The organism is Ralstonia sp. OTU4908 (assembly GCF_038440115.1).
In the GTDB taxonomy this organism is placed as follows: Bacteria; Pseudomonadota; Gammaproteobacteria; order Burkholderiales; family Burkholderiaceae; genus Ralstonia; species Ralstonia pickettii.
The window spans coordinates 1-56,373 of sequence record NZ_JASATD010000023.1 but is presented as its reverse complement, the minus strand read 5'-3'; the positions used below and the strand labels follow the sequence as shown (position 1 = coordinate 56,373).

Here is a 56,373-nt window from a genome sequence, read left to right as displayed (position 1 = left end):
CGCGCGGGTCGACCAGTGCATCGCCGCAGGCGCCCAGGCTGGCCGTCAGAAAGATCGGCCACATGCCGTGCTTGAACAGATATTCGACCGCCACGCGCCGGTGCGCGCTGCCGGAAAACAGCGAGAACAGCATCGCCACGCCCGCCGTGATGATCGCGCCCCATACGATGGCGTAGGCCAACACCAACGCCAGGACAAAGCCGGGGGAAGCATCGCGCCCCAGCCGCATGATGACGGCAAAGGAAATCGCCCATGGACCGATCTTGCGCGCCGCGTCGATCAACAACGCGCGCGTGGTCGGATGGGGCCCGGGGCCCGCTGTGAGGCCAAAGACGCGGCGGATCAGCCAACCCAGGCCGAGCAGGCCAGCGGCAATGGCCGCCCAGATGCCAACCGTGCTCGCAAAGTCGGCAACCAGCGGCATGCGCTTGTCTGGTGCGACCAGCAGGCTCGCGTTACCGCTCGCGGCCTCGATGCGGCGCAGCCAGTAGCGCGGCGCACCGGCTTCCACATCGGCCTGCAGCGAGCCGTTCTCAATCAGCGATGCCACCGCGCCAAGCAAACCCGGCGCCTGTTCGGCCTGCACCTTCTGCTGCGCGCTCATGCCGTCGCGCAACTGCTTCAGTTCATTGACGAGGGCCGTGCGCTGCTGGTCGTTGTTGAGCAGCGTGATGACGGTGTCGAGCGATTGGCGCGTCTGCGCGGGGTCCGCCGCTGGCGCGGATGCGCTGGTGGTGGAAGTCGGCAGCCCGGCCAGCTTGGCAAACGACACCGGCGCCGCATCGGCCACGTTGGCGACACCTGCCATCAGCAGGAGCAGGAACGATGCGAGCGGCCACAGCCGCCGCGTCCAGAAAAGAAAATGAGTGCGCATGACAGAAAAAGCGATCGTCCAGATGCAGACATCGATCACGGCACGATACGCGAATTCCCCGGGCGTACAACCTCAGCGCTTAGCGCCCGGTGGCAGCGGGGCGCGCCGCCAGAGCCAGGCGGCCGTGCCCAGCGCACATGCCATGCAGCCCATCACCAGCGTCACGACGCCCGGCCAGCCCCACGGCGCGTAGAGCTTGCCGCCTGTCGTGCCGATCAGGCTGGAGCCCAGGTAATACGCCAGCAAATACAGCGCCGCGGCCTGCCCCTTGGCACGCTGCGCGCGGCGTCCGACCCAGCCGCTGGCCACCGCGTGCGCGCCGAAAAAGCCGAGAGTCAGCAGTGCGATACCGCCAATCACCAACGCCAGCGGCCCAGCCAGGGTCAGCAGCACGCCCAGCGACATCAGCACCGTGCCCGCCAGCAGCATGCGGCCCCGGCCATGGCGATCCGCCAATCGGCCAAACCAGGCAGAAGCACCGATGCCCAGCAGGTACACCATGAAGATGCCGCCCACCGCCGTCTGGCTGAGGGCGTAGGGCGCATCGAGCAAATGGAAGCTCGCGTAGTTGTAGATCGTGACGAAGCCGCCCATCAGCAGAAAGCCCATGGCGAACAGCGCGCGCAGGCCCGGCTCGCGCAGATGCGCGCCCAGCGTGTCGAACAGGTCGACCAGCGCCACGCCCCTGCGCGGCACAAACCGGCGCGACGGTGGCAGCAGCCATAGGAACGCCAGCGCCGCGAGCAAGCCCAGCGCGCCGGTAAAGCCGATGGCGGCGCGCCAACCGAAATGGTCGGCCACGGCGCCGGTCATCACGCGCCCCGCCATGCCGCCGAATGCGGTGCCGCCGACGTACAGGCCCATCGCCATGCCCAGCCCTTGCGGATGCACCTCTTCGGCCAGATACGCCATCGCCACCGCCGGCACGCCGCCCAGCACCACGCCCAGCAATGCCCGCGTGGCCAGCAACCCGTGCCAGCCCGGCAGCATCGCCGCCGCCAACGTGAACGCCGACGACAGCACCAGCGACACGCCCATCAGCGTCTTGCGATGAATCGACTCCGACAGCAGGCCCGCAAACAGGATCGCAAAGGCCAGCAGCAGCGTGGACACTGACAGCACGAGGCTGGTCTGCGCGGGCGTGAGGCCAAAGTCGTGCGCCAGCAACGGCATGAGCGGCTGCACGCAATACAGTAGGGAGAACGTGGAGAAGCCTGCGGCAAACAACGCCAGATTGGCGCGCAGATAACCAGGGTGGCCCCGCACCAGCCAGCGCGAAGGATCAGCGGGTTCGATGGCGGGCGGAGAAGAAAGCGGAGCGTTCACGGCGGGCGGGTTGAAACAAGCGCAGAGGCGAGCGCCTATTATCGTTCGCAGGCGCCGTTCCTGCTGCGATGCGGCATCGATCTTGCTGCCCAACTCCCACCTCGCGCATCCCCCGACCATGGAAACCACGCTCTACTACTGGCCCGAAATCCAGGGCCGCGGCGAATTCGTCCGGCTGGCGCTGGAGCAGGCCGCCGTGCCCTATACCGACCTCGGCCGCGAAGATGAAGCCGCCATCGCGGCGTTTCTGGACGACGCCGGCATTCCCACACCGCCGTTCGCGCCGCCATTCCTGTTGGCTGGCCAGCTGGTGATCGCGCAGACGGCCAACATCCTGCTTTATCTCGGCCAGCACTATGGCCTGGCCCCGCACGACGAAGCCGGCGGCCTGTGGACGCACGGCCTGCAACTGACGATTGCCGATTTCGTGGTCGAGATCCATGACACGCACCACCCCATTGCGTCGTGCGAGTACTACGAAGACCAGCGTACCGAAGCCAAACGCCGCACGCAGGATTTTCTCGACAATCGCGCGCCGAAGTTCCTGCACTACTTCGAGCGCGTGCTCGACCGCAACCCCGCCGGCCCAACCTGGGCCGTGCGCGATGCGCTGACCTATGTGGATTTGTCGCTATTCCAGATCGTGGCCGGGCTGCGCTACGCGTTTCCTCGCCACATGCAGCGCTACGAGCGAGAGCTGCCGCATCTGGTTGCGCTGCATGATCGCGTGGCGGCGCTGCCGAACATCGCGGCGTATCTGGAATCGCCGCGTCGCATTCCGTTCAACACGATGGGCATCTTTCGCCACTACCCCGAGCTTGATGCGCTGAAATGACGAAACCCGGCGCGAGGCCGGGTTCGCGGTGAATGCACCGTTCAGGCTGCCAGCGGCGTAGCGGACAACTGGCAGGACAACTGGCGGGGCAGCCGTCGGCCAATATCTTCCAGCGCGGCAGGCCAGCTTTCAATGGCCGTCAGATCGTGGATGTCCTGCAGATCGATCAGCAAATCCACCACCTGATCGTCGGCGACATTCACGCCCGAACGGCGCAGCGCACACGCGAGCGGATCCTCGCTCGGCACACGCAGCAGGCTCACGCCGAGGCGCTCGATGGCGCTGCAGTAGAACGCATCGTCGATGAGAATCCCGACGCCGCATCGACGGTTGTCGAGCCCGCGGTAGCGCGGCTCGCCGTCAGCGTCTTCGGAGCGGCATTGCTGCGCGAGCAGGTGCGCGCGCACGCGTTCAAAAATGTCCTCGATGGCGAGGAACGTCCCCTTCCCTTTCATGGCGTCACCTTCTATAGGGTGATCTGTGACCGGCCGGTCGGTCAGAATGTATCGACGAGTGCGCCGTTCAGGCCGAATTGGCGCGCAATCGACTGCAGGCGTTCCTTCCACTCCCACGTGCCGAAGACGTCGTGCGCGTTCTGCAGCTTGGAGAGCAACTCGACGGTGTCGCGGTCATCCACATCGATGCGCGCACGCTTGAGCGCGCGGCGCAATGCGATGACGCCGGCGTCCATGTAACGCGGAATCTCGTTGGTCGGCTTGAGGATGTAGCGCACCGGCACGCTTTCCATCGACGTGGTGTAGTCGCGCACGCCGATCAGGTTGCCGATCGGGCAGCAGCGGCCGCCCTGGCCATGGTACGCAGCGCCGCCGCGCGGCAGGATGGCAGCGCCGCCCTGACCGAACAGATGACGGACTGCGCCGTCGTAGATTTCTTGTTTGCTGAGATATTGCGTCTTCATGTTCTTTCCCCTGACCCCAGATTGCAGGCGTCGCCGATTCGATTGACTTCCGACTTCCGGCCTGACGTTGCGTCCGACGTCGCACAATCTGCCATCCGTGCGATCTATCTTGATTCAGGATGCACCAGAACCATGGGCCGAAAAAGGACCGGAATGTAAGTCATTTTTACCGTTTGCTTTTTGGCAACGGATTGCTCGCAAAGGTGCGCCAGTCAACGCTTTGCGGGTGCTTCAGGCACCACGCGATCCGGCCGTTTTGACATGCCGCGATGCGGTTTCGCAACAGCATGTGCGCATGACTGCGCGCACGTGGCGCATACGTCGTAGGCGCGGCGCCTACATCCCGATGATCCGGTCCGCATGGCCGAGACAGAAGCCACGTCGGTCATGGTGCCCACAGGTGGGCATGACTTCGTAGCCGGCGGCGCGCAGCAGTACCGCGCGCGCGGCCACTTCCACCGGAGGCAGGGGCTGCCCCGAGTCTTCATCGCGCACCAGCCGGCCCAGGAGGCCAAAGGGCTGGCGCAGCAGATGGTCCAGATCCAGCGAACCGCAGTACCGCATCACATCACCCTCTTGAAAAACAGCAGCGGCACCGAGGCACGCCGCTACATCGATTCGTCGACCAGCTCCGGACACGCAACCAGCGTCTCGCGCACACGCGCATAGGCGCCGCGCTGGGCCCAGATGGCGTCCGTCAGGGCCGCGATCAGCGCGTCGCGCGGCAGGCTTTGCGGTGCCACGCCGAACTGCGCTTCCACGGTACGTAGAGCCTCCGTCACTTCGCTTCGCCATCGGGCGTCGAGTCGCTGGGTCATGTTGTTCTCGTCGGGTCGGTTCTGGCGCGGTGGGCGGCGGGCTGGTGCCCACGCTGGCCGCGCTGGGAAGGGATTGGCGGAATGGGTTCCGCTCTTGTTTGTGAAGAACGGCACACGGGACCGAAACTTGATTGCCGCAGCGGGGGGGGGGGGTAAGCCGGGCCTCCGTCGCAGTTGGCGACACGCGGCGCCACTCCGCCAAACGGGCTCCCCCATTCGCGCAGCAACTTCGGCGCGCGACCGTGGCCCAATCGGTTCCGAAACCGCCTACCCACTACCCAACGATGAAGATGGAGCGTCACGTGTCCCGAATGTCTTTCCTGCGCCGTACCGTCCTCGCCCTTGCGTGCGTGCTCGCCGTGCCCGCCGTTGCTACGGCCAGCGCGCCCGATCCGCGTCAATACATGCACGGCATCGGCGCGGTGCCCGGCGCAACGGCCAACACCTTCAACGTGTTTTTCAGTAGCTCGGGGCTGCCCCCGCGCGGTGCCGATCGCAGTGGCAGTTGGCCGCATGATGTCTATGTCGCGCAGTGGCATGCCGACACGGGCGTGCTCGATGCCCCGCGCATCTTCATCCAGAAGCCGGAAGCGCAGGAGCCCGTGACGGTGGCGCGCAACCGTGCTGGCCAAGTGATGGTGTCGTTTGAAGACGGCTGGAATGCGCCGGAAAACGTCAACCAGCGCTTCGGCATCTACGACACGGCGCTGCGGCCCATCAAGCCGTATCCGCAACAGGTGGAATCCGGTGGGCACTCCGGCCATATCACGGCCGTGGGCGACCGCTTTGTGGTGTTCTATTCCGACGGCTGGGTCACCGGCGGCGGTGTCGACAACCTTGGCAGCGGGAACGGCGTCTACCTGAAGGTCTACGACGGGCGCGGCCGTCGCCTGCACAACGTCGATGTTGCCGATGGCCGGCGCGAATGGTGGCCCATGGTGGCGGGCGGCAGCACCAATGCGCTGCTCGCGTGGCAGCAATTCGTGCCGGGCGAGACCGAAGCCAATCTGAAAATCGCTGTCTTTGATCCGGTCAGCGGGCGCGTGACGGCCGAGCAGCTCCTGCACAAGCATCTGCAGTACTACACCTACAGCGTCGCGTGGATGCCCTCCATCGAGCGGTATCTGCTGGTCGGCGTGGCCAAAGGCAACGGCTTTGCCGATTTGATCGACACCACGGGCAAGGTGCGCGCGTCCATTACGTGCATGCCGGCAACCGTGCGCGAAGCGGGCATCACCGTGAACCAGAACGTCGCCTATACGCCCGCCGCCGATGGCCGCCTGCTGCAACTGCAGGCGGGGCCGGATTCCCTCACGCTATCGGCCACGCTGCTGAACACCGACGGCAAGCGCGTGCAATGGCGCCCGGTGGGCAGCACCGGTTTGCTGCGCACGTCGGGCGCAATCGACTGGATGTCGCTGACGGAAAAGGGGTTGGAACAGCTGCACTTCGACCCCGCCAAGACCCAGCCCGCCAACGCGGTCGATCAATGCCGCTAGCGCGGCAGGCCCGGGTTAAGCGTCGGTGACCAGCACGCGCAGGCGCACGAGACCATCCCACCGCGCGTGGACGGCATCGGCAATGCGGGTGAGTTCGCCAGCCAGCGCGGGCGACAGGACCAGGTCGACCTCCACCGCCCCATCGACGTAATGCAGCACGCAGTGGCGCGCGTCGAGCGGCGTGCCGGGCGGCAGCAGTTGTGCCAGCAGGGCGTGCAGCGCGTCGCGGTCTGGCAGCGGCACGGGGTCGGTCGCGATGCGCTCGCGCGGGTCGACGTGAATCTGCACGTCGAGCACGGCCATGGCCGTATGCGCCGTCAGCACGTTGGTGCGGGCCCGCACGGCAATCGCATGGCCCTCGCTCACGGAGACACGCGGATCCACCTCGATATGCGCGTCGACCAATGCCTGGTCTCCTGTCACACGCGTACGCAGGTCGTGCACGTTCATCACGCCAGGCGTGGCTTCGAGGCTGGCGCGAATGGCCTCCACCTGCGCGGGCGGCAACGCGCGGTCCATCAGGTCATTGAGCGCTTCCCACCCAAAGCGCACGCCCACCCGGCCAATCATCAGTCCGACAACGCAGGCGGCCACCGGGTCGAGCCAGTGATAGCCCATCAGGTTGCCCGCCACGCCGACGGCCGCTACCAACGACGACACGGCGTCGGAACGCGCATGCCACGCATTCGCAATCAGCATGCGTGAGTTGATGCGCTTGGCCATGGCCAGCATGTAGCGGAAGAGCCCCTCTTTGGCCGCCAGCGCGATCAGCGCCACCACTAGCGCCGGACCATGCACCGGCGCCGGCCCCTGCGGCGAGCGCAGGCTCTCCACCGCAGCCCAGATCATGCCCGCACCCGCCCCGACCAGCAGCAACCCCAGCCCCAGCGACGCGGCGTTCTCGTAGCGCGCGTGGCCGTACTGGTGGTCTTCATCCGGCCCCTTGTGGCTGTTGCGGTTGGCAATGAAGACGATGCCATCCGCGATCAGGTCCGACAGCGTATGCAGCCCATCGGCCACGAGGCCCTGGGAGTGCGACCACAGCCCCGCCGCAATCTGCCCCGCCGAGAGCACGCAATTGACGCCCGCACTCACCAGGGTGGAGCGTTCGGCGCTCTGCTGGCGCGAGGCCGCGGAAGGTGCTGTCGAGGATGTGGGCGTCATGGGAAATCGGTGCAATTGAAGCATGCGAAGCAATCGCGAGCATTGTGCCACGCACCAACGCGCCGCCTGAGTCAGATCTCATCGCCGCAATCACAACACGTTGCGACAAATTTGCACCAGAAGGGCGCGGATCGGGGGGCACGAATAGGACTTTTCCGATGTTCCACGCTGGCGGCTTCGGCGATTCTCAACAATGCGGCAAACACGTTGCCGCACGTTACACGCTCGGAGATACGTCGACATGCAGCCTCCCATCCAACTCGTCATTGCAGATGACCACCCCGGTGTGGTGGCGGCCGTGCGGCGCCTCGTGTCCGGCGTCCACGGCTTCGAGGTGGTGGGCGAAGCCAGCAACGCCGATGAACTGCTCGCCGTGCTTGCCCGCGTGCGCTGCGACCTCGCCATCACCGACTACGCCATGCCCGGCAGCCGCTATGGCGACGGCATCCTCCTGCTCGAATTTCTCATGCGTCGCCACCCGGACCTGCGCGTGATGGTGCTCACCATGCTTGAGACCCGCGCGCTGATGAGCAACATTCTGCGCGCGGGCATCAAGGTCATCGTCAGCAAATCCGACGAGCCGCAGCACATCCTCGAAGGGATGCAGGCGGCGGTGGATGGTCGCATCTATCTCTCGCCGCTGCTCAATGCCAAGCTGCTCTGCCGCAACGGCGAGCCGCAGCCCGCCCACGACGACCCGGTCGCCAAGCTCGGCAAGCGCGAGCTGGAAGTGCTGCGCATGTACGTAACCGGCAAGACGGTCAGCGAGATCGCCCAGCAGCTCAACCGCAGCGTCAAGACCATCAGTTCGCAGAAGCAGACGGCCATGCGCAAGCTCGAGCTTGGCACCGAGGCGGCGCTGTTCGACTTTGCCGTGCGCCACGGGCTGCTTGGCAGCGGCGAGGGCTGAACCGATGCGGCGTGCCCTCTTCGCGGTTTCCGCCGTCGTCTGTGCGGCCATCCTCGTTTGGTGGGGCGGGGACGGCGCACGGCAAGCCGATACCGGCGACGCTGGGCAGGGGCCGGTGTATCGATTAGCCCGCTTTCCGCCGATGCTCATCGTGGGCGTCATCGGCAACGCGATGATGCCGCTGGAGGGCATTGAGGCGGACCGGCTCAGCGGTTTCTCCGGGGATCTCCTCATGCAGCTGATCCCGCACGATCAAGTGCGCGTGGTACCGCGCGTATTCGCACGGCGCGACGAACTGCTCAAGGCAGCATGTCGCGGCGATGTCGACATCATCATGAGCGTCGCGCCACGCTCCCAATACGACCACTGCCTGGAGTATTCGGCACCGTATCTCGAACGCCCCACCGCGGTGGTCGCGCGCACGGAAAACGTCGAAATAGCGCAGAACCCGTTCGGGGCGGGCGTTCGCGTTGCGGTCGAGCAAGGCTCTTCACTGGAGGAAGAGCTGGCCCATGAATACCCGAACATCGTGCTGGTGAGCACGCCCACGGCAGCAGACGCTCTGGATGCCGTGCTCGACAAGACGGTCGACGTCTACGTTGGCGTCACCTACCCGACACGGGAATTGATAGCCCGGCCGCGCTACCGGGAGCTATCGATCGTGCAGCTTGCAAACCAGCAGGTCGATGCGCTCCATTTCGCCGCGCCCCGGGATCGCGCGACGCTGATTCGCCATCTGGATCGCCATCTCGCGCAGTTGCCTGACACCACGATGAGCCAACTTCGCGCGCGCTGGATCGCTCAGGGCGGTACGTCGACCGTGGCGCTGCAATTGTCGGACGATGAGCGCGCCATGCTGGCATCGCTGCCCCCGTTGCGGTATGCAGCCGACCCGGATTACATGCCGTACACCTTTGACGACACTGGCGGCGGCCTGCTCGGCATCTTCCCGGAGTACCAGAATTTCCTTTCGCGAACGCTGGGCCTGCAGTTCGAGCGCGTCGCCGTGCGCGACTGGGCCGACGCGCTCGACAAGGCGGCCAATGGCGAGGTCGACATCTTGCTCGGCATGTCAGATCAGGATGCTCGCCCAGCTGGATTTGCGCTCACGCAGCCCATCGACGCCACGCCGCTGGTTATCGTCGGGCGCAACGATGCGTTGACTGTGGCGGCGTTGTCCGAGCTTTCCGGCAAGACGGTCGCACTGCCTGCCAGCGATACGCTGACCGCGATCTTGCGCCACAACGTGCCGAAAATCCGCCTCGTGTCGGCGGGTTCGGTCGACAACGCGCTGTCCATGGTGGCAAGCGGCAAAGCCGATTTCACCATTGTCAATCTGCCGGTGGCCGACGCGTTGATCCGCCACCATTTTCCGGGCGAACTGAAGGTCACGGGCTCGGCCAACACGATTGAGAGCATCGGCGTGGGCGTGTCGGCGCGGTACGCCGCGCTGGTGCCGCTTATCAACCGCGCGCTTTTTGCCATGCCCGAAGGCGAGCAGGTCAGCATCCGCAACAAGTGGCTGTCGGTCAGCTATCAGCTCGGTCCTTCGGCGTCGGCCGTGCTCGGCAAGTTTGGGCCGGTGGCCGCGCTGGTGCTGGCGGCACTGGTGGCGCTCTTCATCAAGCAGATGCAACTGCGCCGCGAGAATCATCAGCGCCGCCGCGCTGAAGAAACCCTGGCCCAACAACTGAGCTTTCAGCGCGCGCTGATGGAGGCCGTGCCGTTCCCGCTCGTCGCCAAAGACGCCGCGCAGCGTTACGTTGCCGTAAATGCAGCCTTCTGCAACATGTTTGGCCAACCCCGCGCTTCGTTGCTGGGGCGCACGCCGCAGGAGCTCGGACTGTATTCGGTCAGCAACACGTCGCCGCTGTCTGATATCAACCAGCGCGCCGCGCAGATCAGCGAAAGCACGCGCGAAGAACTCATCATCGACACGCCGGACGGGCAATCGCGCAACGTGCTGTACTGGATCGAGCCGTTCCATCTGCCGGACGGGCAACCCGCGGGCACCGTCGCCTCGCTGGTCGACATCAGCGAGATTCGCGACGCGCAGGCCCGCGCGGAACGCCTCGAACAGCGCCTGCGCGAAGTCACCGAATCGCTGCCCGCGTTGGTCTACCAGTTTGAGCTGCCACCGGGCGAGGTGCAGGGACGCATCACCTACGTGGCTGGCAAGGCGCACGACACGCTGGGCGTCGAGCCGCAGGATTTGCTGCGGTACCTGTCCACGCCCGAACTGCTTATTTTTCAGGACGACCGGCAGCGGGTTCTGGAAAGCGTGCTGGCCTCCGCGCGAGAGTTGACGCCACTCGACCTGCAATTCCGCCACGTCAGCCCGGACGGTTCGGTGCGCTGGCTTCATGCACGCTCGATTCCGCACCGCGAGGCGGACGGCCGCACGGTCTGGAACGGCTACCTGAGCGATGTCACCACCGAGCGCGAGCAGGCCGACGCGTTGGAGGCGGCCAAGAACGCAGCGGAATCGGCGCTGCATGCCAAGGACCGTTTCCTGGCCATGATGAGCCACGAAATACGCACGCCCATGAACGGTGTGCTGGGACTGGTCGAACTGCTGCAGCAGACCAAGCTCGAAGGCGAGCAGAAGCAGATGGTCTCGTTGGTGCAGGATTCGGGGCGCGCGCTGCTGCATATCCTCGATGACATCCTGGACTACGCAAAGATCGAGGCCGGCCGCCTGGATATTTCTCCGACGGCCACGGACCTGCGCGCAGTCTTTGACGGCACCGTCGGCCTGCTGGCAAGCCGCGCACACGAGAAATCCCTCACCGTGCACGTGGATGTGGCTGCAGACGTACCGGCCAGCGTCTCGGTCGACAGCATTCGCCTGCGGCAGATCCTGTTCAACTTGCTCTCCAACGCCATCAAGTTCACCGACACCGGCAGCGTGCGACTTTCGGCGCAATGCACGTATGCCGCCGACGACACGGCGCACCTCGCCATCTGCGTCTCCGATACGGGCATCGGCATCTCGGCGGAGGTGCAGGCTACGCTGTTCGCGCCGTTCGTGCAGGCCGAGCGCTCGACCACGCGGCGCTACGGCGGCACCGGCCTGGGCCTGGCCATCTCCCGCCAGCTTGCGGGTCTGATGGGCGGCAAGCTCGTCATGGAAAGTGCCCAAGGGCAAGGCACCGCCGTGACGCTGGAACTGACCGTGCCAATGCTCAAGGCGCGGTATGCGCTGCCGCAACTGGAAGGCCGCAGCGTTGCCATTACCGTGGATGACGCGGCCGTGCGGCACAGCCTCACGCAGCTGGCGGTCGCGGCCGGGCTCCGGCCTGTGGTTGCTGCAGACGCCGACATCCTATTGACCACCACGGCGCCTGCACGCGAGCACGCCATCCGCATTACCTCCGAAGCCAGCTATGCCGAACCGGGCAACGTGCTGAGCATCAATCCGCTGAACTGGCACGCTTTCGTGCAGGCGTGCGAGCGCGCGCTCCCGCAATATCAACACGTGCAAGCGGCCAGCATGGCGGTACACACGCTTCCCGCCGCCGCGCCCACTGAATTGCCCGGTGCGCACATCCTCGTGGCGGAAGACCATCCGATCAACCGCGAACTGATCGCCAAACAACTCCGGCTGCTGGGTTATCGGGTCACGCTGGCCGAAGATGGCGTGGTCGCGCTCGAGCGCCTGCACGAACACCGTTTCGACGCGTTGCTCACCGATTGCCACATGCCGCGCATGGACGGCTTCGATCTCGCGCGGCATATCCGCCAGGAAGAAGGCGACGGCCCTCGCCTGCCTATCATCGCCATCACGGCAACAACGCTGGCCGAGGAGCACGCGCGCTGCCGCGCCGTGGGCATGGACGCGAGCCTGCTGAAACCGACCACGCTCGCCACGCTGCAGGAAGCGCTATCTGCGCTGTGCACCGGTGACGTTCCCGCAGGCGCCGGCGGGGCCGCGGAGGAGCCGCCCACCCTCTCGCTCGACGACCTGCACGCCGCGCTCGGGACGGACCCCGCAGCCATCGGTTTGGCGCAGGTCTTCCTCTCGTCGCTGGCCGATGACGCCCAGCGCCTCCAGCCGCTGCTGGACGCGATGGACCGTGCAGCGCTGCGCCGTTGGGCTCATCGCACCGGTGGTGCCCTCGCGCTGTTGCATAACCCGGGCGTGGACGCCGTAGCCGAAGCGTTCCGCCATGCCGTGCATAACGGCAGTGCGAACGCCATCCGCGCAGCCGGCGCGCGCACGATGAGGCTTTTGACGCATATCAACGGACTACTCAGCGCCTTCGGATCCCCCGCCGCCGACGTTGTGCACCGCACGCAAGTGACGGATTCATAAGGGGAAACCGTTTCAAGCGGTCGATGCATCGCTTTTAGATCAAGCATTCCAATCGGCCGATTGACTCGGTCCAGGCAGCCTCCTACGATGACATCGATCAATGTCACATTAAGAGGCGCCCAAGTGGTGCCCACGGAGACACCACGTGAACGCACGGACCGATTTCCCGCGTGCCGACGCTTCTGCGCCGACCTCGCACAGCCCCGGCGCCCCGCCCCTGATCGATGCCGCCATCATCGGGACGGGCTTTGCCGGCCTGGGCATGGCGATCCAGCTCAAGCAGCACGGCATCGACAACTTCCTCGTTTTTGAAAAGGCGGGCTCCGTTGGGGGCACGTGGCGCGACAACCATTACCCCGGCTGCGCGTGCGATGTGCAATCGCACCTGTACTCGTTTTCGTTTGCGCCCAATCCGGACTGGTCGCGCATGTATTCGCCGCAGCCGGAAATCCGCGCGTATCTGGAGCGCTGCACCGATGAATTTGGCGTGCGCCCGCATGTGCGCTTCCATCACGAACTGGCGCGCGCGGCATTCGACGATGCTGCAGGCGTGTGGAACCTGGAGATGGCCGACGGCCGCCGCTACCGCGCCCGCACGCTGATCTCAGGTATGGGCGGCCTGAGCCGTCCGGCCTGGCCGAACATTCCCGGCATCGAAACCTTCCAGGGCAAGGCCTTCCACTCGCAGCTCTGGGAACACGATTACGACCTGCGCGGCAAGCGCGTCGCCGTGATCGGTACGGGTGCGTCGGCCATCCAGTTTGTGCCGCAGATTGCGCCGAAGGTCGGCCGCCTCGACCTGTATCAGCGCACGCCGCCGTGGATCCTGCCCAAGCCCGACCGCAAGGTGTCGCGCGCGGAGCATTGGCTGTTCCGCCACCTGCCGTTCACGCAAAAGCTGATGCGCACGGGCATCTATTGGATGCTGGAATCGCGCGTGCTCGGCTTCGTGATCCATCCGAAGTTAATGAAAGCAGTGGAACGCATGGCACGCGGCCACATCAAGCGCCGCATTGCAGACCCGGTGCTGCGCGAGAAGGTCACGCCCAACTACACCATCGGCTGCAAGCGCATCCTGATCTCGAACGACTATTACCCGGCGCTCACGCGCGACAACGTCGACGTCATCACCTCCGGCATCGCACGCGTCGAGCCCAACGCCATCGTCACCACCGACGGCACGCGGCGCGAAGTCGATTGCCTGATCTTCGGCACCGGCTTTCACGCAACGGACCCGTTCCCGCGCGGCGTGCTGCTTGGCAGCCAGGGCGTGGACATTGTCGATGCGTGGGACAAGCACGGCGCGGAGGCGTACCTGGGCACGACCGTGTCGGGTTTCCCGAATTTCTTCATGGTGGTGGGCCCGAACACGGGGCTCGGCCACTCGTCGATGGTGTTCATGATTGAGTCGCAGGTGGCGTACATCGTCGATGCGCTGAAGTCGATGCGCGCACACAACGTGGCCGCCATTGACGTGCGCCCGGATGTGCAGCGTCGCTTCAACGACGGCATCCAGAAGCGGCTGTCGAACGCGATCTGGTCTGCCGGCGGCTGCGTGAGCTGGTACCTCGATCCGAAGACCGGCAAGAACACGACGCTGTGGCCGGGATTCACGTGGCAGTTCCGTCGCGCCACCGCGCATTTCCGCCTGGCGGATTACCGCACGCGCCCGATGGCCGTGCCGAAGGGTGTGCCGCTGCGCGTACCTGCCCGCACGGTGCCCGCCGCTCAGAACACCCCTAACGAAGAAGCGCTCGACCGCGCCTGACGCGCGTCAGCCACACGGAGACCCCGCCATGAAGTCATTCAATAATCAGGTTGCCGCCATTACGGGTGCCGCGTCGGGCATGGGCCGATCGCTGGCGCTGCAGTTGGCCCGCGAAGGCTGCCACCTCGCGCTGGCCGATCGCAATGAAGCGGCGCTCGCGCAGACGCTGCAACTGGTGCGCGCGCATGAAGGCGACCGGATCCGCGTGACCACGCACGCCGTGGACGTAGCCGACCGCGCCGCCGTGTACCGCTGGGCCGAGGAAGCGGCCGCTGCGCACGGCAAGGTCAACCTGATCTTCAACAACGCGGGCGTGGCGCTGTCCAGCACGATCGAAGGCATGGAAGACGACGAGCTGGCCTGGATCATGAACATCAACTTCTGGGGCGTCGTGCACGGTACCAAGGCGTTCCTGCCGCTGCTCAAGGCAACGGGCAACGGCCACATCATCAATACGTCGAGCATCTTCGGCATCTTCGCGCAGCCGGGCATGGGCGCGTACAACGCCAGCAAGTACGCCGTACGCGGCTACACCGAAGCGCTGCGCCAGGAACTCGATCTGATGGACTGCGGCGTGTCGGCCACGTGTGTCCACCCGGGCGGCATCAAGACCAATATTGCCAAGTCGAGCCGCGTCTCGCCGAGCATGAACGGCTTTCTGGTGCGCGACGAACAGCAGGGCAAGGCCGAGTTCGAGAAGTTCTTCATCACCTCGGCAGACAAGGCCGCGCAGGTGATCCTGGATGGCGTGCGCAAGAACAAGCGCCGCGTGCTGATCGGCCCCGACGCGCACGCTGCAGACGTGATGGCCCGCGTGCTGCCTGCCGCGTATCAGGCGCTGGTCGTGCGCGAAGCCCGCCGCACGCGCAAGAAGGCACTGCGCGACGATACGGCGCCGGCCACCGCGCGCGCCAAGTAGGAGGTGCCGATGGACACGGCCACCACCGGCGAACTGTTCGCCAGCCCCCCGCGCGCGAATCTGCTCAATGTCGCCCGCGCGATGCTGCGTCCCGGCCGCATCGGCCTGCGCAGCATCGGGCGCGACGTGCTGATCGCGCGCTACGCCAAGCCGCAATCGCGCTACCTGCCACTGATGGGCACGCGCGTGCATTACACCGATGAAGGTGCCGCCAATTCCGAAGGCACGTTGCTGCTGATCCACGGCTTTGGCGCATCGCTGCACACGTGGGATGGCGTGCTGCCGCAACTCACGCGGCGCTATCGCGTGATCCGGCTCGACCTGCCGCCGTTCGGCATCACCGGCCCACTGCGCGACGCTCAGGGCCGCCCGCGCACGATGGAGCTGCCGCTGTACCGCGACTTCATCGACGCGTTTGTCGACACGCTCGGCCTGTCGAAACTCACGCTGATCGGCAATTCGCTGGGCGGCATGGTGTCGTGGGACTTTGCCGTGCGGCACCCGGGCCGCATCGAGAAGCTCGTGCTGATCGACTCCGCCGGCTTCCCGATGAAGCTGCCGATCTACATCGATCTGTTCAATCACATTGGCGTGCGGATGACGTCGCCGTGGATGCTGCCCGAGGGGATCATCCGCGCCGCCACGCGCGATGTGTATGGCGACCCGTCGCGCGTGTCCGAACCCACGCTGCGCCGCTACGCCGATTTCTTCTATGCCGACGGTGCACGACAGGCCATCGGCAAGATGGTGCCGAAGTTCCGCTTTGACGATGTCGATACCAGCGGGCTGGCCTCGATCCGAGTGCCCACGCTCATCCTCTGGGGCCAGCGCGACCGGTGGATCCCGCCCGCGCATGCCGGCGAATTCGCCCGCCGCATTCCCGGCGCCACGCTGCGCATGTACCCGGCGCTCGGCCATATCCCGATGGAGGAAGACCCCGTACGCGTGGGGACCGACCTCTGTGCATTCCTCGATCAGGGGCGCGCATCGACGCGCCTTTCAGAAACCACATTCCAGGAGAACCGCCCATGATGCCAGTCCGTCGCGACGTGCATCCTCACCTGCCGGCTGATCGCATCAGCAACTGGCACGAGCGAGGCCCGCACGTGACCCACTTCCTGAACGCGCTGTCGATCTTCTTCCCGACCGGCGAGCGCTTCTTCATGGACAGCGTGCGCAACTACCGCCATCTGGTGACCGACCCCGAACTGAAGCAAGCCGTGGCCGGCTTCATCGGGCAGGAAGCCATGCACACGCGCGAACACGTGCTGTACAACGACCTGCTCGATCGCGCCGGCCTGCCTGCCACGCGCATCGACCGGTTTATTGGCAAGTTCCTGAATGTGCTGCGCAAGTGGACCCCGAAGTCGCACCAACTGGCCGTGACCGTGGCGCTCGAGCACTACACCGCCATGCTGGCCGGCCAAGTGCTTTCACATGAAGATGGCCTGGGCCGCAATTCGGAATCGGGCTATCGCCAGGTCTGGCTGTGGCACGCCATGGAAGAGACCGAGCACAAGGCCGTCAGTTACGACGTATGGAACCTGGCCATCAAGCCGGGCGTCGGCCGATACCTCACGCGCACGCTGACGATGTTGGTGACGACCGTTACCTTCTGGGCGATGGTGTTCTACGTGCACTTGCGGCTGATCTTTGCGGACCGCACCGTCAAGCACAAATTCCTCGGCCTCGGTAAGGCGTTCCATTTCCTGTGGATTCACCCGGCGCCGCTGCGCAAGATCATCCCGGAATTCTTCGACTTCTTCCGGCCCTCGTTCCACCCGTGGGATGAAGACAACCGTGACGCACTGGAACGCCTGCCCAAGCTGATCTCGGAAATTGAAGCGTACGCCGCTGCAAACGGCGAAGCGCCGTCGCCATCGATCCGCCGCAAGCTGTCGACGGCGGGCGCGGCCGGATCTTGAGCAGGCATTCAAAACGCCTGCAGCACCCGTCGCATCGGGATCAAACTAGAAATAGATCAGGCGCGCCCCACGCATGGGCGCGCCGGAGACACTAGCCTTTGTCCGGCCCGGGCGCGCTGCCCGGCGGTTCATGCATGTGCTCGATGACCTGCGCCACGCGGTCGCCCAGGTATTTGTTGGCGGCCGACTCAAGCGCGCGCATCAGCTCGGCTTCAACCGCCACCAGCGCCAGCGGACGGATGCGCCAGATCACGTCGACCAGACGCGGCACGTCTTCGACCGGCGGCAGATCGCTGCCGTACTTGTCGAGTTCGCGCACGACCATGGCGACGAGATCGTCGGCCACCGCCTGCGTATGCGGCCGGGCACGCTCGATGATGTCGAGCACTTCGATGAGCGGGAAACCGGCCTTCGCCATCTGCGCGCCGGCAAGCAGCGCTTTCGGGCTGCGCGCCAGATAGCCGAGGCCATCGGGTTCAAGCAGGCCGAGCGAGATGGCCCGCGCCAGCGCCTGACGCGACATGGCGCGGCCAAACAGCTTGGCAAGCGCCAGGAGCGAGTAGTGCTTGGGCGACTCGTCCGACCAGGGGCTCGCGATGGCGGATTCGAGCCCGAGGATGGAGCGCAGGTCATGGCCCTCGACGATGGCCTTGAGCAGCTCCTGGATGTTGGACAGCGTGTAGCCGCGCCCGAGCAGATGATTGATGAGCTTGAGCCGCCCCAGATGCGCCTGCGTGTAGATCCCCACGCGACCACGACGCTCGGGCGGATCGATCAGGCCGCGGTCCTGATACGAGCGGACGTTGCGGACAGTGGTTTCAGCCGCGCGCGCCAGTTCATCGATGGTGAACTCGCGGGCGGGCGGAGTGGCAGGCGGACCGGCGTCGCCGGTTGGTTTGCGGGCAGGCATGCAAAAAATTCTACACGAGCGCGGCGACAGACCGCGTCGGTGACCGGAACGTTTCCGGTGCGTTTCTCACGACGAGGAGACCGTCGATGTGGGACTTGACCTTGCGTCATCGAAATAGCGCGCTTCGGGCTGCGGGCGCAGTGGTGGCGGCGCTGCTGCTGCAAAGCTGCGCCACCGCCGGCGATGGCCACGGCGCCATCGAAGCCGAAAAAGCGAAACAGCTTGAAGACGCCCGGGCCCAGGCACGCGCACCGTTCCAGTCAGGCACTCTCGCCACGCGCGAGGTGCGGCCCGCCACGCTGCGCGATTCGGGCCAGCCCGATGCGATCTCGTATCTGCGTCATGTCGATTTTCGTTTCGATGGCGGCGTGGGCTTCCTGGTCGATCAGCTCGCGCTGCGCATGGTGCCGCGTGCGCCCGGCGACCCGGTGTGGCTCGACGATGTGTCGTCGTACACGCTGCAGCCGGTGAGCGGTTCGGTGCGCGTTACGGCCGAGAGCATGGCCGCGCTCTTCAACACCGTGGTGTTTGCGCGCGGGCCGGGTGAAGATCCGCCGCTGCGCGGCTTCAGCTTCTCGCTTGATGACGGCACGCTCGACATGCGCGCCGAGATGCGCCGGCGCGGCGCCTGGGTGCCGATCGAGCTGCGCGGCCCGCTGGTGTTGCGCGATCCGCAGACCATCGTGTTCCGCCCCAACGTGGTCAAGGTGCGCGGGCAGGACGCCGGCGCGCTGATGGGCGCGGCGCATATCGAACTGGCCGATCTGTTGCCGGTGTCGACGCCTGCCGTGCAGTTGACTGGCAGCGAGATCGTCATGCAGGTGCCCAAGCTGTTTCCGCCGCCCGCGCTGGAGTTGAAGCTTTCCGCCATTCGCGTCACGCGCGACGGGCTGCTCATGCAGATCGGCGATGGCAACCCGCAGATGCCGCCGCTGGCCAACGCCACCGACGCCCAGCGCCCGTACATCCTCTTCCGCGGCGGTGACATCCGCTTCATGCGCTCGATGCCGATGAACGCGCGCATCGATATTGTCGTGGCCGACCCGGCCAAACCGTTCGTGTTCAACCTGTACCGCTATCGCGATCAGCTTGTGGCGGGGTCGCTGCGCTTCTCGCCCGATGGCGGCATTCGCGTGCTGATGCCGTCGTTCGACACCCTCGCCGCTGCCAAGGCCGCCAAGGCAACTGCGATTGCCAAGACCAGCAAGCCTGCCCTGCAACTCGCCAAGAGGACCGCGCCATGATCGCCCCCGCCTTCGCTCTCGCTGCCGTGATGTTGCGCCTGGCGTTGGTGACGCTTGGCCTGGCCGGCCTTCTGGTCAGCGCGCTCGCCCGTGCCGCCGAGCCGCCGATGGCCAACGCCCAACGCAAGGAATTGACCACGGTGCGCCAGCAATGGGCGCAGCGCTGCGATCCGTCCTCGGGCGCGCCCAACGCCAGCGGCCCGGCCGCGGCGCGCGACTCCGGCACTGCACCGCCCGTCGTGCAGATGCGCGATGTGGATTTCCGCATCACCGGCGACATCGGTTTCCACGTGCACCAACTCACTGCGCAGCTCGTGCCGCACAAGCCGGGGCAGCCCGTCGACATGGACGACCCGGGCCAGTTCGACATCCGCATCCTCGGCGGGGAAGTGACGGTGCCCAAGGATTCGCTCGACGCGCTGTTCAACCGGTATCTGCTCGACTATTCGCCGCGCTCGCTCAATGCGCTGTCGCTCACGCCCGGCGACGGCGTGCTAGACGTGTCGGGCGGACTCAAGCTGCGCAACCATTTTCCAGGGGTGTGGCTGCCGTTCGGCATGCGCGGCACATTGGCGCTCAAGGAATCGCGCTATCTCGTCTACACGCCCACCGAGGCACGCGTGATGGGCATCCAGACGCTGGCGCTGCTCAGGGGGATGGGGCTGGAGCTGTCGCAGCTTGCGCCGCTCAATCGCACCGGCGCCAAGCTGGATGGCAACGACATGGTGCTGGACCAATACACGGTCTTCCCGCCGCCGCGCCTGGTCGGTCAGATGAAGACGGCGCGTGTTACGCCGGACGGGCTGGTGCTCGGGTTCGGCCCCGCGCCCGCCATGTGTGCGCCGGCGCCAACCGACGCCGCGAGCCGCATCTGGATCCAGTCCGGAGACCTGAAGATGTACAACGTGCTGGTCGCCAACAGCCGCATTCTCGTGACCGATACATCAACACGCGGGCCGCTGCGCTTCGACCTGTACCACTACCGCGAGGCCGCCGCGCGCGGCACCACGCGCATGGACGCGGACGGCACGCTGCGCGTCGACCTTGCGCCGGCGGCGGCCGTTCAGTAACGTCATCGTCAGCGCACTACTTTTGGCACACGGCGCGCAGGATCGCCTCCCCCTCTGAGCGCGGCACGACGGCCTCCCAGCGCGGGCCGTCGATGGTCTTGGTGAGCACCGTGCCGTGCTGGCTGTCCTGGATCAGCGCACTGACCGGCAGGATTCGCCCCTCCTTGCAGTCGTAGACGGACGTACGCGTATCGTATTGATACGCCTTGCCGTCCGACAGCTTGCGCGGCGCGTCATAGGCGTCGCGCGTGGTGGCGCGCACGGTGCCATCCGCGTTGCGCTCGATGGAGTCTTTGTCCAGATAGAGCGAGCCGCTGTTGTTCGCCAGCGGGGCCAGCTTGACCCAGTTGTCGGCCGCCATGGCTGTCGAGCCACCCATTGCCAGCGCAGCCGCCACCCAGTAGATCAGCGTGGTTCGTTCCGTTCGCATCGCAACCTCCGTTTGCCTCATTGCACAGACGTATGCGCGGCGCAGCAGCATGGCTGCATCGTTCTCCGCACATCAAAAAATGCATAGCAAACGGCGTGCCGCGCGCGTGACAGTGCTGCGGCAGGCAACGAAAAAGCCCGCTCGAGGCGGGCTTCTTCTGGAATGCAGAGCGGCTTACTTGGCAGCAGCGGCCATGTAGTCGACGGCGGCTTTCACATCGTCGTTAGAGCCGGCGTAAGTGCCCTTGGGCGGCATCGCGCCCTTGCCGTGCAGCGCGGAGTCATACAACTTGGCCTTGCCTTGGGCAATCCGCGGCGCCCAGGCGGCCTTGTCGCCAAACTTCGGCGCGCCAGCCACACCGGCGGCGTGGCACATCTGGCAAGTCGACTCGTAGACCTTCTTGCCAACTTCGCCCGCCGAGGCTTGCGGTGCGGCGGCTGCAGCCGGCGCGGCCGGTGCTGCCGCAGCAGGTGCCGGCGCAGCAGCGGCCGGAGCCTGTGCAGCCGCCGGGGCCGATGCTTCCGGTGCAGCCGCTTGAGCCGGTACTGCGCCCGCGCCGGCCGGGGCGGCCGGTTCCTGCAGCTTCCCACCGGCCGAGTTGGCCATGTAGACGATGGCCCGCTCGATTTCGTAATCGCTCACGTCATCCGGCGACGTGCCACCACGCGCCGGCATACCGCCCTTGCCGGCCAGTGCCACCTTCGTCAGGCCATCGAGTCCCTGCGACAGGCGCGGGCCCCAGCTTGCCGCATCGCCAAACTTCGGCGCCCCGGCCACGCCTGCTGCGTGGCAGGTCGCGCAGACTTCCTTGTAGAGCTGCTCGCCGGTCTTGAAAACGCGCGGTGCGTTCGGGTCTTTCAGTTCGAGCTGCGCAACGGGCTTGATGCGATCGTTGACGGCCTCTTCCGACATGCCGGAACCGCCTGCGCCTTCCCGGGCGCCCAGGCCAACGTAATTGGCCAGCAGGATGATGATGAGGATGGGAACGGCAAAGGCGGCGATGACCGCGATGATCAGCTGCTTGGGGGTCTTGATCAGAGGCTCGTGTTCGTCGTGTTGCGCGTCGCTCATGCTCAACTCTCAGGATGGTGGAACCGCTCTTGGAGCCCTCGGAGCGCCGCCGGCAAGGTCACGAGCATCGCCGGCAGTGCGTGGGGGCCGCATTGGATCGCGATGAGGGCAGGAAGACCATGGCGATGCAATCGCCGCGTCGGCCCAGACAGACCTGTCCCCGTCTTTCTTCTGGCAAATAACGCACGATTATATCCGCAATGCTTTGGCCTTTGACACGCGGGACAGCCCTAGGCGCCGCTTTTCGACCTGCGTCAAAAACCCAACGAAACGTTGTAGCAGCAGGCGTCATACCCAGGGGCTCACAGGGCTGCGATGGACGCTTGCGCCCAAATGCGCTATCCTGCGGGGCTTCCTTTTCGGCGCGTTCTGCGCCGATATGCGCCCGTAGCTCAATGGATAGAGTACTGCCCTCCGAAGGCAGGGGTTGCTGGTTCGATCCCAGCCGGGCGCGCCAAACATCAAAGATTAAGCCAAACTTGTACGGTTTCCCTTTCAGAACCGCGCTTCTGCTGGAACGTGCTGTTTGCCTGTTTCCGAACCGTGTCCAGTCCCCCTGCATTTTTTGATTCCTCGATCGCGCTGCGGGCACACTGAAAATCACCACCCATCAGGATTCGAACCGTGAGCCGATATTGGAGCGATATCGTTCAGCAACTTGTGCCCTATGTCCCGGGCGAACAGCCGGCCATCGCGCGGCCCATCAAGCTGAACACCAACGAGAACCCGTACCCGCCGTCGCCGCGCGTGGTGGCCGCGATCGCTGCAGAGCTGGGAGAGACGGGCGACAGCCTGCGCCGTTATCCCGATCCGCTCTCGCGCCGGCTGCGCGAGACGGTCGCCGCGCAGGTCGGCCTCAAGCCGGAACAGGTTTTTGCCGGCAACGGGTCGGACGAAGTGCTGGCGCACGTCTTTCAGGCGCTGCTCAAGCACGACAAGCCGCTGCGCTTTCCCGACATCTCGTACAGCTTCTATCCGACCTACGCGCGGCTGTACGGCGTGCAGCACGAAGTGGTGCCGCTGGCAGACGATTTCTCCATCCGCGCCGATGACTATCTTGGCGACGCAGGCGGCGTACTGTTCCCGAACCCGAACGCTCCGACCGGCCACGCGCTGCCGATGGCAGAGGTCGCGCGGATCGTCGCCGCGAATCCGTCGTCGGTGGTCGTGGTGGATGAGGCCTATGTGGATTTCGGCGCCGAGTCCGCCATTGCGCTCATCGACCGCTATCCCAACCTGCTGGTTGTGCACACGACGTCGAAGTCGCGCTCGCTGGCCGGCATGCGGGTCGGCTTCGCGTTCGGGCACGCGGCGCTCATCGAAGCGCTCAACCGCGTGAAAGATAGCTTCAATTCGTATCCGCTGGACCGCCTTGCGCAGGCGGCGGCCCAAGCGGCTTACGAAGACGATGCGTACTTCCGCACCACGTGCGCGCGCGTGGTGGCAAGCCGCGTGCGACTGACGCAAGCGCTGCAGGCGCTGGGGTTCGAAGTCGTGCCGTCGATGGCGAACTTTGTCTTCGCCCGGCATCCGGTCCACGATGCGGCCACGCTCGCGGCGCGCCTGAAAGAGCAAGCCATCTTCGTGCGCCACTTCAAGCTCGCACGCATCGACCAGCATCTGCGCATCACCGTCGGCACCGACGATGAATGCGACGCATTCTTAAATGCGTTGCGAGGGCTGCTGAAATAAGTACGCGGGCGTCTGCGGCAAATTGCCACCGGGGTCCGCCCGTGGTTCGGTGGACAGCGCCCCGTGCTGATGGCTGCAGGCCTCGCCCACACGGTGCATGCGCGTCAGGGCGCGACGTGGATGGAGGGCCGCGAAAGTCAGCGATTACTGCGCACAGGTATGGGGAACATTGACCGTACGCAGATGCCGGCGGCCAATTGCTGTGCCAGAATGCACGAGCGGGTAAACGGCGCGCCGACGCCGTCCGCTGTCCCCTAGGGCGAGCCTGAGCACTGCGCGGGCGGCACGGGACGCCAGACAACACACTCCCACAAAAGGAATCAGCATGTCCAATCGTCGTCAATTCCTGAAGAGCATCCCCATTGTGGCCGCCGCGGGCGCCGTCATGTCGATGTCGGACCTGGCACTGGCTGCACCGATGGTGGCGGAAACCGATCCGCAAGCCAAGGCACTGGGCTACGTGGCTGACACGACCAAGGCCGACAAGGCCAAGTTCCCGAAGCACACGCCGGATCAGCACTGCGGCAACTGCGCCCTGTACCAAGGCGGTACGGCTGCGCAAGGCGGCTGCCCGCTGTTCGCCGGCAAGGACGTCGCCAACAAGGGCTGGTGCAGCGCCTGGGCGAAGAAGGCCTGAGCGAAGCAGCCTCGCCCCATGAAAAACGGACCCCGCAGGGTCCGTTTTTCATGGGCACTCGCTCTACAATGCCTGCCATGCCGTTCACATTCACACCCACTGTCCTCGTCATCGATGACGAACCGCACATCCGGCGCTTCGTGCGCGCGGCGCTGGAAGAGGAAGGCTGCGAAGTCCACGAAGCCGACCGCGTCGAGCGCGGCCTGATCGAAGCGGGCACGCGTCAGCCGGATGCGGTGATCCTCGATCTCGGTCTGCCCGATGGCGACGGCATGCAGCTGATTCGCGAGTTGCGCACCTGGACGGAAGTGCCGGTGCTCGTGCTTTCGGCCCGCGTGGATGAGCGCGACAAGATCGAAGCGCTGGATGCGGGCGCGGATGATTACCTGACCAAACCCTTCGGCGTGGGCGAACTGGTTGCGCGCCTGCGCGTGCTGTTGCGGCGACATGCCAAGCGCGGCGAAGACGGCGGCAGCGTCATCCGCTTCGGCGAGGTGGAAGTCGACCTGGCGCGCCGCCTGGTCAGCCGCAACGGCGAGGCGGTGCATCTCACCCCCATCGAATACCGGCTGCTGGCGGTGCTGCTCGGCCGCCGCGGCACCGTGATGACGCACCGCGAGCTGCTGCGCGAAGTCTGGGGCCCGGCGCATTCCGACAGCAGCCACTACCTGCGCATCTACATGGGCCATCTGCGCCACAAGTTGGAACGCGATCCGGCGCGGCCCGAACACCTGCTGACCGAAGTCGGCGTGGGGTACCGGTTTACGGCGTAAGCCGGCTCACTGTTCCTTGATGCAGGCGGCGCGCACGATGCGGCCGTTGCTGTCGTATTCCGCGCGGATGGCCGCGGCAAATTGCTCGGCGGTGCCGCCGGCCGGCACCACGGCGGCCTGCGTAAGACGCTCGCGCAGATCGGGCGCAGCCAGCGCCTTGTTGATCTCTGCATTCAACCGGGCAATCACGGGGGCTGGCGTCTTGGCCGGCGCGAACACGCCGAAGGTCGACGCCATATTCGCCTTGGCGTAACCCAGCTCGGTGAAGGTCGGCACATTCGGCAGCGCATCGAGCCGGTGCGGCGCGCCCACCGCGAGCGGGCGCAGCTTGCCGCTCGTGATGTGTTGCATCAGGGTCGGGCCGACGTTGGTCGACATGACTTCAACCTGGCCGCCCAGCGCATCGGTCAGTTGCTGGCCACCGCCCTTGTACGGGATGAGCGTGATATCCACACGCGCCTGCGACTTGATCTGCTCCAGCGCCAGATGCCCCACCGTACCGAGGCCCGATGTCGACCAGCGGATCGAACCTGGCTTGGCCCGCGACTGGCTCAGCATGTCAGCAAAGCTCTTGCCGGTGAACGAAGGCGTGCCCAGCAGGATCATCGGTGCGTACATGACATTGGCCACGGGCGCGATGTCTTTCTGCGGGTCGTACGGCAGCTTGCCGAAATGCGGATTGAGCGTCAGCGGGCTCACCGACGAAAAGCCCAGCGTGTAGCCATCCGGAGCCGCCTTGGCTACGGCGTCCATGCCGATGCTGCCGCCGGCACCGGCCCGGTTTTCCACCACCACCGGCTGGCCCAGTTGCGCCGACAGCTTTTCACCGAGCGCACGCGCCGCGTTGTCGGAAATGCCGCCGGTCGGGTACGCGACGATGATGCGAATCGGCTTGGCCGGATAGTCCTGCGCTTGCACCGGCGCAGCAGCAAGCAACGGCAGACCGGCGCACAGTAGCGCAGCAGAAGCAATCAGACGACGGCGGGCAGTACGTGCGGAAGTCATGGCGCAATGTCGGAGGAAAGAAACGGAAAGAAACATTGTAGGCCGATGCCCAGGCAAGCTCGCCCCGGCGAAGTACAAAAACGGCAGGCAAAAGAAAAGGCGCCCGAAGGCGCCTTTTCCGTTCCCAATCGAGTGACAGCGTCGATTAGAAGATGTGGCGGATACCCACGCCAACGCTCGTCTGGTTCGACTTGCCAACGCCGGTTGCGTTGCCGCCACCCGACAGTTCCGGCAGAGCTGCGTCCTTGACCTTGTTGTAGTCGACCGTGCCATACACTTGCGTGCGCTTGGACAGGGCGTACTCGGCCAGCAGAACACCGGTGTAGCGCTTGCCGTCGTTGCCGGCGGTCAGAGCAGCGTTGTTAATGCTGTCGTAGTAGAACGCGCCCGTCAGAGCCAGGGCCGGGGTGATGTTGTACGTCACGCCCAGGATGCCGACGTGGTCACGACGCTTCGTGGCGCCCGGGGTCAGGCCAGCGCCCGAGGTGGCGTTGCCGTAAATGTTCAGGCCAAAGGCGCTGCCGCCGACGCAGTTTGCCGAGCTGTTCACGCAACCCGTGGCGTCGCTGCTGTCGATGTAGCCTGCGAACAGCTTGGCCGCAGCGATGGTGTAGTTACCACCGATACCCCAAACGGTTTGCTTGTTGCCAGCAATATCCTTGTGCTGCTGTGCGAATGCGCCGATGTAGGCCGGGCCAAATTCATAGGCCACCGTGCCGCCAACGTACGAGTTCTGGCTTGCTGCACCCGGAACTTCGCCAAAGCCGTAGGCCAGGCCGACCGACAGGCCGTTCCACTTGCCTTCGTACTTCAGCATGTTCGATTCACGCAGACCGGTCAGGCCGTAGTACATCCACGAGTTGCCGTCGTAGTTACCCACGCCCAGCGGGTCGAAGTTGCCGCCCGTCGTGAAGCCGAAGTTGTATTGACGGCCCAGGGTGATGGTGCCCAGGTCCTTGTTCGACAGACCCACGAACGACTGACGGTTGAACAACGTACCAGCGCTGCTCATCTTGCCGGTGGCCGAGTTGAAGCCGCTTTCCAGCACGAACAGAGCCTTGGTGCCGCCGCCCAGGTCTTCCGAGCCCTTCAGGCCCCAGCGGCTGTTCGACACAGCGCCGCTTTCCATCTGGGTCACGCTGTTGCCAGCTTGGTTGGCGTTGTTGATGTAGTGAATGCTGGTATCGACAATACCGTACAGCGTCACGCTCGATTGGGCGTAGGCAGAACCTGCGAACAGGGCGCCAACTGCAACCAGAATGGCAGACTTTTTCATGTGGGCTCGTAATAAAAGAGTTGTCTCAAACCGCCCGACCCCGTGTGCATGAGGTTGGGCTCCTCCGTTTCCTTACTTCCGTGTCGGAAGTGCCGCGCAAATTTAACAAAAGCCCATATGCGCGGCAAAGCAATTCACGGAATCGTTCTACCAAGTGTGGTAAGCGCGCATCGCTCTTAATGCACTGCACCAAATCGGCCTATCGCAAGGCTTGCGGGCTGGAGATGCCCTGCTGTGGTGCATCAAAGCCGAGCACGGGCTTTCAACCGATCTCTTGATTAGACAAAAAGGTTGGGGAATGTCCGGAGGCGCTACGCCATTGGCGCGCCTTTGAACGCCGTTCGCGCTGACTTGCATCATTTCGGCGCCGACAACGAACCGTTCGTCGCACCACCGTGGATACGGTATGCCCCCTGACCTAGGCTGTAGACCGTGGCAAGACAGCAAATGACCACGCCTAAAACAGCACCGAAAATCAGTTGAAGAAGGAGTTCGCCATGCGACTCAAGCAGATGGGGTTGGCCGCCATGCTGGCGGTCGGGGCCCTCGCGGCGGGCAGCGCTTGGGCGCAGGCCACGCGCGTGGAAGTGTTCGGGCAGGATGCACGCGCCGAACGGTTCGACGTCTATAGCGACGGTGCCCGCACCGGACGCTTCGACACGTATACCGAGGGCGCGCGCAGCGGCCGCTTCGATCCGTATTCGGACGGCATGCGCAGCGACCCGGCCGGCCGCTCCCGCGAAGCCGGCGGTACTGTCTACGGGTATCCGGTTCCGAATTGATGCGCCCAACGGCATAACGGCATTCGCCGCGTTCGCCGCGTATTGAGCAGTTACGGGCCGGTCTCCAGGCATCCTCCGTTTTCCGCCTCTTGGCCCACTCTGGCCCCGCTGGTGATGCGCCAGCGGGGCTTTTTCATATGCTCAGATGAGCTTGTCGAGCATGATCGGCAATTCGCGCACGCGCCGGCCGGTGGCGTGATAGACGGCATTGGCGATGGCTGCCGGCACGCCCGTGATACCGATTTCGCCGATGCCCTTGGCGCCGAGCGGGTTGATGTGCGGGTCCGCCTCATCGAGCACGAGGATGTCGATGTCGGGCACATCGGCGTTGACGGGCACGTGGTACTCCGCCAGGTTGTTGTTGACGATGCGACCGTAACGCGGGTCCAGCAGACTCTCTTCGAACAGCGCCATGCCCATCCCCCAGACGATGCCGCCCATGAGCTGGCTGCGGCCGGTCTTGGCATTGAGCAACCGCCCCACGCCGTAGCTGCCGACGATGCGCGAGACGCGGACCACGCCCAGATCCGCATCGACATGCACCTCGACAAACACCGCACCGAACGAGTGCATTGAGAACTTCTGCTTTTCCTCGCCCGGCTGCACCTTGGCGGTCACCTCGATGGGACGGCCGTAGCGGGCGACCACGGCAGCCACGGGCTCACGCGCGCCGCTGCGTGCGCTCAGGAAGCCGTCGGCCACGGTGACTTCGTCTGCAGCGAGCCCGTGCAGCGGCGAGTTGGCATCGGCAATGGCAGCGGCAATCAACGCATCGCGCACCCGCGTGCCGGCGGCCTGCACGGCGGGCGAGACGCTGGCGGCGCTCTGCGATCCGCCCGACACCGGCGCCTCGGGCATGCGCGTGTCGCCCAGGCTGAAATGCACACGGTCGACCGGCACGCCCATGGCATCCGCCGCTACCTGCGTCATCACCGTGTAGGTGCCGGTGCCCAGATCCTGCGAGCCCGATTCGACCTGCGCCGTGCCATCCGGCAGGTAGCGCGCGGTGGCGGCCGCTGCGCTGCGGTTTGCGGGGTAGGTGGCCGTGGCCATGCCCCACCCAATACGTGTGTTGCCCTTGCGCATGCTCCCCGGTTGGGGATTGCGACGCGCCCAGCCAAAGCGCTCGGCGCCGGCGCGGTAGCACGCCGCCAGCGATTTGCTCGACCACGGGAGGCGTTTTTCCGGGTCCTGTACCGCATCGTTGCGCAGGCGCAGCTCCACGGGGTCGATGCCGAGCGCGTAGGCCATCTCGTCCAGCGCCACTTCCAGTGCGAACGTACCGGTGGCTTCGCCGGGCGCCCGCATGAACGTCGGCGTGCCGATGTTGAGGCGCGCGAGCCGATGCGTTGTCCGCTGGTGGGGCGTGTCGTAGAGCATGCGGGTCACGACGGCGCAGGGCTCGGTCCAATCTTCGATCATCGACGTGGTGGTCAGCGAGTCGTGAGAGATGGCGGTGAAGCGGCCATCGCTGGCCGCGCCCATGGCGATGCGCTGCTCGGTGCGCGGGCGCCCGCCGACAGGGCCGAACATCTGCGGCCGCTCCAGCACCAGCTTGACGGGCCGCCCCACTTGGCGCGCGGCCATCGCCGCCAGCACCACATGCGACCACACCGAGCCCTTGCAGCCGAACCCGCCGCCCACGAACGGGCACACCACACGGAGTTTGTCAGGCGACAGGCCAAGCGTCTTGGCGACGGTGCGGCGCACACCCGAGACGTACTGCGTGCTGTCGTACAACGTGAGCGAATCGCCCTCCCACACCGCGATGGTCGCGTGGGGCTCCATGGGGTTGTGCGCTTCCATGGGCGTACCGTAGACGGCCTCGATGCGCTGCGCTGCCTGCGCCATGCCGGCAACCACGTCGCCGCGTGTGGTATCGGCCGACTGCCCCTGCACCTTGCCGGGCGAGTGCGCATCGGCGCGGGCGGTTTCGAAATCGAGCCGCGCCGCCTGCTGCGCAACCTCCACGCGCACCATGCGCGCTGCGGCCTGCGCATGTTCCAGCGTGTCGCCCACCACCAGCGCGACGGGCTGGCCGTTGTAATGCACCTGATCGTCCTGCAGCAGCGACAGCACGCGCCCGGCCGGCGGTTCCAGCGCGGGCTTGCCACCGTTGGGCAAGCGCGGTGCGCTCTCATGCGTCATCACCAGCAGCACGCCGGGCATGGCCTGCGCGACATGGGTATCGACCCGCGTGATCCGACCGGCCGGCACGGTGCTCTGCACCAGCACGGCATGCACGAGACGCGGCACCTGGAACTCCGCTGAATAACGCGCCTGGCCCGTGACTTTGAGCAGACCGTCGGTGCGGTCCAGCGGTTGGCCGACGTTGCTCATGCCACACCTCCTGTCGGCTTGGCGGGATTGGCGGGATTGGCCGCGATGGTGAGCGCCCGGGCCACCGCCCGCTGTGCGAGCGGCACCTTGAAGCCGTTGTCGCGCAGCGGCCGGGCGCCCTGCACGGCCAGCGCGCCCGCCTGGGCAAACAACTGCGCATCCACCGCCTGGCCCACCAGCATCTGCTCGGCCGCATGCGCCCGCCACGGCTTGTGCGCGACGCCGCCGAGCACAATGCGCGCCGCCCGAATCGTGCGCCCATCGGTCTGCAAGGCCAGCGCCGCAGCCACCGATACCAGCGCAAACGCATAACTGGCACGGTCGCGCACCTTCAGGTAATGCACGTGCGAGCCGAACACGGGCGGCGGCAGATCGATGGCGACGATCAACTCGCCGGGCCCGAGTGTCGTGTCGATTTCGGGGTGCGCTTCCGGCAGCCGATGGAACGCGTCGATCGGGATACGCCGCTCACCGTGCGCGCCGTGCACCACCACTGTGGCGTCGAGCGCGGCCAAGGCGACAGCCATGTCGGACGGATGCGTCGCCACGCAGGCCTCGCTGGCGCCGAGGATGGCGTGCATGCGATTGAAGCCCTCGCGCGCGGCACAGCCGGAACCGGGCTGCCGCTTGTTGCACGCCGGGTACGCCGTGTCGTAGAAGTAATGGCAACGCGTGCGCTGCATCAGGTTGCCGCCGTTGGTGGCCATGTTGCGCAGCTGCCCCGACGCACCCGAGACAATCGCTTCGCTCAGGAGCGGATAGCGCGAGCGCACCAGCGGATGCGCCGCCGTGTCGGCATTGCGCGCCATCGCGCCCAGGCGCAGGCCACCGTCGGGCAACGCGCGAATCTGCGCCAACGGCAGGCGGCTCACGTCCACCAGCCGCTGCGGTTGCTCGACGCCGCCCTTCATCAGGTCCAGCAGATTCGTCCCCCCGCCGATGTAGCGCGCGCCCGGCTCGTTGCCCAGGCGCACGGCGGCCTCGACGGAAGATGCAAGGTCATAAGCAATCGATTGCATGACGGCTCCTCAGCCAACGTTGCCGGACTTGGCAGCCACCACGCGAATCGCCGCCACGATGTTGGGGTACGCGCCGCAGCGGCAGAGGTTGCCGCTCATGCGCTCGCGTATTTCGTCTTCGGTCAGCGCAACGGCGCCGTCATTGCCGAGCGCCGCGGGCGACGTGACGGCGCTCGGCATGCCGCGGCGCGCCTCTTCCAACACGGCGACAGCCGAGCAAATCTGCCCCGGCGTGCAATAGCCGCACTGGAACGCGTCGTGTTCAAGAAACGCCGCCTGCACCGGATGCAGCGCCGCACGGTCGACCACGCCGTCGTGCGCGTGCGCCAGGCCCTCGATGGTGGTGATGGCCTCGCCTTCGTGCATGATCGCCAGCGTCAGGCAACTGTTGATGCGCCGGCCGTTCACAAGGACGGTGCATGCGCCGCACTGGCCGCGGTCACAACCTTTCTTGGTCCCCGTCAGCCCCAGCACCTCGCGCAGCGCGTCGAGCAAGGTGACACGCGGCTCCAGCGACAGTGCGTACGGCTTGCCATTGATATTGAGCGAGACCGGCCGCGCTGGCGCCAACGCAGCGGGGCGGGCCGCGCCCTGCGCCGGAGGGCGAGCGCCGGCGGACTCATGCGGCAGCGCAAACGCCGATGCCGCGGCCACCGCGCTTTGCAAGAAGCCACGCCGGCTGGGGCGGGCGGGTGATCCATCCGATTCGCGGGAAGGGTCGTTTGGGGCTGCGGAGGGATGTTCGGACATGACGCGCGCTCCACCGGCCGGGCGGCCGTCGCTGGGGACATGCGTCAGGGGAAAGCAAGCGGAATACCCGGCACCCGGGCGGTGGGAAGCCGCGGGACAGCGGCTTCGCGCAGGAGATGTGCTGCGGCGCGTGTAAGGCTTACGCGCCGCGTTGCAGTGCAGTTATTTGGTGAGGCCGACGCGATCGCGCGACACGTCCATGACCATGCGCGTCAGCAGGTACAGGCGCGGCACGATGGAGTTCAGGTCCACATATTCGGCGTCGTTCGAGTGCGCGCCGAAGCTCGCCAGTCCAAAGCGCTCGATCACAGGCGCCTTGGTCTTGGACGCGGCAAACGCGGCATCGGTGCCGCCGCCTTCGGCCTTGTCGTCAATCTCCAGCGTCTTGCCGAGTTCGCCGTAGATCTTCTGGGCGTGCTCGGCCAACGCGCGCGACGCCGGCGTGGCTTCCAGCGGCGGGCGGCGGCGCTCGAACTTGGCTGTGACCTGCGTATCCGGGATCAGTTTGTTCTTGATGCGTTCGTTGACGGTCTCTTCCAGCTTGTCGGCATCGGCGGCGCGCAGCAGACGCACATCGGCCTGCGCGGTGGCGACGGCCGGGATCACGTTGCGGTTCGTGCCTGCCTGCGCCACTGTCCAGTTCACCTTCAGGCCCGTTTCGGGCTTGGACAGATCGCGCATCTGCAGCACCTGGTGCGACAGCTCGTACAGCGCGTTGCGGCCCTGCTCCGGCGCGCCGCCCGCGTGCGAAGCCTTGCCCTTTACATCCAGCAGGATCGCGCCGATGCCGCTGGTGGCCAGCGACAGCTTGTCCGACGTCACGCGCGTGCCTTCGCACGAAAACACGGCGTCCTGCTCGGCGCCCAGCTTGGCCTGTATGGCCCGCGCGCCGGGCGAGCTAATTTCTTCATCGCCGTTGATCAGCACCGTGAGCGTGCCGTATTGCTTGAAATTGACGGCCTGCAGAATCGACACCGTGTGCAGGATGACCGCCACGCCGTTCTTGTCGTCGGCAATGCCCAGACCGTAGGCGCGGTCGCCGTCGATGCGGAACGGCTGCTGCGCGAGCATGCCCTTGAGATACACGGTGTCCATGTGCGCAATCAGCATGATGTTGCGCTTGCCCTCACCCTTGAAGCGCGCCAGCACCATCTTGCCGATCTTCTCGGGCGTGTCCGCCATGCGGTAGGCATGGTCGCTGGGGTCGATCAGCTTGACGTCGCCGCCCATGCCGCGCAGGCGCTCGGCGACCACGCCGGCAATCTTGTCCAGGCCTTCGATGTCCTTGCTGCCCGATTCGATCGAAACCAGCGTCTTCATGGTGTCGATCAGCGCGGGTTTTTCCTGCTGGGCGCGCTTGTAGATTTCTGCGGGCGGCACAGCGGCGGCGTGGCCGGCAGCCAGCGCACCGACCAATGCGACGACGGCGAGCACGGCAGGGCGCAAACCCTTGGGCAACAACGGGGCTCTCATGGATGTTTCCTCACCTGTTCTTAGTTATGGTCTGCAACAAAACGGCGATTTTCTCACGCCAGCCTGAGGATTGCCCGAGGGCTATCCCCCCTTCGGATAGGCACATGACACCGCGCAAAGGAATACTGATAGAGATGCGCAAAACGAAAGCGCGGCGCTGACACTCTCGCTACAATTGCTGCCATGCAATACATCCATGTCGTCAACGGCGATGTTGCCGGCGCCACGCTCAAGCAGGCGCTCGCACAGGCTGGCCGCCCCGATTCCGTAGTCGTGCTGCGCGACGATCTCGCCGTCGGGCCGCTGGTCGACGTCGATAGCGTCGCCATGGCGCGCTCCGGCTTCTGGCAGCGCGTGGCGCCCAACAGCAATATCGACTTCGCCGCCGAGATGCGGGGCGCACTCGCGTCACTCGCCGACCTGCGCGATGCCACCACGGAAGTCGCCATCTGGCACGGCCAAAGCGCATCGGACCAGCTCATGCTGCGCCGGGTGGCGTTCCATCTGCACCAATCGCCCCAACGCATCAATGAAGTCGGCATGGATGTGCGCGAACTTGAGGCGCCCAACGGTCAGGGCCCGCTGACCACCATCGGCATGTATTCGGGCGCCCGGCTGGCGCGGCGGTTTTCGACCATCGCCCCGGTGTCGGTGCTGCGCATCGGCCGCCTGGCCTACGAATGGCAGCAGACCGTGCGCGAGAACGCCGACACGCGGCTGTGGAAGGGCAACACGCTGGTGCCGGTGTCGTACGGCACCGTCGATGAAGTGATCCTGGAGCACGTTCCCACCGACTGGGCCAGCGCACGGGACGTGGTCGGCAGCATCATGGGCGCCATCGACGGGCTGCTCGCCAGCGACTGGTTCGTCTTCTGGCGCTGCCGCGAACTGGTCGGCAACGGGCAGTTGCTGCTGCGCGGCGAGGCCGATTCGCTCAGCACCTGCGAACTGCGTCGCAATGTGAGCGTGGCCGTGTAGGCGCCGCCCGGACCCTGGACCTGCCCCGAGGCGCGCTACACAGCGCTCCTTTTTCTTTGTTCGCGGTCAGCGGCTGAGGTCAGCCGTCTCGGCGCATGCCTGCGCGCGCGGGGCAATCGATCGGGGTGTCCGCGTCGCCACCGTCGACTTCGTTGGCGAGATCGCTATCGGGCTGTGTGCCTTCCACGTCGCTGTGGTCGTCGCCCTCACCCCACGGCATGGCGGATTCGCGCAGGCGCTTGCGCTGGGTGCGATCGCGCTGGAACATTTCCGCCAGTTCGTCGCGCCCCTGCTGCGCGAGCGACACCAGCTTCTTCTGATCGCGGTAGACCGGGTAGACCTGCTCCATTGAATTGAGCGTGTGGCGGCGGAACGTCTGGGCGATGCGGTGCGCTTCGTAAGGCTCCTTCCCCAGCCCCTCCAGTACGCGGCGGCTCAGCATGAGCGAGCCTTCGAACATTTCACGCTCGATCACCTCCACGCCTCGGTCGCGCAACTGGTAGACGTGCGACACGTTGCGCGCCCGCACGTACAGCTTCAGGTGCGGGAAGCGCTCGCGCACGCGGTCGACCACCTCCAGGTTGGTTTCCATGTCGTCGATGGCGACGACCATCATGCTGGCCTTGTCGGCGCCGGCAGTTTCCAGCAGATCCATGCGCGTGGCGTCTCCATAGAAGACCTTGAAGCCGAAGCGGCGCAGCATGTCGATCTGGTCGGGGTCGTGATCGAGCACGGTCGCGCTATAGCCCTGGCTGTAGAGCATGCGGCCGACAATCTGCCCGAAACGCCCGAACCCGGCGATGATGACCTGGTTGTCCTGCGGATCGATGGTGTCGGGCGCGCGTTTCTTGCCGTCCATCATGCGCGGCACCAGCACCTTGTCGTGCAGCAGGAGCAGCAACGGCGTGGCGGCCATCGAGAGTGCCACCACGAGGTTAAGCGCGGCGGCCGTCTCGTCGCCCAGCACGTTGCCGGCCACGCCGGGGCCGAACACCACAAACGCGAACTCACCGCCCTGTGAGAGCAGGAACGCAAAGAGCCACGCCTGCCCACGCGCAATGCCAAAGCGGTTGGCGAGCAGGCGCAGCGCGCCAATCTTGACCGCCAGGAACACTGCAACCAGCCCGATCACAGCCCACGGCTGGCGCATCAGCACGCCAAAGTCGATCGACATGCCCACGGCCAGGAAGAACAGTCCGAGCAGTAGGCCCTTGAACGGCTCGATGTCGGTTTCGAGCGCGTGACGGTATTCGGAATCGGCCAGCAGCACGCCGGCAATGAATGCACCCAGCGCCATCGACAAACCGACGCTGTGCATCAGCAAGGCAATGCCCACCACCAGCAACAGCGAGAACGAGGTGAACATCTCCCGCATGTTGGTGCGGGCAATGGCGCGCAGCACGGGCCGCAGCAGGGTGCGACCGCCAAAGATCACGGCCGCCACCACGCCCACCGCCTTGGCCGCCGCCACCCAGCTATGGCCGCCGGAGGCATCGCCGGCGTCCGTCGCCAACAGCGGCAGCAGCGCGATCATCGGGATGGCCGCAATGTCCTGGAACAGCAGAATGCCGAAACTGGCCGTCCCGGCCGGCGTGCGCATCAAATTACGCTCGGTCAGCGTCGCCAGCGCGATGGCCGTCGACGACAGCGCCAGCCCCAGGCCGGCCACCACACCCGCACGCCAGGGGTGGCCCACCGCCATGACTGCCAGCCCCACGGCCAGCGCGCACACCATGAGCTGCAGCCCGCCGTATCCGAAGATGCTGCGCCGGAGCGACCACAGCCGCGCCGGCTCCAGTTCCAGGCCGATGACAAACATCATTAGCACGACGCCGAATTCGGAGAAATCCAGAATCGACTGCACATTCGTGATGAGCCGCAGGCCCCACGGCCCGACGATCACCCCGGCCAGCAGATACCCGAGCACGGAGCCCAGCCCCAGCCGACGCGCCAGTGGCACTGCCGCCACGGCCGCTGCCAGGTAGATGACGAAATTGACGAGCAGATCGTGCGATTGCATGGGCAAGGAAAAGATCGGAAATGTCAGGCGACGGCGTCGGCGTCGGTCGGGAGCCAGGGTTGCAGCGCGGCGCGGACCTGCGCGATATGGGCGTCGATGACGTCAGCAGACGCATCGTCGGCGTCGTGCAGCACATGCGGCGGCTGCCATTGCATGCCGCACAGCGCTGCCGTCTGCTGCAGCGGCAGCAGGAACATGTCGAACGTGTGGCCGTGAATGCCGTCGGCGTTGTAGGAATGCGCGCGGCCGCCCGTGGTGGCGAGCACCATCAGATGCTTGCCGCGCAGGGCCGTGCCGCCCGGCCCGTAGGCCCAGCCCATCTCGAGCACGACGTCGATCCACTCCTTGAGCAGCGATGGCGTGGCGTACCACTGCACCGGAAACTGGAAGACGATCAGCTCCGCCGCTTCCACCGCTTCCTGCTCAGCACGCACGTCGATGTCGAAATCGGGGTAATGCCAGTACAGGTCGTGCATGGCCACGCCGGGCAGATTAGCCAACGCACGCGCCAATGGCTTGTTGGCACGTGAACGGCGCGGCGCGGGATGCGCGTAGATCACAAGAATGCGCGAGGGCGTCATGGAAAATCAGGAGGCTGGGGCGGCTTGATGGTGCATCTTCGCACGGCTATTGTTGAGCGGCGTTACAGGCGGCGGTCGTACTGCGGATAGTGATGTAACGCGCGCGGCACCTGGAAAGCGCGCTCCCCAGCGCTTTTGCGCGGCGCAGCATTTACGTTGTTACTACACCACACTGCTGGAGACCGTGCTCAGCTGCGCTAAATCAATGATTTATCGGGAAATCCTGTGGAAAGTCTGACGCGAGACTTACGGGGAAACCCTGATTGCACTACAATAGCATGGTGCATTGCACAACACTCAGTTGCACCCCACTGAGTGCCCCGGAGGCGCCATCCGAACCTCCGACTCATCACTTCGCTGCCTTCCATTGAAAGGCGCGATCAGAACAGGAATCGTGTCGTGAACCCGCTCGAACTGAGCAAGGCCATCGGCGTCGTCACTCAGGACGACATCGACAAAACGGAAGCTGCGCAAGGCGCGCCGCGTTCCACCGTGCTGGTGCGCGAGCTTGCTGCGCACCACCGGTCGCGCCTGCTCAAACACCTGCTCGCCCTGGGCGAGGAAGACCGCCTGCTGCGTTTCGGCCAGGTGGTGCGGGATCACGTCATCGAGGCGTACGTCGACAGCATCGATTTCGACCACGACAAGGTCTTCGGGGTCTACAACGAGCGCCTGGAGCTGACCGGCGTGGGCCACCTTGCCTACCTGCGCGACAACCCGCAAGGGCGCGTGGCGGAGTTCGGCGTGTCGGTGTCGGAATCGGCGCGCGGCAAGGGCGTAGGCAGTGCGCTGTTCCAGCGTGCCGCCATGCACGGCCAGAACACCAAGGTGCGTACGCTGTACATGCACTGCCTGTCGCGTAACGCGGCCATGATGCACATCGCCAAGAAGGCTGGCATGCGCGTGCAATACGCCTATGGCGAGGCCGATGCCTACCTCGAATTGCCGCCCGCCGACACGATGAGCCTGTTGACCGAAGCCATCGACGAACAGGTCGCCGATCTCGACTACATGCTCAAGCGCAACCTGCGCGATGTGCGCCGTTTCGGCCAGCGCTTCTGGCGCTCGCTGGTGCCGCAAAAGCGCGCTGTGTAAGCGCATCGCTCTGCAACAAACGCCCGGCTCGCCACCGGGCGTTTTTGTTTGGTGTTGGGCGTTGCTCGCAATCGCTCGCCTAGGGCAATTGCGCGCTTGTCAGCCGCGCGGGTGCTTTCCCTACGATGAGGATGCGGCACCCCTCGCTCTCCAGCGGCGGCCATCTGCGTCGCCCGCGAGCCGATGCCGAGGCAAGAAGGAGACGACGATGAAGACACCATCCGCGCAATCGATGCTGCTGGCTGCAGCCGCGCTGCTTTGCCTGGGCGCTGCGTCCGCTGCCGCCCAGGACGCCGCCATGGGCGACATGATGATGATCAACCCCTCCGCCCTGAAGTGGGTCGACGCGCCGCCCGGCTTGCCCAAAGGCGCCAAGCTTGCCGTGCTCTACGGCGACCCCGGCAAGGACGGCCCCTACGTCGTACGCCTGAAAACGCCAGGCGGCTACAAGGTGCCGCCGCACTGGCACACCCAGACCGAGAACCTCACGGTGATCTCGGGCACGCTGTACCTGGGCAGCGGCGACACCATGGACATGGGCGCCGCGCACGCGCTCAAGACCGGCGGTTTTCACAACCTGCCCGGAGGCATGCACCACTACGCATTCACCAGGGCGGCGACGGTGGTGCAGATTCATGGCACGGGGCCGCTCGATATCAAATACGTCAACCCGCAGGACGATCCCTCGCCCAAGCAGTGAAGCCTGGCACGCCACCGATGCCAATTGCCAGCCACCGGCAAGGTACATCAACAGCCGTTAACACGCGGCCGCCGGGCGCTGGCTACCATGCCCCTCCACAGGTCAAGCAGCCACGGAGGGGCAGATGATCACCAAGGCCCAGGCCAAACCGAAAACCGATTTCGAGCGCTGGCAGGATTACATCCATACCTCCACCCAGCACCCCGACCGCTGGAACGGCTACGACTGCGACATCCAGGCTGCGGTGGCGGAATACAACCGCTACCTGATGGGCAACGCGGGCTATCTGCCGCTGGACTGGCAGGTCGTCAAGGCGATGGTGTGGGTCGAGACCGGAGCCGATTCGGAAGCGTGGGCGACCAAGCCGCTGCAGATCGGCAACCTGGGTGACCCCGGCTTGAATACCTTGCTCCGTGGCGAAGAAGGCAGCGACCTCATCGTCCCCCCGGCCATCCGCACCCGGTTGAACGCCGGCCTGGCCCGAACGGTGCCCGCGTGGAACATTCGCGCCGGCGTCGGCTACCTGCTCACGCGCATGGCCAAGTTCGACGTCCGAAGCGTGCGCGATGCCGACGACAAGGTCTACGAAGTCGCCGTCAAGGCAGGTGACAGCCTCGACAAGATCGCCCGGGCGCAAGGCTCGACCCTGGCGGAGATGCGCGCGCTCAATCCGAATGCCGCAACACTCAAACCCGGACAGGTGGTCAAATACCGCAAGGCCGCCATGCGCAAGGTGATTACCGGCTGGCGGCCGGTGACGACGCAGAACATTGCCGTGCTGTACAACCACGGCGACTCCGCATACATCCGGAAACTCGATTACGTGCTCACGCTTATCCCGAAGATCGGAACCGCCGCATGCAAGTAGGCCGCCTCCTCATCGCCGTGTCGCTGCTGGCCGCGCAATCGGCCATGGCCGCAGATGCGCTGACCGGAACCTTCCGCGGTGACGGCCGTGCCTGCTACGGCGCCTTGTTCCTGCGCTCGAACACCATCGAATGGAATGCCAGCTTCTTCAAGTGCGGCCCCACGCGCTACAAGGTAATCGAGCAGGACTTGTCCGGCGACCACCCGCACGCGGCGTTCAAGATTGAAGACCGCCGCAAGCGCTGCGGCCTGGCCGTTATCGAGGTCTCGCGCTACAGCGAGTTCTCGTGGAGCGTAAAGGGCTACCCGACGATGGAGGCGTACCAGAAGCGCGAAGAACCCGGCTGGAAAGACTCCGCCGATCCCGCACGCCAGGTCGCCCTGTGCGGCATGCGCAAGGAATAGCGCAGCCAACGCGCCGACGCCATGCAGGCGCTCCAACGCTTCGCCCTGGAGAAACACAGCGGCCCGTATGAGCAGTGGCCCATGCGCACACGCGTGATCGTCGACGGCGTGCTGCACCCGACGCTCGCCATCCCCGGTTACGAGCTGCTGCGGCAATATCAGACGAATCTCGGCTTCGCCCTCATCACCAATTACGACTGCCCGTTTGAAGAGGCCGTCTCCATCACCCTCGTCACCCCCGATCTTTCACGCGCGATCAGCACCGGCACCATCGGTGCGGCGTACTACACGTTCTGGCTGGACGACGTCGAATGGATTGACGCGAACCACTTCCGCCTCACCTGCGAAGACGCCGTGGGCGATTGGCTGGTCACGCTGCGCGCCCGGCATATCCCGGTGTTATCTCCGGCGGTTTTCATCAAGCGCCGCGTGGCGCCACCGACCCAGCCTGCGGCGTAGAGTGGAACGCCGCCCTATGCTGCTCGCGGTTACCCAATAGACCGCCAAGCGCCGCAGTTTTGGCCTCATGTGTCGCGCTCAAACACCTGAATTCGCTTGCATGAGAGTGACACCTCGCCGTCAAACAGCGGCGCTCGGGGCTCAAAGGTCCGCACTCCGCCCAAAGACATCCGACCCATCGGCCCTCCGAAGCCCACACCTCGCTATCAAACATACGAAGTCATCGAGGCGAGGCTGGCGTCCCGCCGTCAGAGGGTCGAAGCCGTCCGTCAAGGGCCGAAAAATTCGACCTCTGACTGCGGAATGCGAGTGTTTGAGACTCGCGCGCCGCCCGCAGCGATTCAGGCTCGAACAAGGAAGGCCCACGATCGGACCGCTGAGGTGCGTGATTCGCGGTTTATGCCTTTATGGCGCAACTAGCCAATCCCTCAAACCACCACCGGCAACGCAGTCGTATCCTTGATCCGCTCCAGCGCAAAACTGCTCTTCACATCGATCACTGCCGGGTGGGCGAGCAGCTGGTCGCGGATGAAGCGCGCGAAGTGCTCCATGTCTTCCACGAACACCTTGAGCAGGTAATCCATCTCGCCGGTCATGGCGTAGCACGTGACCACCTCGGGCCACGTCGCCACGGCGGCGCGAAAAATATCGGACGGGCCTTTCCCCTTGGGCGCACCGCCCTGCTTCTCCAGCCGCACGTTGATGTACGCCGACAGCCCCAACCCGATCTTGGACGGGTCGAGCAGCGCGGCGTACTGGCGGATGACGCCGGATTCCTCCAGGCGGCGGATGCGTCGCAAACACGGGCTGGGCGACAGATTCACCCGCTCGGCGACTTCCAGATTGGTGAGGCGGCCGTTGTTCTGCAGGACTTCCAGGATCTTCCGGTCGATCTTGTCGAGTTCCACTTTATTCATTTTGTTGCTCCGCACCAATTAATTCGGCAATTTTCTTGCGCAAATTTAGCAAGGTGGGCACAACTTCGCAATTTTTGCTTGGATGGAGACACCTACACTGCGAGGATCGTCAAAGACCTGTGCGCTCCAGAGCGCGCCCCCACAGGAGACCAACCATGCAATTCACGCCTTGGGAAAACCCGATGGGCACCGCCGGCTTCGAGTTCATCGAATACGCCGCGCCGGACCCCGTTGCCATGGGCAAGCTGTTCGAGAACATGGGCTTTACCGCCATCGCGAAACACCGTCACAAGAACGTGACGCTGTACCGCCAGGGCGAGATCAACTTCATCATCAACGCCGAGCCCGATTCGTTCGCGCAGCGCTTTGCGCGCCTGCACGGCCCGTCGATCTGCGCGATCGCGTTTCGCGTGCGAGACGCCGCGTTCGCCTACAAGCGTGCGCTGGAGCTGGGCGCCTGGGGCTTCGACACCCACAGCGGCCCGATGGAGCTGAACATTCCGGCCATCAAGGGCATCGGCGATTCGCTGATCTACCTGGTCGACCGCTGGACCGGCAAGAACGACGCCAAGGCCGGCGACATCGGCAACATCAGCATCTACGACGTCGATTTCGTGCCCATCGCGGGCGCCAACCCGAACCCCACCGGGCACGGCCTGACCTACATCGACCACCTGACGCACAACGTCTACCGTGGCCGGATGAAGGAATGGGCCGAGTTTTACGAACGCTTCTTCAACTTCCGTGAGGTCCGCTACTTCGACATCGAAGGCCAGGTCACGGGCGTGAAGAGCAAGGCGATGACGAGCCCGTGCGGCAATATCCGCATCCCCATCAACGAGGAAGGGACGGAGAAGGCCGGTCAGATCCAGGAGTATCTGGACATGTACCACGGCGAGGGCATCCAGCACATCGCGCTCGGTTCGACCAACCTGTTCAACACGGTGGACGCGCTGCGCAGCAAGGGCATCAAGCTGCTGGACACGATCGACACGTATTACGAACTGGTCGACAAGCGCATCCCCGGCCATGGCGAAGACGTGGCGGAACTGAAGAAGCGCAAGATCCTGATCGACGGCGCACCGGGCGACCTTCTGCTGCAGATCTTCTCGGAAAACCAGCTCGGTCCGATCTTCTTCGAGTTCATCCAGCGCAAGGGCAACCAAGGTTTTGGCGAGGGCAACTTCAAGGCGCTCTTCGAGTCGATCGAACTCGACCAGATGCGCCGCGGCGTGCTCAAGGCCGACGACCAGCCGGCCTGAAGACCCTCAAGCTTCAGGCGTGCTGACCCCGCACCCCGATGGTTCGCCATCGGGGTGTTTTTCATGGGCGTTGCGGCATGCGCGCATGCGGCACTGACACGGCCCCGTAACCAAACCAACCCGCACCGGTCTTGCAATGCATTGAGGATCGGAGGGGCGCAGGCAATAAAAAACGGCGCCCGAAGGCGCCGCTTGCGTGCGGAGATTCAGACGAGGCGTCACTCGCCCTTCGTCGCCGACGGGCCACCGGGCATGGCCGCGGCCGCCGGGGTGTTCTTCTGCGCCTTGCGGGCGTCGTGACGGGCCTTCATGTAGGCGCGGATCTCGTCTTCGGTGATCTTGCCGTCATGGTTGGCGTCGATCTGGTCGAAGTTCTTGGCCAGACGCGGCATGCCGGCCTGCACTTCGTCCTTGGTCAGGCTGCCATCGTTGTCCTTGTCGGCCGCCTTGAACTTGGCGTCGAAGCGCTGCGCCATCTTTTCGTGCATCTCGCCCTTGTGGGCCTTGTGCCAGGCGGCCAGCTCGTCCTTGCTCAGTTGGCCATCGTGGTTGGTATCGATCTGGTCGAAGTTCTTTTCAAGCCACGCGTGGCCCTTGGCCTCGTCGCGCGAGACCTGGCCGTCGCCGTTGGTGTCGATGGCCTTGAAGCCACCGTGGTGGCCAGGCTTGCCGGCGCGGGCGTCGCTCTGCGGCGCCGCCGGTGCCGTGGCCGCCGCCGGCGCTTGCGCGCTGGCAGCGGGGGCACTGGCATCCTGGGCCCGGGCGTTCATGCCCGACATGGCGAGGAACAGGGCCGAGGTGGCGAGGAAGGCTTGTACAGCACGTTTGTTGGTCATGGTCAGCTCCTTTTCACATGGACTGTGTAGCGGATTAGAACCCGACGATCCCGGCGCGTTGCCGGCTTTTACACGCTGTTACCCCGATGACATGCCCTGTAATATGCGCCCGCCAACGCATGGCGAGCCGCGCCTGGCCTATTGGTCGGCGCCCGGTTGGGGGGTGTCCCCCTTGCGTGCAGCGGCTGCTGCGCGGTGGCGGGGGCCGACGATGCCGCCGCCTTGGCCGGCAGGCTCGTCCCCGGTGTTGATCTGCGCGGGCGCGATGGGGAGCATGGCGCCCGGCATGGTGGTGTTGGCCGGGTTGTTGGCAACTGACGGTGCGGGCGGCATTGCGGGAGTGGACAGCGGTGCCGCGGCACCTGCGGGGGGCAGAGGCATGGCCGGCGCATTGCGATTGGCCGGCGAGACGCCCGCCACGGCGCTGGCCGGCAGCGGAATCTCCTGGCGCGCGCCATTACGCTCGATCACCACCGAGCGCGCCTTGATTTCCACCAGCTTGAGATTGGACGACAGCGACTTGCCGGCGCGCACGGCCTGCGGCGCACCGCCGTCCACCGACACGATGGCGGCGCCGGAACCATCGGCCAGATCCGCCACCACGCCCATCACCTGCACATCGCGCGGGCCGTTCTGCGGGCCCCCGCCAAAGAGCGTGACGGCCGCGCCGGTCTCCAAGGCATCCGTTTGGGCCACGCGGGCCTCACGCGGCGCGCCCAGCGAGCGCAGCGACGACAGCGTCAGCACCCAGTGCGTCAGGAGCGCACAGAGGGCAGCAAACAGTACGAGACTGAGCAGGCGGGACGACTGTCGAGCGTTCATGAAATGGGGCGAGGCACCGTAGGAATACGCCGATTCTATCCGCCCTTCATGCCGGTTCGGTGAACAGCTTGGAGGGGCGGCTCTAGCGCCAACGCAGCACGACCCCGCCGCGCAATATAAGGTCATATCTCACGGATATACTGTGTCTCTTCCCTTATTGCCAACTCTGTCGCCATGATGCAAGGCCAACTTCGCTCTTCCTTCCGCCAGCGCGCCCTCGCCCGGCTGCCCCATCGGGCGGCGCGTGGCTTCACCCTGATCGAGATCATGGTGGTGGTGGTGATCCTGGGTATCCTCGCCGCGCTGGTGGTGCCGAAGATCATGAGCCGCCCCGACGAGGCGCGCATCATCGCCGCCAAGCAGGACATCGCTTCCATTTCGCAGGCGCTCAAGCTCTATCGGCTAGACAACGGCCGCTACCCGACCACCGAGCAGGGCATCAGCGCGCTGGTCACCAAACCGACCACCGAGCCGATCCCCAACAACTGGAAAGGCGGCGGGTATCTGGAACGCCTGCCCAAGGACCCGTGGGGCCATCCGTATCAATATCTGAACCCGGGCGTGCGCGGTGAAGTGGACGTCTTCAGCTTCGGCGCCGACGGCCAGGCCGGCGGCACCGGCAATGACGCCGATATCGGTAACTGGGACAACTAAGCCGCCGCAGCCGCCCCCGCGCCATGTTCGGCCCACCACGCCGCCGCCGGCACATCCGCGGCTTTACGCTGCTGGAGTTGCTGGTGGTGGTGGTCATCATCGGCATCGTGCTGGCCGTGGTGGCCGTGAACGCTACGCCCAACCCGCGCTCGCAATTGGCCGATGATGCGCAGAAGCTGGCTCGCCTGATCGAACTGGCACAGGAAGAAGCGCAGCTCACATCTCGCCCCGTGGCGTGGGAGGGCGATGCGCAGGGCTGGCGCTTCTACGAATCGACGCCCAACGGCTGGCGCGTGCTCAGCCGCGACGTGCTCGCGCCGGGCCACTGGCGCCAGGGCATGGACAACGTACAGATCGTCGCAGGTGCCGCTGCGGTGCCGGGCGCCCCACAGCGCCTGGTGTTCGGCCGCGAGGCGATTGGCTTGCCGTGGCGCGTGGCGCTGACCTCGCAAGGTTCCCGCGTCGACGTGGTATCCGACGGCGGCCCCCGCGTGCTGACGGAGATGCAAACGCAATGACGCGCAGCCTTCGTCCCACGCGCACGCGCGGCTTCACCCTGCTCGAAGTGCTGGTGGCGCTGACCATCGTGGCCGTGGCGCTCACCGCCACCATGCGCGCCATGGGCAGCATGACCACCGCCAGCGATTCTCTGCAGACGCGCATGATCGCCACCTGGAGTGCCGAGAACCACCTCGCCAACCTGCGCCTGGCTCGCGTCTTCCCAGACCCTGGCGCGCGCGGCTTTCCGTGCCCGCAAGGCGATACGCAACTGTGGTGCGAAGAAACCATCGCCAGCACCCCGAACCCGGTGTTCCGCCGCGTGGAGGTGTCCGTCTATCCGGATGCATCCAAGTCCGTGCGACTGGCCTGGCTTGTGACTCTATTGCCGAACGATGCGCGCAATGTCTTCTAACCGTTCGTCGCGCGGCTTCACCCTGCTCGAGCTGCTGGTGGCGATCACGCTGCTGGCCATCCTGGCCGTGATTGCTTGGCGCGGGCTGGACAGCATGACGCGCACGCACGAGGCGCTGGCCCAGCGCGACGAACGCATCGAGGCACTCAAGACGGCCTACGCCCAGTTCGATGCCGATTGCACCCAACTGGCCGATCCGAACACGCTGTCGCGCTCACCGGTGGAGGTCGACGCCAACCGCGTGCTGATGGTGCGCGACCGCCGCGACGACAGCCAGCCACCCGCGTGGCAAGTGGTGCTCTACCGCATCGTCGACGGCCGGCTCGAACGCCTCCAGACCCAACCGATCACCAACCGCGGCGACCTGCGCAATGCGATGGACAACCTGCGCCAGGGCGGCGTGGGCGCGGCGCGCTACCTGCTCGCCGCCAACGTTGACAGCATCAGCGCGCGCGCGTGGATCGAACCCGGCGGCTGGATGGAAAACACGGGCGCGCTGTCGGCGGCACTGTTCCCGGCCGGTAGCAACACCACCACCCTCACCGGCTTGCCGTCGGCTTCCACGCCCAGCGCGTCGGCGCCCTCGGCCAACAGCCCCGGCGTGGTGGTGCCGGCCGCCTCGGTGCGCGCGGTGGAACTGGCGTTGCTCGTGCGCATGACGCCGCAGGGCGCGCCGCAGCGCTTCACGCGCATCTGCATGACGGGGCTTTGACATGGCGCGATGCTCCCGTCGATTGTCTCAACGTCATCCGCAGCCCGGGCGCCAGCGCGGCGCGGCCGTCATTACAGCGCTGCTCGTCGTTACGCTGGCCGTGGTGATCGTGTCGGGCATGCTGTGGCGGCAGCAGGTGGAGATCCGCGCGGTGGAAAACCAGCGCCTGAAATCGCAGGCCACGTGGATCGCGCGGGCGGGCATCGACTGGGCGCGCCTCATCCTGCGCGACGACCAGCGCCGCACCGGGGCGGTAGACCACCTGGGCGAAATCTGGGCCGTGCCGATCCAGGAAACCAAGCTGTCGGACTTTCTCGGCAGCTCGCTGCGCACGGACACGGCCGGCGAAGAGTCCTACCTGTCCGGCCGGATCTTCGATGCCCAGGCGCGCTTCAACCTGATGAACCTGCTGATAGCGCGGACGCTGGGCGGCCGCATGATCATTACCGGCCGCGACAAGAACGCCATCAAGGCGTACGGCCTGCTGCTGCAGTCGCTCAACATCGACCCGAGCCTGGCCAATGTCACGGCGACGTACCTGGCGCAGATGTTGGGCGGCTTCCAGTCGATCGAAGGCATGCAGGGCGGTCAGCAAGGCGGCGAAGACAGCGGCGGGGGCGGGAGCGCCGGCAGCACCGGCAACGGCCCGCGACCGCTCGACGACGTGGCCAGCCTGCTGACGATCCCGGGCTACACGGCGGACATGGTCGCCAAGCTGCGCTCCTACGTGATCGTGCTCCCCACCCGCACGCAGATCAACGCCAACACGGCCAGCGCCGAAGTGCTGGCTGCCGTCATCCCGAACCTGAGCCTGGACCGCGCCCGCTCGCTGGTGCAGGCGCGCGACCGCGCGTACTTCCGCAACATCGGCGATGTCACGAACCAGTTGCGCGGCATCGCGCCCGGGGTCGACACCGCCGCTGCGGCCAATCTGCTGGACGTGCAGACCCACTACTTTCTGGTCTACGGGATGGCGCGTCACGAGCGGGCCCGCATCGGAGAAGTGGCGCTTGTTTCACGTGGCGACCCAGTCAACAATAACGCGACCCGCATCGTCTGGGTCCGCCGCATCGACGAGATTCCGTCATGACGGCGGCGCAACACCCCTCCACGTGCGTACGCGCCGCTTGTAGACAGACCCCGGCCTTCGCCGTATTGTCATCCGCATCGTTCAGCATCGCGGGTCTTGCGCAATCCGGCGCTAGCGTTGGCAGTTCGCATTCACACTCTCAAGATCAATAGAGGAGCGGTTTGACGACCTCCCTGTACGTGCGCCTGCCGCACCGGCCCATTCAATCGCCCGAACGCTGGTCGGCGGGCGCGCTTGCCTCCGTGCCCTTCGCGCTGGTGCGCGAAGAAGGCGCACAAGGGCCGCAGCGCGTTCAGCGCGAAGGCACGTCGCGCACCGACGAGTTGCCGGCGGCCGATCGCCTGATCCTTTTGCTGCCCGCCGCCGATGTGCTGCTGGTGCCGGCCAACGTGCCGCCGCTGGCGCTGCCCAAGCTGCGTCTTGCGCTGCCCAACCTGGTGGAAGAGCGCCTCGTGCAGGACGCGCAGCAATGCCATATCGCCCTTGGGCCCCGCTTGGGGGATGCCCCGGCCCGTGGCTGGCGGGCACCCCGCGAGCCGCAATCGCGCGCACTGATGATTGCCGACCGCGCGTGGGTCCGCTTCATCCTCGATACCTTTGCTGGCCACAAGCACCGCACCTGCCATCTGCTGCCTGCGCAGCTTTGCGTGCCGTTTGAAACGCCTGTCGCAGCGGCAGCGCCGGTTGCAGAAGCGGCAAACGCCGTCGAACGCGCGGAGCCGTCGCTCGATGCTTCCGTTGCCGCCGAGCCTGCAGTCGAATTGCCCGCGGCTGAAGCCGTGGCTGGGGTCACACCGGCCACCATCGCGCTTGACGCGGCGCCGTCGTCCGACCCGGACGCGCCCGTGGCCGTCGACATCACCGTACGCACGGGCCGCGCCGAGGGCTACGGCCTGCGGCTGCTGCCGGCCAACGTCGGCAACTGGCTGGGCATTGCGCCCGCGCCGGCCACGCTGATGGTGTCGCCGGCCCTGCGCGAGTTGGCGCCCGGCCTGTCGGCCGACCCCGCCACCGCCACGCTGGACTGGTCCACCTGGGCGGCCGGCGCCCGCGACGCCCTCGCCTCAGGCGAAGCCGATCTCTGCCAGTTCGACTTTGCACGCGGCGGCGTGGCCGGCATGGACTGGAGCCTCTGGCGCCTGCCCATCGCGCTGGCCGTGCTCATCGTGGTCGTGCAGCTCATCGGCATGAACGCGCGCTGGCTCACGCTGCGTGCCGAACAGAAGCGGCTCGATACCGCCATGCGCGCGCAGCTGCAGACGGCATTCCCGAATACGCCGGTGATCCTCGACCCGCCCGCGCAGATGCGCCGCCAGGTCGAACAACTGCGGCTGGCCGCCGGCAAATCGGCACCGGAAGACTTCCTGCCGCTGGCCGATCGCTTTGCCCAGGCGGCCACCGGCCTCGCGCCCGATGCGCTGCTCGCGCTCGATTACCACGGCCGCGCGCTCACGGTCACGCTCAAGGACGGCACCGACACCGCCAGCCTGCGCACCGCCGCCCGCAATGTCGGCCTGAACATGGACACCGCCGAGGCCCCGCGCGGTGCCGAGGCGACCGTACCGGGCTCGCGCTGGACGGTCTCCATCGCCCAATAACGCTTCCTCCATGGCGACTTCCTCCCCCTCCTCTTCCCGATCGTCATCCCGTCGCCTGCCGCGCATCGGCGTGCCGGACTCGGTGCGCGACGCGGCCACGACGTTCTGGATGCAGCGCGAGCCGCGCGAACGCCGCATCCTGGCTGGTGGCGGCGTGGTGCTGCTGCTTGTGATCGTCTACCTCGTGCTGTGGGAGCCGGCCTTCGAGGGCCAGCGCCGCATCGAGAAAGCCCTGCCGCAAATGCGTACCCAACTCGCCGAGATGGAAACGCTGGGCCAGGAAGCGCGCGGCCTGTCGGCCATTGCCGCCGCGCCCGTGCCGCGCGGTGCGGAACTGCAGCAGGCGCTCAACACGAGCCTCACCAACCACGGCCTGAAGGCCACGCGGATGGCGATGTCGGGCGAGAGCGTGCAGGTGCAACTGGACAAGGTGCCCTTCGGCGCCGTCGCCGAATGGCTGCAGGAGGTGCGCCAGGCGCAGCGCATGAAGGTGATCGACACGAACATCAAATACGTGGGCGCGACGGCCCTGGTCAACGTGACGGCGACGCTGCAAGGCCCCGCCGCCGCTGGCCGCTGACGGGTCCGATCGTGCCGATGGGGATTGAATCGCTGCCGCCGCTGCGTTTGCGCCGCCGTGCCGGGCCGGACGAGCGCACGGGCCTCGGCTGGCGCGTGCTTTGGTGTGGCGTGGCGCTGCTGGCCGTGGGCTTGACCGTGGTGGCGCAGTATCCGGCCGCGTGGGTGGCCGAGCGCATCGCCGCTGCCACGGGGCACCGTGTTCTGCTGGCTGACAGCCAGGGCAGTCTCTGGCAGGGCAGTGCAACGCTTGCGCTGACCGCCGGCAACGGCGGCGCCGATGCAACCGTGCTGCCGGGCCGCCTGTCGTGGTCGATCGACATGCTGCCGCTGCTGACGGGCACGCTGCGCGCGCACCTGGCGCACGATCGCGCGCTGGAGAAGCCGGTCACGCTGACGGTCACGCCGGGGCATTGGGACGCAGAGGCCGGCGCGGTCGCGTTGCCGGCATCGTTGCTGGAAGGCGTTGGCGCGCCGTTCAACACGCTCAAGCTGGATGGCCGTTTGCGGGCGCAGTGGACGCCGCTCTCGGGCCAATTCGGCCGTGGAAAGGGCCAGCCGAACACCGCCCAGGGCGCGCTGACCGTCACGCTTGAGCAGGTATCATCCAGCCTCAGCCGGGTACGGCCGCTGGGCAGTTACCAGGCGGTGGTGTCGTTTGGCGGCGTGAGCGGTGCGCCGATGCAGTTGTCGCTGTCGACACTGGCCGGGCCGCTCACCCTGCAGGGCCAGGGCACTCTTGGCCAGGGCGCGCATTTTGACGGGGTGGCCAGTGCCACGCCGGAGTCGGAACCGCAATTGATTGGCCTGTTGAGTCTGCTGGGCCCGCGCGACGGGTCGCAGCATCGACTCCGCTTTTGATCCTCAAGCCGGCGCGCGAGCCAGCGTGCCGACAACCATGAACGAGACCATGTACAACGCCTCTTCCCGACTCACCGTTCGCGCCATCGTCCTGGCATGCTGCGCAACAATGGTGGCCGGCTCGATGCCAGTCTTCGCCGCCCCGCCCAGCGCGGCATCCTCCCAGAACGGCGCCGCCGGCAACCCAGGGGATGAGGTCTCGCTGAATTTCGTCAACGCGGATCTGGACTCCGTCGTCAAGGCCGTCGGCCAGGCCACCGGCAAGAACTTCATCGTCGACCCGCGCGTGAAGGGCACCGTCAACCTCGTCACCGAAAAACCGGTGACGCGCTCGCAGGCGCTCGAATCGCTGGGTTCGATCCTGCGCATGCAGGGCTACGCGATTGTCGAGGGCAACGGCTTCACCAAGGTCGTGCCGGAAGCCGACGCCAAGCTGCAGGGCTCGCCCACCAGCGTAGGCGCGGCAGGCTCACGTGGCGGCGAACAGGTTGTGACGCAGGTCTTCCGCCTGCAGCACGAATCGGCCAACAACCTGGTGCCGGTGCTGCGCCCGATGATCGCGCCCAACAATACGATCACCGCCTACCCGGCCAACAACACGCTCGTCATTACCGATTACGCCGACAACCTGCGCCGCATCGGCCGCATCATCGCGTCGATCGACACGCCCGTGGCCGGCGAGACCGAGCTGATTCCGCTGAAGAACGCCGTGGCCATCGACGTGGCGGCCACGCTGCAGAAGCTGCTCGATCCGTCGGCCGGTGGTGCAGGCGGCGCGGCCGGTGCCGGCGCGGCGCTGTCGGACCCGAGCCTGCGTACGTCGGTCGTGGCCGAGCCGCGTTCGAATAGCGTGATGGTGCGTGCGTCGAGTGCGGCACGTCTGGCGCAGGCCAAACAACTGATCGCCAAGCTCGATGTGCCGAATGCACGCCCGGGCAACATCTGGGTGGTGCCGCTCAAGAACGCCAACGCGGTGCAGCTGGCGACGACGCTGCGCGCGATCGTCGCGGCCGACGCCACGCTGTCGGCCTCCGCATCGACCGGCCCGGGCGGCCAGAGCGCCGCGCAAGGCGCGACCTCGCAGCCGGCGGGCGGCGTGAGCAACGTGCAGAACCAGAACACGCAGAACACCAACTACGGCAGCGGTTCGGGCAGCGGCTCGGGCAGCGGCAGCTCTTCGTTCCGCGCCTCGTTCGGGCAGAACAACACGCCCACCACCGGCGGCATCATCCAGGCCGATCCGGCCACCAACGCGCTCATCATCACCGCCAGCGAGCCGGTCTACCGCAACCTGCGTGCCGTGATCGACGACCTCGACGCGCGCCGCGCCCAGGTTTATATCGAATCGATGATCGTTGAGGTGACGGCTACCAAGGCGTCGCAGCTCGGCATCCAGTGGATGGTGGGCGCAGGCGGCCCGAATACGTACGGCGGCGGCGGCACCAACTTCGGCACGGGTTCGGGCAACCTGCTCACGCTGGCCGGCACCATCGCTACCATCACCACGGGCGGCATCGGCAGCACGGCGGCGCAGACGGCGCTGTCGAGCGTAAACGTAGGGCAACTGAACGGCGGCCAGTTCGGCGTGTTCAACAAGGCCTCGGGCCTTGGCGCGCTGCTCTCCGCGCTGGGCTCGGACGGTTCGGTCAACGTGTTGTCGACCCCGAACCTGATCACGCTCGACAACGAAGAAGCCAAGATCCTGATCGGCCAGAACGTGCCGATCACCACGGGCTCGTATGCGCAGACGGGCACGTCCGCTTCGGTCACGCCGTTCCAGACGTTCGACCGCAAGGACGTCGGCATCACGCTGCGCGTCAAGCCGCAGATCACCGACGGCGGGCTGGTGAAGATGCAGATCTTCCAGGAGTCGTCGGCCGTGGTGCCGGGCACGCAGAATGCGACACAGGGCCCGACCACCAACGTGCGCTCCATTGAAACGAACGTGCTGGCCAACGACGGCCAGGTCGTCGTGTTGGGCGGGCTGCTGGAAGACAACTATCAGGACGGCGAGCAGAAGGTGCCGGGCCTGGGCGACATCCCCATCCTTGGCGCGCTGTTCCGCTCGGAAAACAAGACGCGTGTGAAGACGAACCTGCTGGTGTTCCTGCGCCCCATCATCCTGCGCACGGCCGATGCCACGGGCGCGCTGTCGGACAACCGCTACAACTACATGCGCGACACGCAGCAGGGCTTTGTCTCGCCGAACATGCTGCCGACCACGTCTGACAAGGACACGCCGGTGCTACCCACGCCCGAGGCCATGCGCCCGGCTGACAACTACGGCGATGTGTCGATCGTGCCGAAGGGCCCGGCCGGTACGCAGGTGCCCCCGGGCGCCCCGATGCCGATGCCGCAAGGCACCACGCGCAGCCAGCCGCGCCTGCAGAATTTCGCGGCGCCCACCTCGGGCGGTTACGACGGCAACGCGCCGCGCAATGGCGGCTGACAACGGACAACGAACCATGGCCACGCACGCTTCCACCACCGACGTCAGCACGCTCGAGCCGCCCTCGCAGTCGGCCGTGCGGCTCGTGCCGTATGCGTTTGCGCGCGACGCCAGGTTGCTCGTCGCCCGCCAGGACGTCGACACGCTGGAGGTGTGGGTCTGCCCTGAAACCTCGCGCACGGCGCTGGCTGAACTCGGCCGCGTGTTTGGCGCGCTGCATCTGGTGACGCTCGACACGGCGGCGCTGTCCACCGCCACGCAGACGGCCTACAACGCGCAAGACGGCAGTGCGGCCCAGGTGGTGGGCGAAGTGGAAGGCGAAGTCGACCTGTCGCGCCTGATGCAGGACATCCCTGCCGTGGAAGACCTGCTCGAATCCGAAGACGACGCGCCGATCATCCGCATGATCAACGCCCTGCTCACGCAGGCCGCGCGCGAAGGCGCCTCGGACATCCATATCGAGCCGTTCGAGAATGCATCCGTCGTGCGCTTTCGTGTCGACGGCACGCTGCGCGACGTCGTGCGCCCGAAGAAAGCGCTGCACGGCGCGCTGATTTCGCGCATCAAGATCATGGCGCAGCTCGACATTGCCGAGAAACGCCTGCCGCAGGACGGGCGCATCACGCTGCGCGTGGGCGGTCGCCCGGTGGACGTGCGTGTGAGCACCCTGCCCACCGGCCACGGCGAACGCGCCGTGCTGCGTCTGCTCGACAAGGAAGCCGGCCGGCTCGACCTGGGCAAGCTCGGCATGGGCGCCGGCACGCTGGCGCGCTTCGATCACCTGATCAACCAGCCGCACGGCATCGTGCTCGTCACCGGCCCGACGGGTTCGGGCAAGACGACCACGCTGTATGCAGCGCTGTCGCGGCTCGACGCGGCGTCCACCAACATCATGACGGTGGAAGACCCGATCGAATACGACCTCGACGGCATCGGCCAGACGCAGGTCAATCCGAAGATCGACATGACGTTCGCCAAGGCCCTGCGCGCCATCCTGCGCCAGGACCCGGACGTGGTGATGATCGGGGAAATCCGCGACCTGGAAACCGCGCAGATTGCGGTGCAGGCCTCGCTGACGGGCCACCTGGTGCTGGCGACGCTGCACACGAATGATTCCGCCTCCGCCGTGACGCGCCTGATCGACATGGGGATCGAACCGTTCCTGCTGTCTTCATCGCTGCTCGGTGTGCTGGCGCAGCGGCTGGTACGCCGCCTGTGCGTGCATTGCCGCCGCGAAGAAGTGCTCGAACTCACGCCTGCAGAAGTGGAAGCCGTGGCCGGCACGCCGATCGCAGACGGCGTGGCACCGGCGGCACCGGCACGCAAATCGGTCTGGCATCACGTCGGCTGCGAGCGTTGCAGCAACTCCGGCTACCAGGGCCGGACCGGTGTCTACGAACTGCTGACCGTCACACCCGAAATTCAGACGATGATCCACCGCCAGGCCGCTGAATCCGAGATCAAGGCGTTCGCCATCGGCCAGGGCATGCAGACCATGCGCATGGATGCCCAGCGCTGGATCGACACGGGCGCTACGTCGCTGGAAGAAGTGCTGCGGGTCACACGCGACTAAGGCGCGATTACACGAATAGCGCATGCCAGCCTTCCGTTACGAAGCCGCCGACGCCGCCGGCAAGACCGACAAGGGCGTCATCGAAGCCGACAGCGCCCGCCAGGCGCGCACGCTGCTGAGGGCACGCGGGCTGACACCGCTGCTGGTCGACACGCTGGGTGCGCAGGCCACCAAGCGCGGCGGGTCGAGCTTCGGCAAGCGGCTCTCGGCGCAGGAAAACGCACTCGTCACGCGCCAGCTCGCCAGTCTTCTGGTGGCGGGCCTGCCGCTCGATGAAGCGCTGGCCGCGCTGGCCGATCAGGCCGAACGCGCGTACGTCGGCGAACTGCTCGCGGCCATCCGCGCCGAGGTGGTGGGCGGCAGCTCGCTGTCGGTCGCGCTGGCACAGCATCCGAAGGATTTCCCGGATATCTACCGCGCCCTCGTTTCAGCGGGCGAACACTCCGGCAACCTCGGCCTCGTCCTTTCACGCCTGGCCGACTACATCGAGAGCCGCAACGCGCTCACATCGAAGATCAAGCTGGCCTTCACGTACCCCGCCATCGTCACGGTGGTGGCGTTTGCGATCGTGATCTTCCTGCTGTCATACGTGGTGCCGCAGGTGGTGAGCGTGTTTGCCAACACCAAGCAGAAGCTGCCGACGCTCACGATCATCATGCTGTGGCTGTCGGACTTTGTGCGGAACTGGGGCTGGCTGGCGGCGATCGTGCTGGTAGCGTTGGGCTTGCTGATCCGCAATCTGCTCAAGCAACCGGCGTTGCGGCTGTCGTGGCACAAGTGGCTGCTGACTGCACCGCTGTTCGGCAAGCTCGTCCGCGGTTACAACACCGCGCGGTTTGCCAGCACGCTGGCGATTCTGACCAGTGCCGGCGTGCCGATCTTGCGTGGGTTGCAGGCTGCGGGGGAAACGCTGAACAACGTTGCGCTCAAGACCAACGTCGAGGATGCATCCACGCGCGTGCGCGAAGGGACTTCGCTGGCGCGGGCGTTGGCAGCGCAGAATCAGTTTCCGCCTGTGCTGGTGCATCTGATCCGCTCGGGTGAGGCGACGGGGAATCTGCCTGCGATGTTGGAGCGGGCTGCGCAGGGCGAGGCGCAGGAGCTTGAGCGCCGGACGTTGTTTCTCACGGGCTTGCTGGAGCCGGCGCTGATTTTGACGATGGGTGTGGTGGTGTTGTTGATTGTGCTGGCGGTGTTGATGCCGATTATTGAGATTAATCAGTTGGTGCACTGAGGTTTTTGGCTCGGTGGTCCGCCC

Annotated in this window: 53 protein-coding genes and 1 tRNA gene (1 of these 54 only partly in view); 33 read left to right on the top strand and 21 right to left on the bottom strand. The window is 66.0% G+C overall.

All coding sequences use genetic code 11. The features are described from left to right. Positions 1-874 carry the start of a mechanosensitive ion channel family protein gene (locus AAHM38_RS18220; RefSeq protein WP_015855788.1) on the bottom strand. Its footprint begins 1,394 nt before the window's first position, so only the first 874 of its 2,268 coding nucleotides appear in the window; it begins with the start codon at positions 872-874; its stop codon lies beyond the left edge, outside the window. Positions 875-946: 72 nt separating this feature from the next. Further along, the gene (locus AAHM38_RS18215; RefSeq protein ID WP_041668552.1) at positions 947-2,200 is read right to left on the bottom strand and encodes an MFS transporter; all 1,254 of its coding nucleotides are present in this window, start codon (positions 2,198-2,200) and stop codon (positions 947-949) included. A 118-nt stretch (positions 2,201-2,318) separates the two neighbouring features. Here AAHM38_RS18215 and AAHM38_RS18210 point away from each other — a divergent pair, with 118 nt between their 5' ends. Beyond that, entirely contained in the window at positions 2,319-3,035 is a 717-nt protein-coding gene (locus tag AAHM38_RS18210; RefSeq protein WP_015855790.1) for a glutathione S-transferase, read from the top strand. Positions 3,036-3,076: 41 nt separating this feature from the next. Here AAHM38_RS18210 and AAHM38_RS18205 read toward each other — a convergent pair whose 3' ends face one another. From AAHM38_RS18205 to AAHM38_RS18190, 4 genes are all read right to left on the bottom strand, one after another. Beyond that, a complete protein-coding gene (locus AAHM38_RS18205; RefSeq protein ID WP_015855791.1) occupies positions 3,077-3,490 on the bottom strand; it encodes a hypothetical protein in 414 nt (137 codons plus the stop codon). A gap of 41 nt (positions 3,491-3,531) precedes the next feature. Next, positions 3,532-3,954: a hypothetical protein gene (locus AAHM38_RS18200; protein ID WP_015855792.1), complete on the bottom strand. Its 423-nt coding sequence runs from the start codon at positions 3,952-3,954 to the stop codon at positions 3,532-3,534. 336 nt (positions 3,955-4,290) lie between these two features. Then, on the bottom strand, positions 4,291-4,518 hold the full coding sequence (locus tag AAHM38_RS18195; protein WP_015855793.1) for a hypothetical protein: 228 nt from the start codon (positions 4,516-4,518) through the stop codon (positions 4,291-4,293). Between the two features lie 44 nt (positions 4,519-4,562). Then, positions 4,563-4,772 (bottom strand): hypothetical protein, encoded by a 210-nt coding sequence (locus AAHM38_RS18190; protein ID WP_015855794.1) that lies wholly within the window; start codon positions 4,770-4,772, stop codon positions 4,563-4,565. 284 nt (positions 4,773-5,056) lie between these two features. On the opposite strand from AAHM38_RS18190, the gene AAHM38_RS18185 reads away from it, so the two are divergent. Further along, positions 5,057-6,271: a hypothetical protein gene (locus AAHM38_RS18185; protein WP_015855795.1), complete on the top strand. Its 1,215-nt coding sequence runs from the start codon at positions 5,057-5,059 to the stop codon at positions 6,269-6,271. 15 nt (positions 6,272-6,286) lie between these two features. Here AAHM38_RS18185 and AAHM38_RS18180 read toward each other — a convergent pair whose 3' ends face one another. After that, entirely contained in the window at positions 6,287-7,435 is a 1,149-nt protein-coding gene (locus AAHM38_RS18180) for a cation diffusion facilitator family transporter (RefSeq protein ID WP_015855796.1), read from the bottom strand. Positions 7,436-7,676: 241 nt separating this feature from the next. Between AAHM38_RS18180 and AAHM38_RS18175 the strand changes: the two genes are divergently transcribed. From AAHM38_RS18175 to AAHM38_RS18150, 6 genes are all read left to right on the top strand, one after another. Further along, entirely contained in the window at positions 7,677-8,345 is a 669-nt protein-coding gene (locus AAHM38_RS18175; RefSeq protein ID WP_015855797.1) for a response regulator transcription factor, read from the top strand. Positions 8,346-8,349: 4 nt separating this feature from the next. Next, positions 8,350-12,660 carry an ATP-binding protein gene (locus tag AAHM38_RS18170; protein ID WP_015855798.1) on the top strand — a complete coding sequence of 1,437 codons (4,311 nt, stop codon included), beginning with the start codon at positions 8,350-8,352 and terminating at the stop codon, positions 12,658-12,660. A 145-nt stretch (positions 12,661-12,805) separates the two neighbouring features. Beyond that, positions 12,806-14,428, top strand: a complete 1,623-nt coding sequence (locus AAHM38_RS18165; protein ID WP_015855799.1) for a flavin-containing monooxygenase — start codon at positions 12,806-12,808, stop codon at positions 14,426-14,428. 28 nt (positions 14,429-14,456) lie between these two features. Next, entirely contained in the window at positions 14,457-15,347 is an 891-nt protein-coding gene (locus AAHM38_RS18160) for an SDR family NAD(P)-dependent oxidoreductase (RefSeq protein WP_009239705.1), read from the top strand. Between the two features lie 9 nt (positions 15,348-15,356). Beyond that, complete coding sequence (locus tag AAHM38_RS18155; RefSeq protein ID WP_015855800.1) at positions 15,357-16,379, top strand: alpha/beta fold hydrolase; 1,023 nt, start codon at positions 15,357-15,359, stop codon at positions 16,377-16,379. After that, the gene (locus AAHM38_RS18150; RefSeq protein ID WP_015855801.1) at positions 16,376-17,272 is read left to right on the top strand and encodes a metal-dependent hydrolase; all 897 of its coding nucleotides are present in this window, start codon (positions 16,376-16,378) and stop codon (positions 17,270-17,272) included. Before AAHM38_RS18155 ends, AAHM38_RS18150 begins: the two co-directional genes overlap by 4 nt. Positions 17,273-17,363: 91 nt before the next feature. Here AAHM38_RS18150 and AAHM38_RS18145 read toward each other — a convergent pair whose 3' ends face one another. After that, positions 17,364-18,182 carry a MerR family transcriptional regulator gene (locus AAHM38_RS18145; protein WP_103519363.1) on the bottom strand — a complete coding sequence of 273 codons (819 nt, stop codon included), beginning with the start codon at positions 18,180-18,182 and terminating at the stop codon, positions 17,364-17,366. A gap of 86 nt (positions 18,183-18,268) precedes the next feature. Here AAHM38_RS18145 and AAHM38_RS18140 point away from each other — a divergent pair, with 86 nt between their 5' ends. Together AAHM38_RS18140 and AAHM38_RS18135 are read left to right on the top strand one after the other, a co-directional pair. Next, entirely contained in the window at positions 18,269-19,426 is a 1,158-nt protein-coding gene (locus AAHM38_RS18140) for a hypothetical protein (protein WP_015855803.1), read from the top strand. Then, complete coding sequence (locus tag AAHM38_RS18135) at positions 19,423-20,496, top strand: LmeA family phospholipid-binding protein (RefSeq protein WP_015855804.1); 1,074 nt, start codon at positions 19,423-19,425, stop codon at positions 20,494-20,496. The genes AAHM38_RS18140 and AAHM38_RS18135 overlap by 4 nt, the downstream gene beginning before the upstream one ends. 16 nt (positions 20,497-20,512) lie before the next feature. Here AAHM38_RS18135 and AAHM38_RS18130 read toward each other — a convergent pair whose 3' ends face one another. Beyond that, positions 20,513-20,926, bottom strand: a complete 414-nt coding sequence (locus AAHM38_RS18130; protein WP_009239699.1) for a surface-adhesin E family protein — start codon at positions 20,924-20,926, stop codon at positions 20,513-20,515. A 174-nt stretch (positions 20,927-21,100) separates the two neighbouring features. Then, positions 21,101-21,997: a c-type cytochrome gene (locus tag AAHM38_RS18125; RefSeq protein ID WP_015855805.1), complete on the bottom strand. Its 897-nt coding sequence runs from the start codon at positions 21,995-21,997 to the stop codon at positions 21,101-21,103. 381 nt (positions 21,998-22,378) lie between these two features. On the opposite strand from AAHM38_RS18125, the gene AAHM38_RS18120 reads away from it, so the two are divergent. From AAHM38_RS18120 to kdpE, 4 genes are all read left to right on the top strand, one after another. Then, a tRNA-Arg gene (locus tag AAHM38_RS18120) sits at positions 22,379-22,454 on the top strand. Positions 22,455-22,621: 167 nt separating this feature from the next. Beyond that, positions 22,622-23,689 carry a histidinol-phosphate transaminase gene (gene hisC / locus AAHM38_RS18115; protein WP_015855806.1) on the top strand — a complete coding sequence of 356 codons (1,068 nt, stop codon included), beginning with the start codon at positions 22,622-22,624 and terminating at the stop codon, positions 23,687-23,689. Between the two features lie 325 nt (positions 23,690-24,014). Continuing rightward, positions 24,015-24,326, top strand: a complete 312-nt coding sequence (locus tag AAHM38_RS18110) for a high-potential iron-sulfur protein (protein ID WP_004628878.1) — start codon at positions 24,015-24,017, stop codon at positions 24,324-24,326. 68 nt (positions 24,327-24,394) lie between these two features. Next, the gene (gene kdpE, locus AAHM38_RS18105) at positions 24,395-25,099 is read left to right on the top strand and encodes a two-component system response regulator KdpE (protein ID WP_009277253.1); all 705 of its coding nucleotides are present in this window, start codon (positions 24,395-24,397) and stop codon (positions 25,097-25,099) included. A gap of 6 nt (positions 25,100-25,105) precedes the next feature. Here the strand turns inward: kdpE and AAHM38_RS18100 are convergent, their stop codons facing one another. After that, entirely contained in the window at positions 25,106-26,104 is a 999-nt protein-coding gene (locus tag AAHM38_RS18100; RefSeq protein WP_015855807.1) for a Bug family tripartite tricarboxylate transporter substrate binding protein, read from the bottom strand. Between the two features lie 145 nt (positions 26,105-26,249). Then, positions 26,250-27,380, bottom strand: coding sequence for a porin (locus tag AAHM38_RS18095; protein ID WP_004628872.1), 1,131 nt, complete (start codon positions 27,378-27,380; stop codon positions 26,250-26,252). Positions 27,381-27,877: 497 nt separating this feature from the next. Here AAHM38_RS18095 and AAHM38_RS18090 point away from each other — a divergent pair, with 497 nt between their 5' ends. Further along, positions 27,878-28,162 carry a hypothetical protein gene (locus tag AAHM38_RS18090; protein WP_009239694.1) on the top strand — a complete coding sequence of 95 codons (285 nt, stop codon included), beginning with the start codon at positions 27,878-27,880 and terminating at the stop codon, positions 28,160-28,162. 141 nt (positions 28,163-28,303) lie between these two features. Here AAHM38_RS18090 and AAHM38_RS18085 read toward each other — a convergent pair whose 3' ends face one another. From AAHM38_RS18085 to AAHM38_RS18070, 4 genes are all read right to left on the bottom strand, one after another. Continuing rightward, on the bottom strand, positions 28,304-30,502 hold the full coding sequence (locus AAHM38_RS18085; RefSeq protein WP_015855808.1) for a xanthine dehydrogenase family protein molybdopterin-binding subunit: 2,199 nt from the start codon (positions 30,500-30,502) through the stop codon (positions 28,304-28,306). Further along, complete coding sequence (locus tag AAHM38_RS18080; protein ID WP_015855809.1) at positions 30,499-31,521, bottom strand: FAD binding domain-containing protein; 1,023 nt, start codon at positions 31,519-31,521, stop codon at positions 30,499-30,501. Before AAHM38_RS18080 ends, AAHM38_RS18085 begins: the two co-directional genes overlap by 4 nt. A gap of 9 nt (positions 31,522-31,530) precedes the next feature. After that, a complete protein-coding gene (locus tag AAHM38_RS18075) occupies positions 31,531-32,271 on the bottom strand; it encodes a 2Fe-2S iron-sulfur cluster-binding protein (protein ID WP_015855810.1) in 741 nt (246 codons plus the stop codon). 162 nt (positions 32,272-32,433) lie between these two features. After that, entirely contained in the window at positions 32,434-33,744 is a 1,311-nt protein-coding gene (locus tag AAHM38_RS18070) for a M20/M25/M40 family metallo-hydrolase (protein ID WP_015855811.1), read from the bottom strand. A 183-nt stretch (positions 33,745-33,927) separates the two neighbouring features. Here AAHM38_RS18070 and AAHM38_RS18065 point away from each other — a divergent pair, with 183 nt between their 5' ends. Next, a complete protein-coding gene (locus AAHM38_RS18065; protein WP_015855812.1) occupies positions 33,928-34,722 on the top strand; it encodes a DUF1835 domain-containing protein in 795 nt (264 codons plus the stop codon). Positions 34,723-34,801: 79 nt separating this feature from the next. On the opposite strand, the gene kefC is transcribed toward AAHM38_RS18065, so the two are convergent. Together kefC and kefF are read right to left on the bottom strand one after the other, a co-directional pair. Continuing rightward, the gene (kefC, locus tag AAHM38_RS18060) at positions 34,802-36,742 is read right to left on the bottom strand and encodes a glutathione-regulated potassium-efflux system protein KefC (protein WP_015855813.1); all 1,941 of its coding nucleotides are present in this window, start codon (positions 36,740-36,742) and stop codon (positions 34,802-34,804) included. Positions 36,743-36,765: 23 nt separating this feature from the next. Then, complete coding sequence (gene kefF, locus AAHM38_RS18055) at positions 36,766-37,323, bottom strand: glutathione-regulated potassium-efflux system oxidoreductase KefF (protein ID WP_009239687.1); 558 nt, start codon at positions 37,321-37,323, stop codon at positions 36,766-36,768. A gap of 399 nt (positions 37,324-37,722) precedes the next feature. Between kefF and AAHM38_RS18050 the strand changes: the two genes are divergently transcribed. The 5 genes from AAHM38_RS18050 (at position 37,723) to AAHM38_RS18030 (ending at position 40,849) form a co-directional block, all read left to right on the top strand. After that, on the top strand, positions 37,723-38,418 hold the full coding sequence (locus tag AAHM38_RS18050) for a GNAT family N-acetyltransferase (protein ID WP_004628855.1): 696 nt from the start codon (positions 37,723-37,725) through the stop codon (positions 38,416-38,418). Positions 38,419-38,626: 208 nt separating this feature from the next. Further along, on the top strand, positions 38,627-39,118 hold the full coding sequence (locus tag AAHM38_RS18045) for a cupin domain-containing protein (RefSeq protein ID WP_015855814.1): 492 nt from the start codon (positions 38,627-38,629) through the stop codon (positions 39,116-39,118). A gap of 124 nt (positions 39,119-39,242) precedes the next feature. Continuing rightward, on the top strand, positions 39,243-39,986 hold the full coding sequence (locus AAHM38_RS18040) for a LysM peptidoglycan-binding domain-containing protein (protein WP_015855815.1): 744 nt from the start codon (positions 39,243-39,245) through the stop codon (positions 39,984-39,986). Beyond that, positions 39,977-40,390 (top strand): hypothetical protein, encoded by a 414-nt coding sequence (locus AAHM38_RS18035; protein ID WP_015855816.1) that lies wholly within the window; start codon positions 39,977-39,979, stop codon positions 40,388-40,390. Before AAHM38_RS18040 ends, AAHM38_RS18035 begins: the two co-directional genes overlap by 10 nt. 21 nt (positions 40,391-40,411) lie before the next feature. After that, a complete protein-coding gene (locus AAHM38_RS18030) occupies positions 40,412-40,849 on the top strand; it encodes a hypothetical protein (RefSeq protein WP_015855817.1) in 438 nt (145 codons plus the stop codon). A gap of 428 nt (positions 40,850-41,277) precedes the next feature. Here the strand turns inward: AAHM38_RS18030 and AAHM38_RS18025 are convergent, their stop codons facing one another. Continuing rightward, positions 41,278-41,766: an Lrp/AsnC family transcriptional regulator gene (locus tag AAHM38_RS18025; protein WP_004628844.1), complete on the bottom strand. Its 489-nt coding sequence runs from the start codon at positions 41,764-41,766 to the stop codon at positions 41,278-41,280. Positions 41,767-41,921: 155 nt separating this feature from the next. On the opposite strand from AAHM38_RS18025, the gene hppD reads away from it, so the two are divergent. Beyond that, positions 41,922-43,028: a 4-hydroxyphenylpyruvate dioxygenase gene (gene hppD, locus AAHM38_RS18020; RefSeq protein ID WP_015855819.1), complete on the top strand. Its 1,107-nt coding sequence runs from the start codon at positions 41,922-41,924 to the stop codon at positions 43,026-43,028. 218 nt (positions 43,029-43,246) lie between these two features. On the opposite strand, the gene AAHM38_RS18015 is transcribed toward hppD, so the two are convergent. Beyond that, positions 43,247-43,864 (bottom strand): EF-hand domain-containing protein, encoded by a 618-nt coding sequence (locus AAHM38_RS18015; RefSeq protein ID WP_009239682.1) that lies wholly within the window; start codon positions 43,862-43,864, stop codon positions 43,247-43,249. Positions 43,865-44,002: 138 nt separating this feature from the next. Beyond that, a complete protein-coding gene (locus AAHM38_RS18010) occupies positions 44,003-44,686 on the bottom strand; it encodes a type II secretion system protein N (RefSeq protein ID WP_015855820.1) in 684 nt (227 codons plus the stop codon). 174 nt (positions 44,687-44,860) lie between these two features. Here AAHM38_RS18010 and gspG point away from each other — a divergent pair, with 174 nt between their 5' ends. The 11 genes from gspG to gspF all read left to right on the top strand — a co-directional run bounded on the left by gspG (position 44,861) and on the right by gspF (position 56,349). Then, positions 44,861-45,340 (top strand): type II secretion system major pseudopilin GspG, encoded by a 480-nt coding sequence (gene gspG / locus AAHM38_RS18005; RefSeq protein WP_015855821.1) that lies wholly within the window; start codon positions 44,861-44,863, stop codon positions 45,338-45,340. A gap of 23 nt (positions 45,341-45,363) precedes the next feature. Next, complete coding sequence (locus tag AAHM38_RS18000; RefSeq protein WP_015855822.1) at positions 45,364-45,858, top strand: GspH/FimT family pseudopilin; 495 nt, start codon at positions 45,364-45,366, stop codon at positions 45,856-45,858. Then, entirely contained in the window at positions 45,855-46,253 is a 399-nt protein-coding gene (gene gspI / locus AAHM38_RS17995) for a type II secretion system minor pseudopilin GspI (RefSeq protein ID WP_015855823.1), read from the top strand. Before AAHM38_RS18000 ends, gspI begins: the two co-directional genes overlap by 4 nt. Then, positions 46,234-46,965 (top strand): PulJ/GspJ family protein, encoded by a 732-nt coding sequence (locus AAHM38_RS17990; protein WP_041668390.1) that lies wholly within the window; start codon positions 46,234-46,236, stop codon positions 46,963-46,965. The genes gspI and AAHM38_RS17990 overlap by 20 nt, the downstream gene beginning before the upstream one ends. A 1-nt stretch (position 46,966) precedes the next feature. Continuing rightward, entirely contained in the window at positions 46,967-48,055 is a 1,089-nt protein-coding gene (gene gspK, locus AAHM38_RS17985; RefSeq protein ID WP_015855825.1) for a type II secretion system minor pseudopilin GspK, read from the top strand. A 161-nt stretch (positions 48,056-48,216) separates the two neighbouring features. Further along, complete coding sequence (gene gspL, locus AAHM38_RS17980; protein ID WP_015855826.1) at positions 48,217-49,653, top strand: type II secretion system protein GspL; 1,437 nt, start codon at positions 48,217-48,219, stop codon at positions 49,651-49,653. Between the two features lie 10 nt (positions 49,654-49,663). Continuing rightward, entirely contained in the window at positions 49,664-50,233 is a 570-nt protein-coding gene (gene gspM, locus AAHM38_RS17975; RefSeq protein ID WP_015855827.1) for a type II secretion system protein GspM, read from the top strand. A 17-nt stretch (positions 50,234-50,250) separates the two neighbouring features. Further along, positions 50,251-51,093, top strand: coding sequence for a type II secretion system protein N (locus AAHM38_RS17970; protein WP_015855828.1), 843 nt, complete (start codon positions 50,251-50,253; stop codon positions 51,091-51,093). Between the two features lie 37 nt (positions 51,094-51,130). Further along, entirely contained in the window at positions 51,131-53,542 is a 2,412-nt protein-coding gene (gene gspD / locus AAHM38_RS17965) for a type II secretion system secretin GspD (RefSeq protein WP_015855829.1), read from the top strand. A 16-nt stretch (positions 53,543-53,558) separates the two neighbouring features. Beyond that, the gene (gene gspE, locus AAHM38_RS17960; RefSeq protein ID WP_009239671.1) at positions 53,559-55,115 is read left to right on the top strand and encodes a type II secretion system ATPase GspE; all 1,557 of its coding nucleotides are present in this window, start codon (positions 53,559-53,561) and stop codon (positions 55,113-55,115) included. A gap of 22 nt (positions 55,116-55,137) precedes the next feature. Next, positions 55,138-56,349, top strand: a complete 1,212-nt coding sequence (gene gspF / locus AAHM38_RS17955; RefSeq protein WP_015855830.1) for a type II secretion system inner membrane protein GspF — start codon at positions 55,138-55,140, stop codon at positions 56,347-56,349. The last annotated feature ends 24 nt before the right edge of the window (positions 56,350-56,373 follow it).

Coding starts and splice junctions, on each gene's coding strand:
- AAHM38_RS18180 (WP_015855796.1), bottom strand. CDS start 7,435: ATGACGCCCACATCCTCGACAGCACCTTCCGCGGCCTCGCGCCAGCAG.
- AAHM38_RS18160 (WP_009239705.1), top strand. CDS start 14,457: ATGAAGTCATTCAATAATCAGGTTGCCGCCATTACGGGTGCCGCGTCG.
- AAHM38_RS18155 (WP_015855800.1), top strand. CDS start 15,357: ATGGACACGGCCACCACCGGCGAACTGTTCGCCAGCCCCCCGCGCGCG.
- AAHM38_RS17990 (WP_041668390.1), top strand. CDS start 46,234: ATGCGCGCAATGTCTTCTAACCGTTCGTCGCGCGGCTTCACCCTGCTC.
- AAHM38_RS18000 (WP_015855822.1), top strand. CDS start 45,364: ATGTTCGGCCCACCACGCCGCCGCCGGCACATCCGCGGCTTTACGCTG.
- AAHM38_RS18090 (WP_009239694.1), top strand. CDS start 27,878: ATGCGACTCAAGCAGATGGGGTTGGCCGCCATGCTGGCGGTCGGGGCC.
- AAHM38_RS18125 (WP_015855805.1), bottom strand. CDS start 21,997: ATGAGCGACGCGCAACACGACGAACACGAGCCTCTGATCAAGACCCCC.
- gspE (WP_009239671.1), top strand. CDS start 53,559: ATGGCCACGCACGCTTCCACCACCGACGTCAGCACGCTCGAGCCGCCC.
- AAHM38_RS18135 (WP_015855804.1), top strand. CDS start 19,423: ATGATCGCCCCCGCCTTCGCTCTCGCTGCCGTGATGTTGCGCCTGGCG.
- kefF (WP_009239687.1), bottom strand. CDS start 37,323: ATGACGCCCTCGCGCATTCTTGTGATCTACGCGCATCCCGCGCCGCGC.
- kdpE (WP_009277253.1), top strand. CDS start 24,395: ATGCCTGCCATGCCGTTCACATTCACACCCACTGTCCTCGTCATCGAT.
- AAHM38_RS18145 (WP_103519363.1), bottom strand. CDS start 18,182: ATGCCTGCCCGCAAACCAACCGGCGACGCCGGTCCGCCTGCCACTCCG.
- AAHM38_RS18015 (WP_009239682.1), bottom strand. CDS start 43,864: ATGACCAACAAACGTGCTGTACAAGCCTTCCTCGCCACCTCGGCCCTG.
- AAHM38_RS18130 (WP_009239699.1), bottom strand. CDS start 20,926: ATGCGAACGGAACGAACCACGCTGATCTACTGGGTGGCGGCTGCGCTG.
- AAHM38_RS18110 (WP_004628878.1), top strand. CDS start 24,015: ATGTCCAATCGTCGTCAATTCCTGAAGAGCATCCCCATTGTGGCCGCC.
- AAHM38_RS18080 (WP_015855809.1), bottom strand. CDS start 31,521: ATGCAATCGATTGCTTATGACCTTGCATCTTCCGTCGAGGCCGCCGTG.
- gspG (WP_015855821.1), top strand. CDS start 44,861: ATGATGCAAGGCCAACTTCGCTCTTCCTTCCGCCAGCGCGCCCTCGCC.
- AAHM38_RS18030 (WP_015855817.1), top strand. CDS start 40,412: ATGCAGGCGCTCCAACGCTTCGCCCTGGAGAAACACAGCGGCCCGTAT.
- gspD (WP_015855829.1), top strand. CDS start 51,131: ATGAACGAGACCATGTACAACGCCTCTTCCCGACTCACCGTTCGCGCC.
- AAHM38_RS18140 (WP_015855803.1), top strand. CDS start 18,269: ATGTGGGACTTGACCTTGCGTCATCGAAATAGCGCGCTTCGGGCTGCG.
- AAHM38_RS18010 (WP_015855820.1), bottom strand. CDS start 44,686: ATGAACGCTCGACAGTCGTCCCGCCTGCTCAGTCTCGTACTGTTTGCT.
- AAHM38_RS18205 (WP_015855791.1), bottom strand. CDS start 3,490: ATGAAAGGGAAGGGGACGTTCCTCGCCATCGAGGACATTTTTGAACGC.
- AAHM38_RS18175 (WP_015855797.1), top strand. CDS start 7,677: ATGCAGCCTCCCATCCAACTCGTCATTGCAGATGACCACCCCGGTGTG.
- AAHM38_RS18150 (WP_015855801.1), top strand. CDS start 16,376: ATGATGCCAGTCCGTCGCGACGTGCATCCTCACCTGCCGGCTGATCGC.
- AAHM38_RS18065 (WP_015855812.1), top strand. CDS start 33,928: ATGCAATACATCCATGTCGTCAACGGCGATGTTGCCGGCGCCACGCTC.
- AAHM38_RS18185 (WP_015855795.1), top strand. CDS start 5,057: ATGAAGATGGAGCGTCACGTGTCCCGAATGTCTTTCCTGCGCCGTACC.
- AAHM38_RS18190 (WP_015855794.1), bottom strand. CDS start 4,772: ATGACCCAGCGACTCGACGCCCGATGGCGAAGCGAAGTGACGGAGGCT.
- AAHM38_RS18170 (WP_015855798.1), top strand. CDS start 8,350: ATGCGGCGTGCCCTCTTCGCGGTTTCCGCCGTCGTCTGTGCGGCCATC.
- AAHM38_RS18035 (WP_015855816.1), top strand. CDS start 39,977: ATGCAAGTAGGCCGCCTCCTCATCGCCGTGTCGCTGCTGGCCGCGCAA.
- AAHM38_RS18100 (WP_015855807.1), bottom strand. CDS start 26,104: ATGACTTCCGCACGTACTGCCCGCCGTCGTCTGATTGCTTCTGCTGCG.
- gspK (WP_015855825.1), top strand. CDS start 46,967: ATGGCGCGATGCTCCCGTCGATTGTCTCAACGTCATCCGCAGCCCGGG.
- AAHM38_RS17970 (WP_015855828.1), top strand. CDS start 50,251: ATGGGGATTGAATCGCTGCCGCCGCTGCGTTTGCGCCGCCGTGCCGGG.
- AAHM38_RS18195 (WP_015855793.1), bottom strand. CDS start 4,518: ATGCGGTACTGCGGTTCGCTGGATCTGGACCATCTGCTGCGCCAGCCC.
- gspI (WP_015855823.1), top strand. CDS start 45,855: ATGACGCGCAGCCTTCGTCCCACGCGCACGCGCGGCTTCACCCTGCTC.
- gspF (WP_015855830.1), top strand. CDS start 55,138: ATGCCAGCCTTCCGTTACGAAGCCGCCGACGCCGCCGGCAAGACCGAC.
- AAHM38_RS18210 (WP_015855790.1), top strand. CDS start 2,319: ATGGAAACCACGCTCTACTACTGGCCCGAAATCCAGGGCCGCGGCGAA.
- gspM (WP_015855827.1), top strand. CDS start 49,664: ATGGCGACTTCCTCCCCCTCCTCTTCCCGATCGTCATCCCGTCGCCTG.
- AAHM38_RS18070 (WP_015855811.1), bottom strand. CDS start 33,744: ATGAGAGCCCCGTTGTTGCCCAAGGGTTTGCGCCCTGCCGTGCTCGCC.
- AAHM38_RS18045 (WP_015855814.1), top strand. CDS start 38,627: ATGAAGACACCATCCGCGCAATCGATGCTGCTGGCTGCAGCCGCGCTG.
- hppD (WP_015855819.1), top strand. CDS start 41,922: ATGCAATTCACGCCTTGGGAAAACCCGATGGGCACCGCCGGCTTCGAG.
- AAHM38_RS18040 (WP_015855815.1), top strand. CDS start 39,243: ATGATCACCAAGGCCCAGGCCAAACCGAAAACCGATTTCGAGCGCTGG.
- kefC (WP_015855813.1), bottom strand. CDS start 36,742: ATGCAATCGCACGATCTGCTCGTCAATTTCGTCATCTACCTGGCAGCG.
- AAHM38_RS18075 (WP_015855810.1), bottom strand. CDS start 32,271: ATGTCCGAACATCCCTCCGCAGCCCCAAACGACCCTTCCCGCGAATCG.
- AAHM38_RS18200 (WP_015855792.1), bottom strand. CDS start 3,954: ATGAAGACGCAATATCTCAGCAAACAAGAAATCTACGACGGCGCAGTC.
- AAHM38_RS18025 (WP_004628844.1), bottom strand. CDS start 41,766: ATGAATAAAGTGGAACTCGACAAGATCGACCGGAAGATCCTGGAAGTC.
- AAHM38_RS18085 (WP_015855808.1), bottom strand. CDS start 30,502: ATGAGCAACGTCGGCCAACCGCTGGACCGCACCGACGGTCTGCTCAAA.
- AAHM38_RS18095 (WP_004628872.1), bottom strand. CDS start 27,380: ATGAAAAAGTCTGCCATTCTGGTTGCAGTTGGCGCCCTGTTCGCAGGT.